General features: G+C 70.9%; 55 protein-coding genes. 31 read left to right on the plus strand and 24 right to left on the minus strand.

Annotation, left to right across the window (positions count from 1 at the left end):
* Positions 1-209 precede the first annotated feature (209 nt).
* From BXA10_RS09780 to BXA10_RS09790, 3 genes are all read left to right on the plus strand, one after another.
* Positions 210-635, plus strand: a complete 426-nt coding sequence (locus BXA10_RS09780; RefSeq protein WP_076469980.1) for an RrF2 family transcriptional regulator — start codon at positions 210-212, stop codon at positions 633-635.
* A gap of 52 nt (positions 636-687) precedes the next feature.
* Positions 688-1,896, plus strand: a complete 1,209-nt coding sequence (locus BXA10_RS09785) for a globin domain-containing protein (protein ID WP_076469981.1) — start codon at positions 688-690, stop codon at positions 1,894-1,896.
* A gap of 78 nt (positions 1,897-1,974) precedes the next feature.
* Entirely contained in the window at positions 1,975-2,418 is a 444-nt protein-coding gene (locus BXA10_RS09790) for a group III truncated hemoglobin (RefSeq protein WP_076469982.1), read from the plus strand.
* A 59-nt stretch (positions 2,419-2,477) separates the two neighbouring features.
* On the opposite strand, the gene BXA10_RS09795 is transcribed toward BXA10_RS09790, so the two are convergent.
* Positions 2,478-3,026 (minus strand): DUF488 domain-containing protein, encoded by a 549-nt coding sequence (locus BXA10_RS09795; RefSeq protein ID WP_076470252.1) that lies wholly within the window; start codon positions 3,024-3,026, stop codon positions 2,478-2,480.
* A gap of 151 nt (positions 3,027-3,177) precedes the next feature.
* Between BXA10_RS09795 and BXA10_RS09800 the strand changes: the two genes are divergently transcribed.
* Positions 3,178-4,380, plus strand: a complete 1,203-nt coding sequence (locus BXA10_RS09800; RefSeq protein WP_076469983.1) for a cytochrome P450 — start codon at positions 3,178-3,180, stop codon at positions 4,378-4,380.
* On the opposite strand, the gene BXA10_RS09805 is transcribed toward BXA10_RS09800, so the two are convergent.
* The gene (locus BXA10_RS09805) at positions 4,367-5,155 is read right to left on the minus strand and encodes a protein phosphatase 2C domain-containing protein (RefSeq protein WP_076470253.1); all 789 of its coding nucleotides are present in this window, start codon (positions 5,153-5,155) and stop codon (positions 4,367-4,369) included. The genes BXA10_RS09800 and BXA10_RS09805 overlap by 14 nt on opposite strands.
* Before the next feature lie 124 nt (positions 5,156-5,279).
* Between BXA10_RS09805 and BXA10_RS09810 the strand changes: the two genes are divergently transcribed.
* Complete coding sequence (locus BXA10_RS09810) at positions 5,280-5,876, plus strand: GNAT family N-acetyltransferase (RefSeq protein ID WP_076469984.1); 597 nt, start codon at positions 5,280-5,282, stop codon at positions 5,874-5,876.
* On the opposite strand, the gene BXA10_RS09815 is transcribed toward BXA10_RS09810, so the two are convergent.
* On the minus strand, positions 5,877-6,365 hold the full coding sequence (locus BXA10_RS09815) for a MarR family winged helix-turn-helix transcriptional regulator (RefSeq protein ID WP_076470254.1): 489 nt from the start codon (positions 6,363-6,365) through the stop codon (positions 5,877-5,879).
* Positions 6,366-6,479: 114 nt separating this feature from the next.
* Between BXA10_RS09815 and BXA10_RS09820 the strand changes: the two genes are divergently transcribed.
* From BXA10_RS09820 to BXA10_RS09830, 3 genes are read left to right on the plus strand one after another with little or no spacing between them, the layout of a single operon-like run.
* The gene (locus BXA10_RS09820; RefSeq protein ID WP_076469985.1) at positions 6,480-7,529 is read left to right on the plus strand and encodes an LLM class flavin-dependent oxidoreductase; all 1,050 of its coding nucleotides are present in this window, start codon (positions 6,480-6,482) and stop codon (positions 7,527-7,529) included.
* Positions 7,522-8,553 (plus strand): LLM class flavin-dependent oxidoreductase, encoded by a 1,032-nt coding sequence (locus tag BXA10_RS09825; protein WP_076469986.1) that lies wholly within the window; start codon positions 7,522-7,524, stop codon positions 8,551-8,553. The genes BXA10_RS09820 and BXA10_RS09825 overlap by 8 nt, the downstream gene beginning before the upstream one ends.
* Positions 8,554-8,593: 40 nt before the next feature.
* A complete protein-coding gene (locus tag BXA10_RS09830) occupies positions 8,594-9,307 on the plus strand; it encodes an NADPH-dependent F420 reductase (RefSeq protein WP_076469987.1) in 714 nt (237 codons plus the stop codon).
* Positions 9,308-9,387: 80 nt separating this feature from the next.
* Here the strand turns inward: BXA10_RS09830 and BXA10_RS09835 are convergent, their stop codons facing one another.
* Positions 9,388-11,247 (minus strand): CocE/NonD family hydrolase, encoded by a 1,860-nt coding sequence (locus BXA10_RS09835; RefSeq protein WP_175649156.1) that lies wholly within the window; start codon positions 11,245-11,247, stop codon positions 9,388-9,390.
* 225 nt (positions 11,248-11,472) lie between these two features.
* Here BXA10_RS09835 and BXA10_RS09840 point away from each other — a divergent pair, with 225 nt between their 5' ends.
* The 4 genes from BXA10_RS09840 to BXA10_RS09855 all read left to right on the plus strand — a co-directional run bounded on the left by BXA10_RS09840 (position 11,473) and on the right by BXA10_RS09855 (position 14,930).
* The gene (locus BXA10_RS09840; protein WP_076469989.1) at positions 11,473-12,399 is read left to right on the plus strand and encodes an acetamidase/formamidase family protein; all 927 of its coding nucleotides are present in this window, start codon (positions 11,473-11,475) and stop codon (positions 12,397-12,399) included.
* A gap of 60 nt (positions 12,400-12,459) precedes the next feature.
* Positions 12,460-13,323 (plus strand): ATP-grasp domain-containing protein, encoded by an 864-nt coding sequence (locus tag BXA10_RS09845; RefSeq protein WP_076469990.1) that lies wholly within the window; start codon positions 12,460-12,462, stop codon positions 13,321-13,323.
* A 77-nt stretch (positions 13,324-13,400) separates the two neighbouring features.
* Positions 13,401-14,252: a pyridoxal kinase PdxY gene (pdxY, locus tag BXA10_RS09850; RefSeq protein WP_076469991.1), complete on the plus strand. Its 852-nt coding sequence runs from the start codon at positions 13,401-13,403 to the stop codon at positions 14,250-14,252.
* A gap of 153 nt (positions 14,253-14,405) precedes the next feature.
* Entirely contained in the window at positions 14,406-14,930 is a 525-nt protein-coding gene (locus tag BXA10_RS09855; protein ID WP_076469992.1) for a hypothetical protein, read from the plus strand.
* 69 nt (positions 14,931-14,999) lie between these two features.
* On the opposite strand, the gene BXA10_RS09860 is transcribed toward BXA10_RS09855, so the two are convergent.
* The 5 genes from BXA10_RS09860 to BXA10_RS09880 form a co-directional block, all read right to left on the minus strand.
* On the minus strand, positions 15,000-16,046 hold the full coding sequence (locus BXA10_RS09860) for a methyltransferase (protein WP_084752507.1): 1,047 nt from the start codon (positions 16,044-16,046) through the stop codon (positions 15,000-15,002).
* 165 nt (positions 16,047-16,211) lie between these two features.
* Complete coding sequence (locus BXA10_RS32105; RefSeq protein ID WP_342742879.1) at positions 16,212-16,733, minus strand: thiamine pyrophosphate-dependent enzyme; 522 nt, start codon at positions 16,731-16,733, stop codon at positions 16,212-16,214.
* The gene (locus tag BXA10_RS32110) at positions 16,616-17,335 is read right to left on the minus strand and encodes a thiamine pyrophosphate-binding protein (RefSeq protein WP_245828199.1); all 720 of its coding nucleotides are present in this window, start codon (positions 17,333-17,335) and stop codon (positions 16,616-16,618) included. Before BXA10_RS32110 ends, BXA10_RS32105 begins: the two co-directional genes overlap by 118 nt.
* The gene (locus BXA10_RS09875; RefSeq protein ID WP_076469995.1) at positions 17,332-18,318 is read right to left on the minus strand and encodes a zinc-dependent alcohol dehydrogenase family protein; all 987 of its coding nucleotides are present in this window, start codon (positions 18,316-18,318) and stop codon (positions 17,332-17,334) included. The genes BXA10_RS32110 and BXA10_RS09875 overlap by 4 nt, the downstream gene beginning before the upstream one ends.
* A 74-nt stretch (positions 18,319-18,392) precedes the next feature.
* Positions 18,393-18,968: a TetR/AcrR family transcriptional regulator gene (locus BXA10_RS09880; protein WP_076469996.1), complete on the minus strand. Its 576-nt coding sequence runs from the start codon at positions 18,966-18,968 to the stop codon at positions 18,393-18,395.
* Positions 18,969-19,362: 394 nt separating this feature from the next.
* Here BXA10_RS09880 and BXA10_RS09885 point away from each other — a divergent pair, with 394 nt between their 5' ends.
* Complete coding sequence (locus tag BXA10_RS09885; protein WP_076469997.1) at positions 19,363-19,722, plus strand: SRPBCC family protein; 360 nt, start codon at positions 19,363-19,365, stop codon at positions 19,720-19,722.
* Here BXA10_RS09885 and BXA10_RS09890 read toward each other — a convergent pair.
* The 3 genes from BXA10_RS09890 to BXA10_RS09900 form a co-directional block, all read right to left on the minus strand.
* A complete protein-coding gene (locus BXA10_RS09890) occupies positions 19,716-20,315 on the minus strand; it encodes a LysR family transcriptional regulator (protein WP_342742880.1) in 600 nt (199 codons plus the stop codon). The genes BXA10_RS09885 and BXA10_RS09890 overlap by 7 nt on opposite strands.
* Complete coding sequence (locus tag BXA10_RS09895; RefSeq protein ID WP_076469999.1) at positions 20,312-21,211, minus strand: SDR family oxidoreductase; 900 nt, start codon at positions 21,209-21,211, stop codon at positions 20,312-20,314. The genes BXA10_RS09890 and BXA10_RS09895 overlap by 4 nt, the downstream gene beginning before the upstream one ends.
* An 89-nt stretch (positions 21,212-21,300) precedes the next feature.
* On the minus strand, positions 21,301-22,035 hold the full coding sequence (locus tag BXA10_RS09900) for an SDR family oxidoreductase (protein ID WP_175649157.1): 735 nt from the start codon (positions 22,033-22,035) through the stop codon (positions 21,301-21,303).
* A 315-nt stretch (positions 22,036-22,350) separates the two neighbouring features.
* On the opposite strand from BXA10_RS09900, the gene BXA10_RS09905 reads away from it, so the two are divergent.
* Positions 22,351-22,998 (plus strand): TMEM175 family protein, encoded by a 648-nt coding sequence (locus BXA10_RS09905; protein ID WP_076470001.1) that lies wholly within the window; start codon positions 22,351-22,353, stop codon positions 22,996-22,998.
* Positions 22,999-23,020: 22 nt separating this feature from the next.
* Here BXA10_RS09905 and BXA10_RS30800 read toward each other — a convergent pair whose 3' ends face one another.
* The 4 genes from BXA10_RS30800 to BXA10_RS09920 are packed head-to-tail and all read right to left on the minus strand — an operon-like array spanning position 23,021 to position 25,448.
* Positions 23,021-23,152: an SAM-dependent methyltransferase gene (locus tag BXA10_RS30800; protein ID WP_217696752.1), complete on the minus strand. Its 132-nt coding sequence runs from the start codon at positions 23,150-23,152 to the stop codon at positions 23,021-23,023.
* Positions 23,153-23,173: 21 nt separating this feature from the next.
* A complete protein-coding gene (locus tag BXA10_RS09910) occupies positions 23,174-24,703 on the minus strand; it encodes a serine hydrolase domain-containing protein (protein ID WP_076470002.1) in 1,530 nt (509 codons plus the stop codon).
* Between the two features lie 40 nt (positions 24,704-24,743).
* Positions 24,744-25,067 (minus strand): hypothetical protein, encoded by a 324-nt coding sequence (locus BXA10_RS09915; protein WP_076470003.1) that lies wholly within the window; start codon positions 25,065-25,067, stop codon positions 24,744-24,746.
* Entirely contained in the window at positions 25,068-25,448 is a 381-nt protein-coding gene (locus tag BXA10_RS09920) for an ArsR/SmtB family transcription factor (RefSeq protein WP_076470004.1), read from the minus strand. It abuts the gene before it with no gap.
* Positions 25,449-25,683: 235 nt separating this feature from the next.
* Here BXA10_RS09920 and BXA10_RS09925 point away from each other — a divergent pair, with 235 nt between their 5' ends.
* Positions 25,684-25,875 carry a ribonuclease gene (locus BXA10_RS09925; RefSeq protein ID WP_076470005.1) on the plus strand — a complete coding sequence of 64 codons (192 nt, stop codon included), beginning with the start codon at positions 25,684-25,686 and terminating at the stop codon, positions 25,873-25,875.
* A gap of 49 nt (positions 25,876-25,924) precedes the next feature.
* Here BXA10_RS09925 and BXA10_RS09930 read toward each other — a convergent pair whose 3' ends face one another.
* On the minus strand, positions 25,925-26,578 hold the full coding sequence (locus tag BXA10_RS09930; RefSeq protein WP_217696753.1) for a TetR family transcriptional regulator: 654 nt from the start codon (positions 26,576-26,578) through the stop codon (positions 25,925-25,927).
* 139 nt (positions 26,579-26,717) lie between these two features.
* Here BXA10_RS09930 and BXA10_RS09935 point away from each other — a divergent pair, with 139 nt between their 5' ends.
* The 6 genes from BXA10_RS09935 to BXA10_RS09960 are packed head-to-tail and all read left to right on the plus strand — an operon-like array spanning position 26,718 to position 31,554.
* Entirely contained in the window at positions 26,718-27,341 is a 624-nt protein-coding gene (locus BXA10_RS09935) for a biotin transporter BioY (RefSeq protein WP_076470006.1), read from the plus strand.
* Positions 27,338-28,591 (plus strand): class I adenylate-forming enzyme family protein, encoded by a 1,254-nt coding sequence (locus BXA10_RS09940; protein ID WP_217696754.1) that lies wholly within the window; start codon positions 27,338-27,340, stop codon positions 28,589-28,591. Before BXA10_RS09935 ends, BXA10_RS09940 begins: the two co-directional genes overlap by 4 nt.
* Positions 28,584-29,747 (plus strand): thiolase family protein, encoded by a 1,164-nt coding sequence (locus BXA10_RS09945; RefSeq protein ID WP_076470007.1) that lies wholly within the window; start codon positions 28,584-28,586, stop codon positions 29,745-29,747. The genes BXA10_RS09940 and BXA10_RS09945 overlap by 8 nt, the downstream gene beginning before the upstream one ends.
* Entirely contained in the window at positions 29,744-30,430 is a 687-nt protein-coding gene (locus tag BXA10_RS09950; RefSeq protein ID WP_076470008.1) for an energy-coupling factor ABC transporter ATP-binding protein, read from the plus strand. Before BXA10_RS09945 ends, BXA10_RS09950 begins: the two co-directional genes overlap by 4 nt.
* Before the next feature lie 5 nt (positions 30,431-30,435).
* Positions 30,436-31,023, plus strand: a complete 588-nt coding sequence (locus BXA10_RS09955; RefSeq protein ID WP_217696755.1) for an energy-coupling factor transporter transmembrane component T family protein — start codon at positions 30,436-30,438, stop codon at positions 31,021-31,023.
* Between the two features lie 27 nt (positions 31,024-31,050).
* Positions 31,051-31,554, plus strand: coding sequence for a CehA/McbA family metallohydrolase domain-containing protein (locus BXA10_RS09960; protein WP_139337948.1), 504 nt, complete (start codon positions 31,051-31,053; stop codon positions 31,552-31,554).
* Positions 31,555-31,604: 50 nt separating this feature from the next.
* Here BXA10_RS09960 and BXA10_RS09965 read toward each other — a convergent pair whose 3' ends face one another.
* Positions 31,605-31,937: a nuclear transport factor 2 family protein gene (locus BXA10_RS09965; RefSeq protein ID WP_076470011.1), complete on the minus strand. Its 333-nt coding sequence runs from the start codon at positions 31,935-31,937 to the stop codon at positions 31,605-31,607.
* Positions 31,938-31,984: 47 nt separating this feature from the next.
* A complete protein-coding gene (locus BXA10_RS09970; protein ID WP_245828200.1) occupies positions 31,985-33,316 on the minus strand; it encodes an FAD-binding oxidoreductase in 1,332 nt (443 codons plus the stop codon).
* Between the two features lie 749 nt (positions 33,317-34,065).
* Between BXA10_RS09970 and BXA10_RS09975 the strand changes: the two genes are divergently transcribed.
* From BXA10_RS09975 to BXA10_RS09985, 3 genes are all read left to right on the plus strand, one after another.
* The gene (locus BXA10_RS09975; RefSeq protein WP_076470013.1) at positions 34,066-36,243 is read left to right on the plus strand and encodes a serine/threonine protein kinase; all 2,178 of its coding nucleotides are present in this window, start codon (positions 34,066-34,068) and stop codon (positions 36,241-36,243) included.
* 34 nt (positions 36,244-36,277) lie between these two features.
* Positions 36,278-36,916 (plus strand): M23 family metallopeptidase, encoded by a 639-nt coding sequence (locus tag BXA10_RS09980; protein WP_425436043.1) that lies wholly within the window; start codon positions 36,278-36,280, stop codon positions 36,914-36,916.
* Positions 36,917-37,087: 171 nt separating this feature from the next.
* Positions 37,088-38,110: a DUF4331 family protein gene (locus tag BXA10_RS09985; RefSeq protein ID WP_076470015.1), complete on the plus strand. Its 1,023-nt coding sequence runs from the start codon at positions 37,088-37,090 to the stop codon at positions 38,108-38,110.
* A gap of 63 nt (positions 38,111-38,173) precedes the next feature.
* On the opposite strand, the gene BXA10_RS09990 is transcribed toward BXA10_RS09985, so the two are convergent.
* Entirely contained in the window at positions 38,174-39,010 is an 837-nt protein-coding gene (locus BXA10_RS09990; RefSeq protein WP_084752513.1) for a helix-turn-helix transcriptional regulator, read from the minus strand.
* 399 nt (positions 39,011-39,409) lie between these two features.
* On the opposite strand from BXA10_RS09990, the gene BXA10_RS09995 reads away from it, so the two are divergent.
* Positions 39,410-42,211 carry a helix-turn-helix transcriptional regulator gene (locus tag BXA10_RS09995; protein WP_076470259.1) on the plus strand — a complete coding sequence of 934 codons (2,802 nt, stop codon included), beginning with the start codon at positions 39,410-39,412 and terminating at the stop codon, positions 42,209-42,211.
* 53 nt (positions 42,212-42,264) lie between these two features.
* Here BXA10_RS09995 and BXA10_RS10000 read toward each other — a convergent pair whose 3' ends face one another.
* Entirely contained in the window at positions 42,265-42,681 is a 417-nt protein-coding gene (locus BXA10_RS10000; protein ID WP_076470016.1) for an SRPBCC family protein, read from the minus strand.
* Positions 42,682-43,291: 610 nt separating this feature from the next.
* Here BXA10_RS10000 and BXA10_RS10005 point away from each other — a divergent pair.
* The 4 genes from BXA10_RS10005 (at position 43,292) to BXA10_RS10020 (ending at position 46,936) form a co-directional block, all read left to right on the plus strand.
* Positions 43,292-44,128, plus strand: a complete 837-nt coding sequence (locus BXA10_RS10005) for an alpha/beta fold hydrolase (protein ID WP_076470017.1) — start codon at positions 43,292-43,294, stop codon at positions 44,126-44,128.
* 204 nt (positions 44,129-44,332) lie between these two features.
* Positions 44,333-45,340 carry an alcohol dehydrogenase catalytic domain-containing protein gene (locus tag BXA10_RS10010; RefSeq protein WP_076470018.1) on the plus strand — a complete coding sequence of 336 codons (1,008 nt, stop codon included), beginning with the start codon at positions 44,333-44,335 and terminating at the stop codon, positions 45,338-45,340.
* 16 nt (positions 45,341-45,356) lie between these two features.
* Positions 45,357-46,244: an SDR family NAD(P)-dependent oxidoreductase gene (locus BXA10_RS10015; RefSeq protein WP_076470019.1), complete on the plus strand. Its 888-nt coding sequence runs from the start codon at positions 45,357-45,359 to the stop codon at positions 46,242-46,244.
* 35 nt (positions 46,245-46,279) lie between these two features.
* Positions 46,280-46,936 (plus strand): aldehyde dehydrogenase family protein, encoded by a 657-nt coding sequence (locus BXA10_RS10020; RefSeq protein WP_076470020.1) that lies wholly within the window; start codon positions 46,280-46,282, stop codon positions 46,934-46,936.
* Positions 46,937-47,013: 77 nt separating this feature from the next.
* On the opposite strand, the gene BXA10_RS10025 is transcribed toward BXA10_RS10020, so the two are convergent.
* Entirely contained in the window at positions 47,014-48,393 is a 1,380-nt protein-coding gene (locus tag BXA10_RS10025; RefSeq protein WP_084752522.1) for a CBM96 family carbohydrate-binding protein, read from the minus strand.
* A 276-nt stretch (positions 48,394-48,669) separates the two neighbouring features.
* Here BXA10_RS10025 and BXA10_RS10030 point away from each other — a divergent pair, with 276 nt between their 5' ends.
* Both BXA10_RS10030 and BXA10_RS10035 read left to right on the plus strand, forming a co-directional pair.
* On the plus strand, positions 48,670-49,968 hold the full coding sequence (locus BXA10_RS10030; RefSeq protein ID WP_245828201.1) for an MFS transporter: 1,299 nt from the start codon (positions 48,670-48,672) through the stop codon (positions 49,966-49,968).
* Complete coding sequence (locus tag BXA10_RS10035; protein ID WP_139337950.1) at positions 49,968-50,957, plus strand: TolB family protein; 990 nt, start codon at positions 49,968-49,970, stop codon at positions 50,955-50,957. The genes BXA10_RS10030 and BXA10_RS10035 overlap by 1 nt, the downstream gene beginning before the upstream one ends.
* 61 nt (positions 50,958-51,018) lie before the next feature.
* Here the strand turns inward: BXA10_RS10035 and BXA10_RS10040 are convergent, their stop codons facing one another.
* Both BXA10_RS10040 and BXA10_RS10045 read right to left on the minus strand, forming a co-directional pair.
* Complete coding sequence (locus BXA10_RS10040; RefSeq protein ID WP_076470023.1) at positions 51,019-53,490, minus strand: CehA/McbA family metallohydrolase; 2,472 nt, start codon at positions 53,488-53,490, stop codon at positions 51,019-51,021.
* A gap of 303 nt (positions 53,491-53,793) precedes the next feature.
* On the minus strand, positions 53,794-56,187 hold the full coding sequence (locus BXA10_RS10045) for an ATP-binding cassette domain-containing protein (RefSeq protein WP_076470024.1): 2,394 nt from the start codon (positions 56,185-56,187) through the stop codon (positions 53,794-53,796).
* Positions 56,188-56,255: the final 68 nt, after the last annotated feature.

Here is a 56,255-nt window from a genome sequence, read left to right on the forward strand (position 1 = left end):
AACAAGCGCGGCAAGAGCTGTGGAAAGCACGAGCCAACGGGCTCATCGACTGACCCCTGAACAGCCAGCTCACGAACTGTCACTGCCGTACTAGGCCGCGGGCACGACGGTGGACACTACGGCGCTGGGTGTGTGCGGGCTCCGGCGAGCAGGCGTGAACCGACCCACATAACAGGACTCTGAAATACCTGTTTTGGTAGGCTGCCCATGTGCAGCTCAATCAGTCGACGGACATCGGTCTCCGAGTCGTGATGCTCATGGGGACCCGGGACGGTAGGACCACCGTCGATGAACTGGCGCAGTCCCTCGAGGTACCACGGAACCACCTCGCGAAGATCGTCCAGCGGCTCCAGCGTCTGGGGCTGATCGAGACGATCCGGGGCCGTGGCGGCGGTGTCCTGCTCGCGGACGGCGCGAATTCGGTGAGCATCGGTGGCCTCATCCGTCGGCTCGAGGCCGACGAGGAGGTGGTCAGGTGCGATGCGCCCGCCTGCCCACTGCGGGCCGGTTGCCGGCTCCGTGGCGCCCTCCGCCGCGCGCAGGAGGCCTTCTACGCCAGCCTCGACGAGGTGACCATCGGCGATCTGCTGCATCCGCCGACCCGGGATCTGCTCCTGTCGCTCACCACCAGGTGAGTGTCGGGGCCCGCCCCGGGTCATCGATCCACCACAGCTGATCGGAGAAGCCGTGCTGTCCATCAAGCACGAAGCGACCGTGCGCGCCACGCTGCCCGCCGTCCGCGCACACATCGAAACAATCACCGGGCTCTTCTACGACACCATGCTCACCGAGAACCCGGAACTGCTGCGCCTGTTCAGCCGTAGCGCGCAGGCCAGCGGTGAGCAGCGCAAGGCACTCGCCGGCGCCGTGGTCGCCTTCGCAGCGGACCTGGTGGGCGAGGGGGCGCCCTTCGACCCGGTGGTGCGCCGCATCGCGCACCGGCATGCCTCGCTCGGCATCCGGCCGGAGCAGTACACGATCGTCGGTCGATACCTGCTGAACGCGGTCGGCGCCGTGCTCGGCGACGCGGTCACCCCGGAGGTGGCCGCCGCCTGGGACGAGGTCTACTGGCTGTTCGCCTGCCGCCTGATCGGGCTCGAGGCCCGGCTGTACGCCGACGCGGAGGTCGATCCGGATCATCCGTGGCGGGAAGTGGTGGTGAGCCACCGACGCGAGGAGGCACAGGACACCGTCTCGTTCGTGCTGACCAGTGCCGACGGGTCACCGACGCCGAGCTATCGGGCGGGGCAGTACGTCAGTGTCGCCGTCGACCTGCCGGACGGCGGACGGCAGATCCGCCAGTACTCGTTGTCCCAGGCGGCCCACGGGCTGGGCGGGCTGCGGATCACCGTGCGCCGGGTGCGGGGCGTCGGTGGGGCACCGGACGGGGTCGTGTCGAGCCATCTCGTCGACCACGTTCGCACGGGAGACCGGCTGGCGGTGAGCGCTCCCTACGGCGATCTCACCCTGACCGCCGGAACCGCCCCGTTGGTGCTGGTCAGCGCCGGCGTCGGGATCACGCCGATGGCCGCGATCCTCGACCACGTCTCCCGGGCGGAACCGAACCGCGATGTCGTCGTCGCGCACGCCGAACGCAGCCTCGAACGACACTGCCTGCGACCCGACATCATCGGCAGCGGAGCCCGACTGCGCTCCTTCCGGCACCTGGTCTGGTACGAGCAGCCCACGTCGCGCGAGTTCGACGGGTCGACCGAGGTCCGCGCCGGGCGGATCGAGGTCGACGAGATCCCACTGACCCCCGAGGCGCAGGTGTACCTGTGCGGACCGCTCCCGTTCATGCAGGCGGTCCGCGGCCGGCTCCGGGAGCGGGGCGTACCCGGCACCCAGATCCGGTACGAGGTCTTCGGCTCCGACGCGTGGGCCGGTAGCCGCTGACCAGGGCTCGGGTCGAGGTTCCGGGCCTGCCCGGAACCTCGACCTCGCCGCCCGCCCCGTGAGAAAGGAGCGCCGGAGATGGTGACCGACATCAGGGACCGTGGCGACATCGCCGGTATCGTCACCGACTTCTACTCCCGCGCCTTCGCCGACGACCTGCTCGGGCACGTCTTCGTCGATGTGGCGAAGCTCGACCTCGACCGGCACCTCCCGATCATGTGTGACTTCTGGGAGACCGTGATCTTCAAGGCCGGCACCTACCGGCGCAACGCCCTTCAGCTCCACTTCGCTCTGCACCGGCTGGAACCGCTGACCGAACGGCACTTCACGCGCTGGCTCACGCTCTGGGCTGCCACCATCGACGACCGGCACGCCGGGCCCCACGCCGAGTACGCGAAGCTCCAGGCCGGTCGGATCGCCGGGTCGATGCGCCGCCGGCTGGCCGGTCGTCCGCCCAGCCAGAGCCCCGTCCCGGTGGCCGGTCCGACGCTCCGCGCGCACGAAGACCCCCCGCAGGGATAGGAGATGTCGATGAGTCTGCCGTCAGCCCTCGCCACCGCGTAGGCCGGCGTGGCGGCCCCTCAGCCGCCGGTCCACTCGACGGCTCCGTCGGGACGCAGCCGGGCCCCGGCCGCCACGGTATGCGGCGTCAACCGTCCGTCCGGCATGAGGTGACGTACCGGCACGGCACGGCTCAGGATCGTGACGTCGGCGATCAGCCGGCGGTGACAACGCCACCAGACGCTCTCGCTGCACATGACCGCGGTCGGGCTCGACGCGGCTTGTTCGAGCACGAGGTCCAGCGCTGCCAGGAACGGTGGTGTGCGGGTGTGGGCGGCGTAGGCGCGGAACGCGGGGACGGTCCACCACCCGTCGTGTGCCGGTGTACCAGCCGGCAGATGCCGTCGGCCACCGAGGCGCTCCTCCCAGCGGTACTCGATCCCCAGTTCCGGCAGCCACTGCGCCAACGCGTCCCGCCGGACGTCGGGGTTGGCGCGGCTGCCGGGAAAGCGGCGTACATCGACTATCAGACTTACGGCGGCGTCGGTCAGCAGGCGGCCGAGCGCGGCACGGGACAACGGTCCGTGGCCGACCGTCAGTAGGGCCGGCGTGTCGTCTGCCGCCTGCATGACCAGATCATCCCGCGTCGCCGTGAGCGGCGTCGGCTTTCCAGGTCCCTCCTGCCGCGACGCCTGCCGGCCGAGGCCGAGGCCGAGCAGAACGTGAGCATCGCCGGGCATGATGCGAGACGGCACATCCATCTACAGGGGAGGCACGGAGATGGACCACCAGACCGCGCTGGCGTCGCTGTTCCTGCCGGAGGGACGGGTCGACCCGTACCCGGCCTACGACGTGCTCCGGGCGCACTCACCGATCTTCCAGGCGCCCGACGGCCGCTGGTTCGTCACCACCCACGCGCTCACGAACCGGCTGCTGCGCGAGCCGACCCTGCGCATCGCCGACGCCAACGACTACGACGGTTTCTGGCCGGACTGGCGGCGTAACCGCGGCGTCGCCTCGATAGTGCTGTCCATGCTGCAGACCAACCCCCCGGACCACGGCCGGGTACGCCGTGCCGCCTCGGCCACCTTCACGGCCCGCCGCGTCGCCGAGATGCGCGACGTCATCGCAAATCAGGCCGAGGACCTGATCAAGTCGATGCCGGCCAGCGCGGACTTCATGAGCGCCTTCGCGTTCCCGCTGCCCATCGGGGTGATCTGCGCGCTGCTCGGCGTCCCGGAGGCGGACCGCTCGTGGTTCCGGCAGCGGGCCGCGGACCTGACCGTGGTGCTGGAGCCGATCAGCACGGAGGAGGAGATGCGGCTCGCCGACGTGGCGGGCCGGGAACTCGAGGCCTACTTCGTCGACCTGATCGAGGAGCGTCGCCGGGCCCCACAGGAGGACCTGACGAGCGCGCTCGTCGCCGTGCACGACGAGACCGGCGGTACCGGCTTGACCGGCGAGGAGTTGCTCGCCAACCTGGTGCTGCTGCTCGTCGCCGGCTTCGAGACCACCACGAACCTGCTCGGCAGCGGCATCAAGCTCCTGCTGGAGCGTCCTGAGCAGGCGGACCGGTTGCGGGCCGACCCGCACCTCGCGCCCGCGTTCGTCGAGGAGATCCTGCGGTACGACTCCCCGGTGCAGCTCACCGGCCGGCTCACGACCGTTCCACTGGACCTCGGCGACGGGCTGAGCCTACCGGGCGGCGCGGACGTCACCATGCTGCTCGGCGCCGCCAACCGGGACCCGGCCCGCTACCCGGACCCGCACCGGTTCGACCCGGACCGTCCGAACATCCAGCCGGTCTCGTTCGGCGGTGGCGCACACTACTGCCTCGGGGCGCCGCTGGCCCGGCTGGAGGCCCAGGTCGCGTTCCCGCTGCTGCTGACCATGCTGCCCCGGCTGAGCCTGGCCGGTCCGGCCGAACGCCGCGACCGCCTGGTGCTGCGCGGCTACGCCACGCTCCCGGTCACCACTGGCTGACAGCGAGGTCGGTGCAGTACGCGATGGTCGCGTCGTCCGCCGTCACCGCGTGACGCGCCTCCGCCTGCCGGACCCGACGGATGATCTCGGCGGGGCCGCTGGACGCCAGGACCGTCAGGACCTCCGGCCAGTCGGCGAGGGCGAACCGGTCCACGATGCGGCTGGCTCCGTTGCTGAGCAGTACGGCACTGGTCAGCTCGGCGGCCGGACAGCCGCCGGTGATCGCCTCCTCGGCCGCGCGTGGATCGTCCTTGGCGACCCAGAAGCCGCCCGGCTGGTTCCGGTTGGCGCGCAGTTCCCGCAGGAGCCGGTGGTGCTCGGCGCTGCCCTCGACGGTGGCCTCGATCGCGGACTGGTACGACCGGCTGACGACCACTTCGCGGGGATCGGAGATCACGAGTGGCGTGCGGTCCGTGCGGTCGAGGACGAGGACCGAGTCGCCGAGCACCAGGTGCTCGACGCGGCCGCCGACCACACGCAGGATGGCGACGGTGGCCGAGGGACTGATGGGGTTGGCGACGTCGCAGGTGTCCCGATGCTCGTCCGTCACCTGCTCGATGGCCTCGGCGAGGAGCGTCGCGAGGCTGGCGTCCCGCGCGAGTGACACCAGGCCGAGGAGGCTGCCGCCCAGGCGGTGGGCGTACCAGGCGACGCCGTGCCGGCAGATCGATTCGGTGCCGGGAATGCCGGCGCCGTCGATCAGCACCACGGCCGTCGGCACCGCACCGGCGAAGTCCTCGTTGACCCGGCCGGTCCGTGCCACAGCGGTCGTCATCGTCACTTGCATGTCGGGTCGCCGCCTCTCGCCGATCGGGGCGCGGATCGTGCAGCCGCCGCGCGGTCGGAGCGTACGCATTGAGGGCTTGACACGCGCGCCGACCGCCGGGAAAGGATGGGCGATGACGTCAGCCCTCTCGACGCCGCCCACCATCCCGGCCGGCACGCTGGCCGCCGGCCCGCAACCCGTGCTCGCGGCCCCCGCCGATCTGCTGCTGCGCCCCTGGGAAGCGACCGACGTCCCGGTCTTCCTCGCCGCCTATCGTGACCCCGAGATCCAGCGATGGCACACCCGCCGGCCCGCGTCCGAGGAAGAGGTCCGGGCATGGTTCGACCGGTATCGCCAGGACTGGGCGCAGGAGAAGGGCGCACATTGGGCCGTCACCCGCGGCGGTGGCGAGGTGCTGGGGCGCATCGCGATGCGCGGGATCGACCTCGATGACGGTGTCGCCGAGTGCGCGTACTGGGTACTCCCAGCCGCCCGTGGTGCGGGCGTAGCGTCCGGCGCGCTCACGGCCCTGAGCGACTGGGCCCTCGGCGAGGCCGGCTTCCACCGCCTGGAGTTGGATCACTCGACCCGCAACCTGGCCTCCTGCCGGGTGGCCGTCAAGTCCGGTTTTCTCCTGGAGGGCACCAAGCGGAGCGACGCCGTCCACTCCGACGGCCGACACGACATGCACCTGCACGCCCGCATCCGGGGCGACGAGCCGAGCGCCTGATCATTTCGCCTGCCGGGTGTCGAGGTGGGCGCGCAGCGCCGCGGCGATCTCGCCGGCGGCGACGAGCTGATCCGGGGTGAGCGCGTCGACGAAGAGTTCGCGGATGGCGCGCAGATGCGGCACGGTGGATCCGCGAAACGCTTCGGCGCCCGCAGCCGTGAGGTGGACCTCCGCTCCGCGCGGATCGGTCGCGCACTCCTGCCGGCGGATGAGGCCGCGCCGCTCCATCCGCCCGAGGTGATGGGAGAGCCGGCTGCGTTCCCAGCCGATGTGCGCCGCGAGTTCGGAGGAGCGCATCTGCTGTTCCGGGGCTTCGGTGAGGGCGAGCAGTACGGCGTAGTCGCCCGGCGACAGCGCGGACTCGCTCTGGAGGCGTGACGCGATTCGGGACCGGAGCACGTCCGTCGTCTCGATGAAGTCGCGCCAGATCCGGAGCTCCTCCGCGGTCGGCAGTTGGCGTCCGCCCTGCCGCGGTGTGTCCTTCGTCATGTTCGCCTCCCGGGTTGACATGTCAATCCAAAGCTAACATGTTTGACATGTCAATCGTCGAGGGAGCTCGGCGGTAGGGGGTACCCCGACTGGTGCGAGCGTGAGGAGGAGACGGTGACGACCGAAGGCTTCGAACTGGGGCTCGACTCGTTCGGAGAGGTGGCCACGGACGGCGGCCGGCTGCTCAGTGATGCCGAGACCGTGCGGCTGCTCGTCGACGAGGCGCGGCTCGCGGAGTCGGTCGGGCTGGACGTGTTCAGCGTGGGTGAGCACTACCGGGAGGGTCACAACGACTCGGCGACGCCGGTGCTGCTCGCGGCGATCGCGACGGCGACCGAGCGGATCCGGCTCGGCACCTCGGTCACGGTGCTCAGCACCAACGATCCGGTACGGCTCTACCACGAGTTCTCGACCCTCGACGCGGTGTCGAACGGCCGCGCCCAGATCGTCCTCGGACGCGCGTCGGCGACCGAGTCGTTCCCGTTGTTCGGCTACGACCTCGCGGACTACGAGCGGCTGTTCGAGGAGAAGCTCGACCTCTTCGTACGGCTTCAGCAGGACGAACCGGTCACCTGGTCCGGTACCGTCCGCAGCCCGCTGGTCAGGCAGCGACTTCATCCGCGGATGCGCCCAGGCGGGATCCCGACCTGGATCGGCGTCGGCGGGAGCCCGAACTCGGTGATCCGCGCCGCCCGCTACGGACTACCGCTCATGCTCGCGATCATCGGCGGGCGTCCACAGCGGTTCGCCGGACACGTCGACCTCTACCATCGGGCGCTCGAACAGTTCGGGCATCCCGTGCAGCCGATCGGGCAGCACTCGCTCGGCCTCGTCGCGGACACCGACGAGGAGGCCGTGGAGACCTGGTGGCGGTACTGGCAGCCGGTCGTGACGGCGCTCGCCGAGGAACGCGGCTTCTACAAGCCGGACCGCAGGCGCTACCAGGCCGAGATCGACCAGGGGGCGCTGTTCGTCGGATCGCCCGAGACGGTCGCACAAAAGATCGCGACCGTGGCCCGTGACCTGCGGCTGAACCGCTTCGACCTGAAGTACGACATCATGCACCTGCCTCGCGAGGCACGCGCGCGCACCATCGAGCTGCTCGGCAGCGAGGTCGCTCCGCGGGTCCGCGAGCTGCTAGCGAAGGAGTCCGCCCATGTCTGACCTCGAGTTCGGTCTCGACACCTTCGGTGACGTGCCGGAGGACGACGCCGGTAGGCCCGTCTCCCACGCCGTGGCGATCCGGCAGGTCGTCGAGGAGGCGGTGCTCGCGGACGACCTCGGCGTCGATGTCATCGCCCTCGGCGAGCACCACCGGCCGGAGTACTCGGTGTCGACGCCGGAGACCGTGCTGGCGGGAATCGCCACCCGTACCTCGCGCATCCGGCTCGCGTCCGGCGTGACCGTGCTGAGTTCGGACGACCCGGTCCGGGTGTTCCAGCGCTTCGCGACGGTGGACGCGCTGTCGAACGGCCGCGCCGAGGTCATCCTCGGACGCGGCTCGTTCACCGAGTCCTTCCCGCTCTTCGGCTACGACCTGCGCGACTACGACGTGCTCTTCGAGGAGAAGATCGAGCTGTTCGCGAAGCTGCTGGAGGAGAAGCCGGTCACCTGGAGCGGCAGCGTCCGTGCCCCGCTCGAGAACGCCGACGTCTTCCCGAAGACCGAATCGGGTCACCTCAACACCTGGGTCGGCGTCGGTGGTTCGCCGCAGTCGGTCGTGCGTACCGCCCACTACGGTTTCCCGCTGATGCTCGCCATCATCGGCGGCAATCCGGAGCGCTTCGCGCCCTACATCGACCTGTACCGGCGGGCGGCCGAGCAGTTCGGCACGACCGCGTACCCGGTCGGGATGCACTCGCCGGGCTTCATCGCCGACACCGACGAGCAGGCGAAGGAACTGTTCTGGCCGCACTACCGGGTCATGCGGGATCGGATCGGCAAGCTGCGCGGCTGGCCGCCGATCCGCCGCGAGGAGTTCGACTCCGAGGTGGCGCAGGGTTCCCTCTACATCGGCTCGCCGGAGACCGTGGCCCGCCGCATGGCGGGTGCGATCCGCAGCCTCGGCGTCGGCCGGTTCGACCTCATCTACACCGCCGGCGCGCAGCCGGTGAGCGCCCGGATGCGTGCCGTGGAGCTGTACGGCAGCAAGGTGATCCCGATGGTCCGCGACATCCTGGCCGGCTGACCGGTTCCACGGACTTCAGATCAGAATCCGGAAGGAAGACATGGACGACAGCGTCCGGAACGCGCCACAGACCCTCGGCATCCTCGGTGCCGGCAAGGTGGGCACCGTGCTCGCCCGCCTTGCCGTCGCCGCCGGCTACCGGGTGCTCATCGCCGGATCCGGTGACCCGGCGAGGATCGCCCTCACCATCGAGGTGCTCACACCCGGAGCCGTCGCCACCACCGCGGCCGAGGCTGCCGGCGCCGACATCGTGATCCTCGCCCTTCCGCTGGGCAGGTACCGCAGCATTCCCGCCGAGGCGCTGCGCGGCAAGCTCGTCGTCGACGCCATGAACTACTGGTGGGAGATCGACGGGATCCGCGACGACCTCACCGACCCGCGCACCTCGTCGAGCGAGACCGTCCAGGCGTTCCTGCCCGATTCCCGCGTCGTCAAGGCGTTCAACCACATGGGATATCACGACCTCGAGGACGAGGCGCGGCCCGCCGGCGCCGCCGGCCGCAAGGCCATCGCGATCGCCGGCGACGACACCGCCGACCTCGCGGTCGTCGCATCCCTCGTGGACCGGCTCGGCTTCGACCCGGTCGTCGCCGGCCCGCTGGCCGAGGGCGTACGGCTCGAACCGGGTAGCGAGTTGTTCGGCGCCAACGTGAGCGCCGACGAGGTGCGGGCCATGCTCGACCGTTTTCCGGACTCGGAACGCGGCCGGGCCGTTGCCGCCGCGCGAGCCGGAAGCCCGGAAGGGACGGCCTGACCGGACGAACGGGCCCCTCACCTGGAAGATGCTGGTGAGGGGCCCGCCGGCTGGTCTACCCGATCGGCAATGCTTCCCGGTCAGAAGCCCAGGGCGTCCCTGCCTCCGACGACCGGAAGCGTCACGGTGCTGCCGTTCAGGTACACCGTGATCTCGCTGCCGATGGCGGCCGTGTCACGGGCCGGCCGGTTCGACGACGGGTTCGCGTCGTAGTTGCCGGTGATGACGAGCCCGATCCGGTGCCCGGCCGGGATCACGTGCTCGGACGGAAGGGTCTTCCACTTCACGTTGTACTGCTTGCCGGGCGTCAGCGGCTGGCTCCGCCGCAGGTCCGGCGAGTTCTTGACGTCGATGTGGCCCCACGCCAGGACGCGCTCGGGGGTGATCTCCACGTTCGTCTCCATCGGTTCGGCGCACCCGGTGCCGCTGGCCAGGTCCGCAGGCTCGCACGACTCCTGGACCACCTCCAGCGGCTCCTTGCCCGCCACGGTGACGGTCGGCCCCGCGCCGTAGTCGACGAGCATGGCCGACAGCAGCGCGGTCTCGGCCGTCGTCGACATCCGGACCGCCAGCTCGGGCGTGCCGGAGAGGCGTACGTCGGACGCGAGCGGCGGAGTCACGTAGGCGAGCCGGCCCGGCTTGGCCTGCTCGGCGTTGCCGACCTTGATCGCCTGCGACTCGCGCTGGTCGACGAAGCTCTGCGTGGGGTTGCCGCCCGGCGCCTGCGAGGACAGGGTGCCCGCCGCGCCGTCCGTGGTCGGGCCGAAGCTCAGGTCGACGTCCTTGGCGTCGGCGTCCGGCCAGGTCGAGTGGGTCTCCCAGCTGCCGTCGGGACGCTGGATGTCCGCCATCGGTTCGTCCATGACCCCGTTCGGGATGTCGTACAGCCAGTAGTCCATCCACCGGTGCATGACCGCCTGCCACTCCGGCAGCCGGAAGCTGGTCGGGTTCACGTGCGCGCCGCGGTGCAGCCAGATCTTGCGGGGCATGTTGCGCTTCTCGATCTCACGCCAGAGGTCGGCGAAGTGCATGGTCTTGACGTTGAAGTCGGTGAGACCGTGCACCATGAAGACGGACGTGCCGACCGTCTTGATCTTGTTGGCGTCCGGTAGGTAGCTCCGCTCCTGCCAGAACGGGGTGAAGTCGGAGGCGCTGGCCTCCTCGGCGTCGCCGATCCCGGTGATGACCGACTCGCAGGCCGGCGCCGAAACCGAGCCGGGGAGTGTCCGGCCGACGGAGACGTAGTCGGCGAGGTACTCGGTGTACCGGAAGTCGACGTTCTCGCTCCAGGTCGACCAGGCGACCCCCTGGTCGTTCACGTACCGGTACCAGCTGGAGATCGCGGAGATCGGCACCACGGTCCGCAGGCCGGGCACGCCCTGGGTGGCGACCGCGTTGGGCAGGGTGCCGACGTACGAGACGCCCTGCATGCCCACGTTGCCGGTGCTCCAGTCGGCGACCGCCACGCTTCCGTCGTGGTGGAAGCCCGGGGCGCGCCCGTTGAGCCAGTCCACGACCGCCTTGATGCTGATCGTGTCCTCGGGCCCGCCGGTGGTGGGGCAACCGAACGATCGGGACGTGCCCTGCATCTCCACCTGCACGACGGCGTAGCCCCGGGGGACGAAGTACTCGTCCCACCAGCCGGGGAAGCCGCGCGTCTGATCCGGCAGTGGATCACCGGCGTCCCGGCCGAAGTACGGGCTGGCCTCCATGATGATCGGCACCCGCATGCCCGCCTCGGTCTCCGCCGGCCGGACCACGTCGACCGCGATCAGATCCCGGCGGCCGTCGGCGTCACTGTCCATCGGCGCCTCGACGTAGACGACCTCCTGAATTGCCTCGTCGTACGAGAAGACCGGCTGGGTCACCCCGTTCTCGAGCACGATGCCGGGCGCTTCCACCTCGGCGCTCGCCACTGCGGGCGCACTCACGATCGCCATTCCGACGATCGCTCCGACGGCTGTCAATCGCCGCGCAAATCCCATGCCCCTACCTCCGTCAGCTCCAGAGACACATGGCTGATGAATGGTCATCGATATCTGTCGGCCGGGTCAATGACCATCCGTAGCGGGTGGGCTCTGCTCGGTTACGACATATGTCGTGCCGCACCGGCCGGCGGGGCGGGGAGCTACCCCGTTCCCCGGGCCGGCAACTAGCCTGCGCAGATGCGACACATCCTCGCGCCAGGCGACGAGACGCTGCACGGACACTTCTCCCCGGACCTTCCGCCGGTGCTCACCATCGACGCGGGCGACACGGTCACCTACCGCACGCTGGACTGCTGGTGGTCGGCCGGCCCGTACGAGGGAGGGCGGAACCGGGATCGGGCCCGGGTCCCGCAGTACCAGCCAGACCACGGGCATGCGCTGATCGGTCCGGTCGCGGTCCGCGGCGCCCGCGCCGGCCAGACCCTCGAGGTACGCATCGACGCGGTCGTCCCGGCAACCTGGGGAACCACAGTGGCCGGCGGCTGGCCGAGCGGACTCAACGAGCGGTACGGCGTCGAGGACGAGGGCGTGGTGCACGTCTGGGAACTCGATCCGGTGGCGATGGTCGGCCGCAACCAGCACGGTCACACGGTGGCGTTGCGTCCCTTCATGGGGGTGCTCGGCATGCCGCCCGCGGAGCCGGGCCTGCACTCGACGGTCCCGCCCCGTCCCTGGGGCGGCAACCTGGACTGCAAGGAGCTGACCGCCGGCAGCACCCTGCTGCTGCCGATTCCGGTCGACGGAGCGCTGTTCTCGGTAGGGGACGGACACGCCGCGCAGGGAGACGGGGAGGTCGGCGGCACCGCGATCGAATGCCCGATGGAAGAGGTGCGCCTGACCGTCGACGTACGCGACGACTTCCCGGTCACCGGCCCGGTGGCCCGTACCGCGGACGCCTGGCTGACGCTCGGCGTCGGCGCGACCCTCGACGACGCCACCTTCATGGCGCTGGACTCGATGCTGACCCTGATGCAACGGCAGCACGGGCTCAGCCGCCCCGACGCGGTGGCGCTGGCCAGCGTCGCGGTCGACGTGCGGGTGACGCAGATCGTCAACCAGACCGTCGGCGCGCACGCGGTGCTCCGCGACGGCGCGCTGCGCTGATCCCGACGCGGGTCGCCACCGGGTGGCAGTGCGGCCGTCGGACCGGGCAGGATCCGGAGCGTGTTGCTACTCGTTCCTTCGGATCCGCTGCGACCGCGCCGTCCCGATGAGCACTTCGCCGCGGAGGCGCGGGCGGCCCGCGAGGCCGGTCTGACCGTCGCTGTGGTTGATCACGACGGGTTGGCTCGGGGTGAGGAACCGGAGCGAGCCGTGCCGTCCCTGCCCGTCGGGGAGACCGCCGTCTACCGGGGCTGGATGCTCACCAGCGATCGGTACGCTGCTCTCGCGCAACTGCTCGCCGAGCGTGGCGTGACTGCGCGCACGAGCGCCGAGCAGTACCGCCGGGCACACGAGTTGCCCGGCTGGTATCCGGCGCTGGCACCGGTGACGCCGCGCTCGGTGTGGACGACAGGCCCGGGCCGTGCGGACTTCGACCGCGCGCGGCTCGAACTCGGCGCCGGCCCGGCAGTCCTGCGCGACTACGTGAAGTCGGCCAAGCACCACTGGGACGAGGCGGCGTTCATCCCGGACATCGCGGATGCCGACCACGCGTGGCGGGTGGCCTCCCGGATGAGGCAGCTGCGGGACGACGACTTCGTCGGCGGGTTCGTGCTGCGTGAGTTCGAGTCGTTCACCTCGGCGGAGGTGCGGACCTGGTGGGTGGAGGGCAGGTGTGTCCTGGTGGGACCGCACCCGGACACGCCGGAGGCGCGACCGACGGGCCGGCTCGACCTGGACTGGCTCGCCCCGTTCGTCGGTGCGGTGGCCCTGCCGTTCGTCACCGTGGACCTCGCGTTGCGCGCCGACGGTGTGTGGCGGGTCGTGGAACTCGGTGACGGGCAGGTCAGCGACCGGCCGGCCGGCGTCGCGCCCGCGGAGATCATCGCGGCCCTGGCCGGGGGAGAAGCCGCCGTCCGGGCTTGAGCCGTCGGGAGTGGGTCACCCGACAAAACGCGGCGGGCAGTGCGTGTGACGCCGCCGGGAACCGCCATGATGGGCCGGTGAGAATCTTGTCCATCCAGTCTTCGGTCGCGTACGGCCACGTCGGCAACTCGGCGGCCACTTTCCCCCTTCAGCGGCTCGGGCACGAGGTCTGGCCGGTGCTGACGGTTCACTTCTCCAACCACACCGGGTACGGCGCGTGGCGCGGGCCGCTGCTGGCGCCCGCCGACGTGGCCGAGGTGATCGCCGGCATCGAGGACCGCGGGGTCCTCGGCAGCGCCGACGCGATGCTGTCCGGCTACCAGGGTGATCCCGCGATGGGCGCGGTGATCCTCGACGCGGTGGACAAGGTCAAGGCGGCCAACCCCGACGCGGTGTACTGCTGCGACCCGGTGATGGGTGACATCGGCCGTGGGATGTTCGTCCGGCCCGGCATCCCGGAGTACATGCGCGACGTCGTCGTCCCGCGCGCGGACATCATCACCCCGAACCACTTCGAGCTGGACTTCCTCGCCGGCCGGACGACGAACTCGTTGGCGGAGGTGCTGGACGCCGTCGACACGGTGCGCGCCACCGGGCCGCGGCACGTCCTGGTCACGAGCGTGCTGCACGGCGACGTGCCGGAGGGGTCGCTGGAGGTGGTGGCGGTCTCGGACGAGGGCGCGTGGGCGGTCACCACGCCGCTGCTGCCGATCAACCCGAACGGCGGCGGCGACATCACCGCCGCGCTGTACCTGGCGCACCTGTCGACGACCGGCTCGCCCGCGACGGCCCTGGAGCGCACCATCGCCTCAGTCTTCGCCGTACTCGAGGCGACCCTCGCGGCGGGTACCCGGGAGATCCAGCTGATCGCGGCCCAGGACGCGATCGCCGAGCCACCGGCGAGCTTCACCGCCCGGCGGCTGCGCTGACCCGGCGGCCTGCCGACCGGTCCCGAGTCTCCGAACAGGTCGGGGCGGCTGCTCGACAGATCGCAGCACGTTGAGATCTTGGCCTGAGCCGGCGACATCCGGTGGGACTGCGGACAGCTTGTCCCGTCCGTAGGGTCGAACACCGTGACGGGCATGAATCGGTGGCTCGAGCGCCGGGCGTGGCGCTGGGGTGTGGCCGTACTGGTGGTGGTAGGGCTGGCGGTGTGGCTCTATCCGCCCGCGCACTTCTGGGGGCCGAGGCCGTATCGGCATCCGGACGGCATCTTCGGGGTGACGCGGGGGGATTTCGAGGAGGACATGCTGCCGCACTACCGGCTCAGTCTCCCCTGCGACGTGGATGGCCTCCGTTACAGCAATCCCGAGGACATGACCGGGCCGATGGGGGAGTTGTACCTGCACTTCACCACGTCACAGGAGTGCCTGGACCGGATCCTGGCTGAGTTCAGCGCGGTGCCCGCACAGCCGTCCGCCATGGCGCCGACCGACGACGCCTTTCCGTTTCCGGCCTCCGCGGTGCCGGACACGTTCGGGTGGCGTTTCGACGCGGAGTCCTATCTGGTGTTCCAGCGGCCAGGAGATCCGGTGGACGGCGACGTGGTCGTGCTCCGCGAGGACGAAGGCCTTTCGGTCTACCTGCGCGCCCGCTACGGCTACTGATGCCGCCGTGGACCGCGGCGCTTCGGTTTGATCACCGGCGTACGTCGACGTTCCCTCTCGTGGGTCCGCTCAGGCCGGTGCGGCGACGATCAGCCCGGCCGGCGCGGCCAACGGCTGGTGCTCCACGAGCCGCCAACCGGTCGCGTCGAGCCACTGCTGCGCGTCACTCGCCTCGTAGGTGTCGCCGCCGCTGATGATGAGGAACTCACCCCCGCCGAGGCGGGTCGCGGGGTGGGGCGCCGCGGCGTCGCGCCACCAGTCGACCAGCAGCAGCCGGCCGTCCGGCGTGACGGCCTCGCGCAGCCGGGCAAGTAGTTCGAGGTTGCGCTCCGGAGAGAAGAGGTGCAGGAAGTTGGCCACGATCACCACGTCGTGCCCGTCCGGCAGCGGATCGACGAACGCGTCCGCGCTCACCAGGTCGAGCCGGTCGGCGAAGGCGTCAGCGGCGACCTTCTCCCGGGCCACCGCCACCACCTCGGGCAGGTCGAGCAGGGTCGCGGTGAGGTGCGGGTAGGCCCCGAGGAGAGGCTTGGCGAAGGTGCCGATGCCGCCACCCACGTCGAGCACCCGGCGGTGGGGGCTGAAATCGAAGGTCTTGGCGAGGTCGACGGCCGTCTCCGCGGTCACCAGCGCCACCGACGCCTCGTACGCCTGGACCTGCTCCTCGGTGAGGTCGCCCCGGACGCCCTGCCTGGTGCGGAACGCGGTGGACGCTCGGGACCAGGCCGAATAGCTGACCAGGTCCCAGTAGGTCAGCATGGGACGCATGTCGAGCGGGCCGCGCTCAGCGAGAAACGCCTCGGTGTCGGGGGCGTTGCGGTAACGCTCACCGTCGTGTTCGAGCAGACCGGTGGGGACCAGCAGGTCGGCGAGCGCGCGGGCGCTGCGCACCGGGATCCGGCAGCGTTCGGCGATGGCCGGCGCGGTCGCTCCCTCGGCGGGAATGGCGGCGAAGAGGCCGACCTCGGCGGCGACGAAGAGCGCCTTGGCGGTCATGAAACCGGCTGCCACGCCGGTGATCCGCGCGGGGCTCAGCGGCGCCGCCGGGTCTGCGGCGTCCGGCCCGGTCCCGTCGGACGGCGGTATGAACACACGCTGGATCTGCTGCTCGGCCACGCGTCCCCCGAAGATGGTCGATCATCGATGCATGTCGCCTCATGCTACGGCGAGGCGGCAGGCGTGACCACCCCTCTCGAAAGTCGCGCCCGGTCGATGCGATGGCGGGGATGCTCAGGCCGGGCGAAGCGGTGTGGCGGCGGCCGCCGACCCGGCCGGGCGGGTTCAGCTCGCCGTCTGGCCGGGCAGGCCGCCCCACGGTAACCGGGGCGGGTTCATGGACAACCGCACCTGATAGTCGAGGGCGCTCGTCTCCCTGCCCCAACGGGGCATGCCGGCCGGCAGATCCGAAGGGTCGAGCTGCACCTCGATGATGGTCAACCGGTCGGGTGTGCCGGACAGACCGGCGAAGACCCGGGCAAGCTCGCCTTCGGTGGCGACCACGTGCGAGTTGATCGGCGCGTTCCGCGCGAACACCGACGGCAGTTCGGCGTAGCGCCAGTTGTCAATGTCGTTGTACGGCTGGTGCGGGCCGTCGACCGCTCGCTCCACGGTGTACCCGCCGTTGTTCAGCACCAGAATGATCGGGCGTTGTCCGGTGGCTAGCATCCGGCTGATCTCCTGGGCGGTCAGCTGGAGTGAGCCGTCGCCGGTGATGAGGACGACCCGGCGGTCGGGTCGTGCCATCCCCGCGCCGAACGCGGCCGGCGTCGCGTACCCGATCGCGCCCCAGAGTGGCGCCGGCAGGACGTCCGTGCCGGGCGGGTGGCGTTGGCGAGCAACTGCCGGGCGGCACCGACGAACGCGTCGAGCCGTTCCGGGTCGACTGCTGGCTCAGGTGGGGTGAGTGGCGACGAGGGCGGCGCCGCCGGCTGCCGGGCGACGTCGCCCGGCAGCCGGATGTAGACCGGTCGCCGGGCCAGCCAACCTTCACGCAACACCCGGTCGATCTCGCCGCTGGCGTTGTCTGCGGTCAGGCTGGTCTGAGCCACCGTCACCTCACGGCCGATCCGGACCCAACGGTCGTAATCGCCGTCCCCGAGCGAATGGTGCATGGCCGCGTGCCGCTCCATGATCCGGACCGGTGGCCCGCCCACGATCGGGACGATCGGCACGGACTCCGCCATCGCTCCGGCGAGGCCGCACACCGCGGAGAGCTCACCTGGGCCGAAGGTGGTGACGATCGCCGCGATGCCGGCCAGTCGGGCGTAGCCGTCGGCGGTATAGGAGGCGTTCAGCTCGTTGCAACTGCCCACCCACTCGATCCCCGGAAACGCCTCGATCTGGTCGAGGAACTCCATGTCGGGATCAGCTGAGGATCCGGAATCGTTCGCGGGTAGGGCGTTCATTCCGCCACGTTGATCACGACCTTGCCGTTGGCGGCGCCGGACTCCACGACGGCGTGGGCGTCGGCGACGGTGTCGAGGTCGAACTGCCTGGGGTCGAGCAGGGGCTTCAACCTCCCCGCGTCGGCCAGGGCGGCCACCTCGCGCAGGATCTCGCCGTGGTGCTCACGTCCGCGGCCGGTCAGCATCGGCAACAGGGTGAACACCCCGGAGTAGCTGGCGCCGCGGAACGACAGCGGCGCCAGGCTGTGGGTACCCCAACCGAGCGCGCTGACGACGTGGCCGGTGTAGGTCCGGACCGCGCTGAAGGACAGGTCGAGGGTGGCGCCGCCGACGGTGTCGAAGACGACGTCGAAGCCCTCGCCGGCGGTGTGCTCGGCGACGTACTCCTCGACTTGGTTGGTGGTGTAGTCGATGGGAGTCGCGCCGAGCCGGGCGATGGTCGCCAGGCTTCGGGTCGATCCGGTGGCGAAGACCTCGGCGCCGAGCGTGCGGGCGATCTGGATGCCCAACTGTCCGACGCCGCCCGCACCACCGTGCACCAGCACCCGCTGACCCGCGCGGACCCGCGCCCGGTCGACGAGCGCCTCCCAACTGGTGATGGCGGCCAGCGGCAGGGCGGCGGCCTGACGCAGGCTGAGCGACGCCGGCTTACGGGCGAGCAACCGGGCGTCCACGGCTGCGTACTCGGCGAGTGATCCCGGTAGGTCCCCGACGCCGCCGGTGAGTCCGTACACCTCGTCGCCAGGGGCGAAGCCGGTGACCTCCGGACCGACCTCCGCCACGACACCGGCCAGGTCCAGGCCGAGTATGGCCGGCAGCAGGTTCCGGGCATGGGGGGCCTTCCCCGCCCGGATCTTGGTGTCCAGCGGGTTGACGCCGCTCGCCGTGACCTTCACCAATACCTGTCCGGGGCCGGGTGCGGGCTTCTCGACCTCGTCCAGGACCAGCGGGCCACCGAATTCGTTGAGCACCAGAGCGCGCATGGCGCTACCTCGTCTTCCGTTTGCATCTGTACCGGTGTGGTAAATGGGCGGGTGGGCCGGCTGCCGAACGTCGATCAGACGGTGTGCTGGGCGACGAGCGACCGGGCGGCCGATCTCGCCTCGTCCACTACCGCCCGTTCCTGCGACAGCCGGCCTGCGGCCAGTGCGCCGTCGATCAGGAGCCCGATCTGTCGGGCGAGCGCCTCGGGGTCGGCGGCACCGGCCTGGGTCGATACCTCCACCAGCCACCTCTGCCGGCGCTCGGTGTGACCCACGGTGATTGCGCGGGCCTCGGAGTCGAGTGACGTCTCGACGGCCGCGCTGACGAAGGGGCAACCGAAGAACCCGTGCCGGTCGAAGGCGTCCAGCAGCGCGTCGAAGAGCCCGACCAACTGGTCCGCGGGCCGGTCACCCGCCCGCTCGGCAGCGGCCTGCAACTGCGCCATCCAGGAGTCGTCGGTACGCCGTAGGTAGGCGGCGATCAGCTCTTCCTTGGTGCGGAAGTGCACGTACAGCGTCGACTTGGCGACCCCGGACTCGGCGATGACCTGATCGATGCCGACACCGCGTAGCCCATGCCTGTAGAACAGCTTCGCGGCTGTGGCGAGAATCCGCTCCTCGGTGGTCGTCTTCCTCGTCTTCGTGACCATGACCCCTCCCTTAATCGAACAGACTAGTCCGTTCGATTAAGGGTCGAGGTGTGTTTGCCATCACCCTGCCGCAGTCGTCGGCAGTTCACTCGTGTGACGAAATCTGAACGCACCTGAGGTTCTCTCGCCGGACGGTGCGACCGTGAACGCCGAGGGCCGTCGGGTGGTCGTCCGCTCGATCCGGCCACCCTGCGGCCGACGCCCTGGACCGACGCGATTCGCGCGGAGCTGAGAAGCCGCGCCCGCCGACGCCTGACCCGGGCGCCCCCGATCGACCGAGAGGCCGGCCGGCCGTAGACCTGAGCCGGGACGGTGGGCCGGCCGGAACGCGCAGGTCCGATCAGGCGACCTCGGTCAGGTCGAGGCGGCGCGATGACCCGCCTAGGCTGAGGGCGTGATCGAAGCCGGCAGCCGCGTGCGCAGCCAGCCGCCTCCGCCGGACATCGTCTTCGAAGCGCTCACCGAGCCCGACCGGGATCCGGCGCGTCCCTGGCTGCGCCTGCTCGACGATGAGCGATCGCCGCAGATCCTGAGCGCCGACCGTCCGCACCTGGTCGTCTGGTCATCGCTCTGGCCGCGGCGGCCGGACGCCCGGGTACGTTTCGATCTTGAGCCCGACGGCGGTGCCGGCACGCAGTTGCGCTGGACGCTGCTGGTCGCCGAGCCGCTGCCCGACGCGTCGCTCCTGGGACACCTGCGCAAGCGGCTCAACGAACTGGTCAACGCGAACCTGCGCTACACCTTCGGTCAGTAGGCGGCCCCACGCTCGGGGAACGGGCGACCAGCGAGGCCGAGGAACGCCACGTCGAGTTCCCCGACCGTCAGTGACCTGGCCAGACCGGCCGACCCGTCCGACTCCGCCGTCCGCAGCCAGAGCCGGACCAGCGGATGCCGGGCGTGGAACTCGCCTAGCAGGCCCGCGAAGTCGATCCCGCCGACGCCGCTGAGACAACCCAAGGCGATGGTGCCGCCGAGTTCCTTGCCGACCTGCTGGACCGCGTCCCGGGCCGCGCGGGCGGTGTCCAGGGTCGCCCGGGCCTTCGGCGCCAGCACCTCCCCGGCGGCGGTCAGCACCACCCGGCGGGCGTTGCGTTCGAAGAGCACCGCGTCCAGCTCCCGCTCCAGTGCGGAGATCGCCGCCGAGACGGCCGACTGGACGACGTGCAGCCGGTTGGCCGCCCGGGTGAAACTCTGCTCGGCCGCGACCGCGAGGAAGTACTCCAGCTGCCTAGGAGTTGCAGGCCACCAGGCCCGAGGGACGGTCCACCGGGGACCGCCGCCGGGCGTCGGGTCCGGTACGGCGCGACGCCTCGGCGGCCATGGTCCGACTGGTCGGTCCCAACTCAGCGGGGGGCAAGGCGCGGCCCGAGCAGGTCGGCCAGCCCGATCCGGGTGAGCAACTCGGCCCGTACCCGGTCGGCGACCGCGTTGACCACCTCGGCCCCGTCGTCGGAGGGATCGATGTGCCTGCGGAACGGGCGCTTGCCGGCCGGGGAGTCCACCACCTCGACGATGGCCTCGGCGACCGACTCGACGTTCGCGTCCGGCGGTTCGATCTCGGCCAGCCGCTGGCCGACCTGCTCCACCAGTCCGGGGTAGAGCTCGTCGTACGCGGCGACAGTGGCCTGGTCGGCGGGGTGGCCACCGTTGGCGAAGTGGTTGGTGCCCTTGGTGAAGGCACCCGGGACGATGATCGAGGTTTCGATGCCGAACCGGGCGAGCTCGGCGGCGTAGCTGACCGCCAGCGCGTCCATGCCGGCCTTCGCGGCGAAGTACGGCGCCAGGTAGGGCGGGGTGCCACCGCGGGTGCTGGAGCTGCCGACCCAGACCACGAGACCGTTGCGCTGGGCCCGAAGGTGCGGCAGCGCGGCCCGGTTGAGGCGCTGGGTGCCGAGCACGTTCGTGTCGTAGACCGCGGCCAACTCCTCGGGGGTGAAGGCCTCCGCCGGACCGGTGACCATGTGGCCGGCGTTGTGGATCAGGACGTCCAGCCGGCCCTGTTCGGCCAGGACGGTGGCGATCGCGGCGTCCGCCGACGGCTGCGACGACACGTCGAGTTCCACCGTGCGCAGGTCGACGCCGTGTTCGGTGGCGTACTCCTCGGCGGCCGCGACGGCCCGGACGTTGCGTCCGGCCCGGTCACGCATCCCGGCGTACACGGTGTGACCGGCGCGGGCCAGCGCCCGGGCGGCGAGTGCGCCGAATCCGCTGGACGCACCGCTGATGACGATGATCTTGCTCATGTGGGAGACCTCGGATGTGGTGAGGGAGAGCGCCTTCGAATGCGGGGCGGACGCCAGGACCCGGCGGCTGCCGGGGGCGAAAGCGGCGGTCAGATGGCACCGCCGTTGGCGTACACCACCTGGCCGTTGATCCAGCGGCCCGGACCCGCGAGGAACGCCACGATCGGGGCGACGTCCTGCGGCACGCCCATCCGTCCCAGCGGCGGCTCGGCGGCGATCCGGGCGATGGTCTCCTCGTCCTTGCCGCGCAGGAACAGTTCGGTGCCGATGGGGCCCGGGGCGACCGTGTTGACCGTGATGTCCCGACCGCGTAGCTCGCGGGCGAGGATCAGGGTCATCGCCTCGACCCCGCCCTTGGCGGCGGCGTAGGCGGCGTATCCCGGCCGGCTGAACTTGGTGATCGAGCTGGAGGTGTTGATGATCGCGCCACCGGCCCGCACCCGGCGGGCGGCCTGCTGGGTGACGACGAACGCGCCACGCAGGTTGACGCGGATCGTCCGGTCGAGGATGTCCAGGTCGAGATCGACGAGCGGACCCATCGGCATGACCCCGGCCATGTTCACCACCACGTCGACCCCACCGAACTCCCGCTCCGCCGCGTCGAACATCGCGGAGACGGCGTTCTCGTCGGCGACATCGGCCTGGAACGAGATCGCCTTCGCGCCGATGCCGGCCAGCGCGGCCATCGTCGCGTCCGCGTCCGCCTTGTTGTCCGCGTAGTTGACGACCAGGGCGTAACCCTCCTCGGCGAGCTGCTGTACGACCTGCCGGCCGATGCCCCGGGAGCCGCCGGTGACGATCGCTACGCGCTCTGCGTTGCTCATGTGGATCCTCCGTTGACCCGTGTTCATTTCTTGACGGGTCAAGCGTTGCGCGGCAGAAGCATCAAATCAAACGAATCATTCTGATGATCAGCATCAGTTGGATTGATCCGGAGACGAGGCGGATCTGGCCGGGTTCGCGCGTTGGCGTGGCAAAAGGCTACCCGGATACCAGTCACCACGGCCCGCGTCCGCGAGTTGACCGGTCATGCCGGAGGCGTCACCGGATCGAGAGATCATCGTCGGATTGCTCACGCGTGCCCGTCAGCCGTTCGGCGCCGGTCATCGGCGACGTCGCGACCGGACCGGGGCGTAGGCGTGCCACGGCACGGGAGCCGCGCGGCCGTACCGTCGCCGGCGTTCGGCGGGACCCGCGATCCGGGCCGGCTGGTCGCGTTCAGCGACGCGGTTTTCGCCATCGCGGTGACCCTGCTCGTGCTCGACATTCGGCCGCCGGAGGACTTCCGGCGGCTGTTGCACGGGCTGGGCCTGCTCTGGCCGTCGTACCTGGCCTACTCCGTCACCTTTCTGATGATCGGGCAGATCTGGGTCAACCACCATGTGATGTTCGATCACATCCGGATGGTGGATCGGCTGCTGATGTTCCTGAACACCCTGCTGTTGATGGATGTCGCGTTTCTGCCGTTCGCCGCTTCGGTCCTGTCCGACGCGTTCCACTCCGGCGATGGCCAGCGTGGCGCCGTCGTCTTCTACGGCGCCACGATCGAGTTGGCTGCGATCCTCTTCAACATCATCTGGGCGTACGCCCGCCGCGGGTTGCTCGGCTCCACCATCGACGATGCCGGTGCCAGGTTCGTCGCCCGCCGCTTCCGGGTCGCGATCGTCTGGATCGGCGCCGGGATGCTGGTCGGGGCGTTCCTGCCGCTGCTCGGGGTGGTGGTGATAGCCGCCTTCATCCCGGCCTACTGGTTACCGATCCGGGGTGAGCGCACCGGAGCCGGCTGAGCGTTCCCGCCGCAGGTGCGGGTCAGGGTTTCCGGGCCACCGCGCCGTACGCGTCGATTCCCACGGCGCCGGCGTCGTCGGGACGCCACAGCGGGATCGGCACCAGGCCGGGCTCGACCATCGTGAGACCCGGGGTGCGGTCCACTGGCGACAAAGCACGCTCGTCCGGCCGGCGTCACCGTCGCCGGGTCAGTTCGTGCACGGCTGCACCGAGGCGTATGACCGCGGTGCCGACGGCCAGCCCCGCGACGACGATCAGTGTGTGGGCGAGATCCGTCGCGTACAACATCGCCTGGGCCAGCCCGACACCGCCGAACGCCGCCGGTAGCGCCCGGAGCGCGCCGACCGCGAGCGCCACACAACCGACGACCCAGCCGGCGGTGCCGGCGATGATCCGCCGGCGCGCCGTCCTCGATCTGTCTCGCCGCCGCCACAGGATCCGTACAGCCGTCCAGATCAGGAGGCCCAGCAGCAGCGCACCGACGACGACCAGCCCGAGCAGCAGCCGGTTGAGGACGGGATCCGGGGCGCCCGGCACCGCTTCGCCGCCCTGCATGATCCGGGCGACGTTGAACGCTGCCGAGGCCAGCGGCCAGTCCATGGACAAGCCGTAGACGTTGGACATCACCAATACGGCCAGGTCGGATTCCGGTATGAGAAGAAGGTGGCTGAAGTAGTGCGGAGTCGCCCCGGCGTGCCAGACGATGTGATCTCCGGGGCCGTCGAGGACACTCTCCCGCCAGCCCAATCCGTAACGGCCGCCGCCGTCGGTGGTGACCTGACCGGTGTGCAGTTGTGCGATGCCCTGTGGCGAGAGGACCGAGGCGTCGCCGTACCGGCCGTCGTTCAACTGGGCGATTGCGTAGTGCGTCAGGTCGTCCAGGCTCATCGCCAGATAGCCGTGTGGCAGACCGGCGGTGTCGAAGGGAGGGTCGAATCGCTGCGGGCGGCCGAAGTAGTAGCGGTGCCCGGCCGGCAGGCCGAACGTGCGGGCCTCCACCTCGTCGGTGACGGCGTGGGTCATGTTGAGTGGGTCCAGCACGCGACGGCGCAGGTAGGAGCCGAACGACTGCCCGGCCACCGCCTCGACGAGCGCGCCGAGCACCATGTAGTTGGCGTTGCTGTACTGGTACGCCTCACCCGGCGGCACGGTCGGCGCGACCGTCGCCAGCTCCCGTACCGTCCTGGTCAGACCACCGGGGGAGTTGTCGAACCGGTCGAGCAAGCCCCGGTCCACCACATCGGGCAGCCCGCTCGTGTGGTTCAGCAGCTGCCGTACGGTGATGCGGGCGGCGACCGACTCGTCCGCCAGCCGCAGCCAGGAGACATAGCGGCGCGCCGGGGCGTCCAGCTCGACCCGCCCTGCCTCCACGAGTTGCATGACGGCCAGTGCGGTGAACGACTTGCTCACCGAGCCCAGCACGAAAGGGGTCTGCGGGGTGATCGACCCGCCGTCGCCGTCGACGCCCCAGGCGTTCTGACCTATCACCTGGTCATCCCGAACGATCGCGTACGCCAGGCCCGGTATCCGGTTGTCAGTCATGTGCTGGCGCAAGTATTCCGCCGCCCTCCCGACCCGGTCGCCGAGCGACCTGTCGCCGGTCGGGTCAGCGGCCGCCGGGGCGGCCACGGCCAGCGGCAACAGCAGCGCCGCGACGGCCGCCAGCGATCTGTTCCTCGTCCCTGCCCGTGCACCCGAACGCATGGCGGTCCTTCCGTCGAAAGGTTGCCCGGCGCGGGGCACGTCAACCGATCTGGCTCAACAGGCGTTCCAGCTCGCCGAGGCGCTGCTTCACCGCCGCCAGTTCGTCGTTTGTGGTGACCATCTGCGAGCGCAGCGCCTTGAGTTCGGCGGCGGTGGCCCGGACGGCGTCCGCCATCCGCGCCTCGGCTTCGGCGGTGCGCTCGGCCAGCGCCTGGTACCGCTCCGCCCCTGCTGAGGATCGCCGGGCCCGATAGAAGCCGAGTCCGACGAAGCCGAGAATGGCTACCAGAGCCACTACCAGCACTGTCGAGGCGATGGTGGCCGTGTGTGCGATGTCCAGGTCGGCGCTCAGCAAAGTGCTCATCTAGCTCTTGTCCTCTCCCGATCCACCGGATTGCGGGCCACCGGTGCCCGCCCCGCCCGTCTCCACCTGCTCCGACTGAGGCGACCGCATGGCCTCGGTGATCGCCTCCGGCGTCAGGCTCAGTACGAACGGCACCAACTCGAAGTACTTCACCGAACTGCCGTCACGCGTCGTCTCCAGCGTTCCCGTCACCAGGCCGGCCGCCTCCAACCGCTGCAGGTGCATGTAGAGCAGCGGCCGGTTCATCTGCAGTTGTCGAGCCAACTGGCTGACGTAGACACGGCTTCCGGCGAGCGCCGCGATGATTCGCAGTCGATGCGGGCTCGCCAGCGCGTTGAGCACCTGCAGGAGCTCTTCGCTCGAGGACGGAGCCTGGGTCATCCCGCTGGTTCCCTTCCGGGGCTGTCTGTTTGTGCTGACACCCCTGTCAGAACAGACTGACACCCCACCTGGCCCCCGTCAATCCCCACCAGCCCCCCAGCGACGGCAACCTCCCGCGCACTTTCACGGAAAGAGTGGCCTCCGGATATCGGATGGCCGCTCTTTCCGTGAAAGAGGCGTTTGAGGGGAGGGGTGGGTGGGGGTTTGTGGGGGTGGGGGTGGGGTAGGGGGGTGCGTGACCGTACCTGAGAAGAATCGGCGGCAGCAGGAGGACGAGGCGCTCGAGAGCGGCGCGGTGTATCAGGACGTCAAGGGACGCCGAACGGCGGACCCGGGCGACGGGGCCGCCCTCGCCCACAGCGAGGCCGACCTCAACGCCGAACACCTGAGGCGTGGTGAGGTCGGCCCGGGCGCCCCGGAGGAGTGACCGCCTTCGCCTGGTGACTGCGCAGGTGACGCCGGTGCCGGTCAGCTGATCACTGGGAGCCGGCGGAGGCCGGATCGGCCGGCACGTGCGTACCTTGCCGCTCGAGGCCGGCGATGAGGAGCGTGATTCCGAAGTCGAACGCCCCGGGCCGGTCGGTGGCCTCCGCCGGGTCCTCCCGGTCGAGGGTGTGCGCGTGCGCGACCGCGCCGAGGCTGTCGGCCTGGATGCGCTGCTGCTCGTGGAAGGCGTGGCCGACGATGAAGTGGACCATGGTCGCGGCCGCGAGTTCGCTGGTCTCCTCGTCGAATCCGCCCGCGTCGATCGCCCCGGTCAGGCGCCTGTGTAGCCCCTCCGCGCCGAGGCCGAGGGCGAGGGTGCTCGAGACGACCTCCGCGCCGTCCTTGAACGCGAGGAGCGCGTCCCGCAGGGCGGTCGCCTCTGCCTGCACCCGCTGCTGCCAGCTGCGCCCGGTGGTGTCGACGCTGCGGGCGCCCGCGATGATCCGGTCGGAGACCGCGGCGAGCAGCGCCTGTTTGTTGGGGAAGTGCCAGTAGAGCCCGCTCGGCTGGATGCCGAGGGTCGCGGCCAGATGACGCATCGTGAGGTCAGGTAGCCCCTGCTGGTCCAGGATGCCCAGGGCTGCCTCGATGACGTCGTCACGGGAGTTGCGGGCGTACGCGGCTGTGCTTTCCGGCCTCGGCATGCCGCAAGTATAGTGAACGCCGTTCAGGAGAACGGTGTTCAGGTGAACACCGTTCTCCATGTCATCCGAACGCCTGCGTCCTGTCGCCGGGCGAGAGACCGTGCTCGCGTGGCCGACACGGGTGTGGAAGGAGCCGACCATGGAGCGACGTCGCGGTCTCGACACGCGGGACGTCACCAGGATCGTGGTCTTCGCCGCGATCCTGGCGGTCCTGGGGATCCCCGGCGCGATCCCGGTGTTCGGCGGCGCCGTGCCGATCACGGCACAGACGCTCGGCGTCATGCTCGCCGGCGCCATCCTGGGCCGTTGGCGGGGCGCGGCCGCCGTCACGCTCTTCCTCGTGCTCGTCCTCGCGGGACTGCCGCTGCTGTCGGGTGGACGTGGCGGGGCGGGCGTTTTCGTCGGCCCCTCGGCCGGTTTCCTCTTCGGCTGGATCGCCGGGGCCTTCGTGGTGGGCGCCATCGTGCGCTTCGGCAACCGGCCGCCGACCTGGTGGCGGACGGCGCTGGGCTGTTTCATCGGCGGCGCGCTCGTGGTCTACGCGGTCGGCATCCCGGTCCAGGCGCTCGTCACCCGGCTCCCGCTCGCGAAGACCGCGTTGTCCAGCGCCGCCTTCCTCCCCGGTGACCTGCTGAAGGTGGTGATCGCGGCGGCCGTCGCCATGGCGCTCTGGCGCGCGTACCCCCGGGCGTTCGGCGCCGAGACGGCGGCCGCGTCCCGGCCGCAGGCCGCGCGGCCGAAGACCGATGCGGGCGTACGGTGACGAACGAGCGACCCGCCATCCGCTGCGGAGCGGTGGTGCTTACCGAGGCGCAGCTACGTGAGCGGATCGCGGCTGCCGGGACCGCGGGCGTGGACGCGCCCGGCCGGGTCGTTCCGATCCTCGACGGGGATCGGCTGAACGCGGTCGCGACGGCCTTCGCCGTGCGGGCCGCGGGCGGGGTGCCGCTGATCGGCGACGACCGGTGGAACAGTGACTACTGGGACGGCCTGCGCCGGACGGTCACGGCGGCGGAGCCGGTGCCGGGCATGGCATGGGCCACCTTCAGTTCGGGCAGCACCGGGACGCCGAGGGTGATCATCCGCACGCACGAGTCCTGGTCCGCGTCGTACCCGGGAGTCGAGCGGATCCTCGGTCTCACGGCGGACGACGTCGTCTACGTGCCCTCGCCGCTGGTCTCGTCGGTGACGATGTTCTCCGTCGTCCACGCCCGCACGGTCGGCGCGAGCATCCTCCTGCCCCGGACCCACACCGTCTCCGATCCGGACCTCGAGCACGCCACCGTGATGCACGGCACGCCGTACGCGCTGCGCGGTGTCCTCGAACGGATCGAGGCGGGTCTGGCCCATCGGCTCCGCGTCGCCCTGGTTGGTGGTGCCCGGCTCGACCCCGGTCTGCGCGGCAGGGCCGAGGCGGCCGGTATCCGGCTGGTCTCCTACTACGGTGCCGCCGAACTCTCCTTCGTCGCCGTCGACCCCGACGGCCGCGGGCTGCGCCCCTTCGACGGCGTCGAGACCCGCATCGACGACGGCGTGCTCTGGGTCCGATCCCCGTACTTCGCCGGCGGATACCTCGGTACGGCCACCGGGCCGTTCCGGTGCGACGAGGACGGTTGGGGCACGGTCGGTGACCTGGTCAGCGGTGACGCGGCCGATCCGCTGCGGTTCCGCGGCCGCCGTGACGGCGCCATCCTCACCGCTGCCGCCACGGTGATCCCGGAGGACGTCGAAGCGGCACTCCAGCGGATCGACGGAATCGAGGACGCGGTGGTCTTCGGGCTGCCCAACACGAGGGCGGGGTCCCTCGTCGCCGCGGTCATCGAGACCGGCCCGGGCGGGCGGCCGCCGTCGGCCCGCGAGTTGCGCAGCCAGGCGGGCGCGCTGCTGTCCGGCACACACCTGCCGCGCCGCTGGTTCTGGACCGAGCGCCTGCCGCGTACCGCCACCGGCAAGCCCGCCCGCGACCGGATCAGGCACGACGCGATCGAGGGAAGGATGACTAGAGTTGTCTGAGCAGCAGCGAAACCTTCCGGTCGTCGTCGCGGCGCGGCGTACCCCGATCGCCAGCGAGGGCGGCCGGCTCGCCGACGTCACCGTGGAGCGGCTCGCCGCCCCCGTCGTCCGCGCCTGCGTCGACGACGCCGCGCTGGCCACGGCCGCGCCGCTCGCCGTCGGCGACGTCGTGCTCGGCAACTGCATGGGACCGGGTGGCAACACCGCCCGGCTCGCGGCGCTCGCGGCGGGACTGGATCTCGCGGTACCGGGCATGACGATCGACCGGCAGTGCGGCAGCGGGCTGGCCGCGATCATCACCGCGGCCGACGCGATCCGGGCCGGCGACGCTCGTGCCCGCATCGCGGGCGGGACCGAGAGCGCATCCACCGCACCGACCCGCATCGCGGACGGGGTCGCCTACCGCAAGGCTCCGTTCGCCCCGGCCGGCTTCGCCGACCCGGACATGGTGCGCGCCGCCCAGGACCTCGCCGTGCTCGACGCGGTCAGCCGCGACCACCAGGACCGTTACGCCGCGCGCAGCCACCGGCTCGCGTCCGCGACCCGCGAGCGGGGCGGCTTCGACGACGAGCTGGTACCACTCGACGGCCTCACCCGCGACAGCGGCCCACGCCCTCGCATCCCCACCATGCTGGACCGGTTCCCGGCGCTGTTCCCCGACGCCGCGGACGGCGGCACCGTGACGGCGGGCAACTCCTGCCGGAACAGCGACGGCGCCGCGGCCGTCGCGATCGTGCCGGCCGGCGCCCGGGGCGACTCGCCGGGGCTCGCCCTGGTCGCCAGCGCGACCGTCGGCTGCGACCCGGCCCTGCCCGGGCTCGGGCCGGTGCCCGCGGTCGAGGCCCTGCTGCGCGGCGCGGGTGTGACCCTCGCCGACGTCGCCGCCATCGAGATCGTGGAGGCGTTCGCCGCGCAGACGCTGGCCGTGCTCACCCGTCTCGGTCTGGCGGCCGGTGACGAGGTCGACGCACGGGTCTGCGCGGACGGTGGCGCGCTGGCGCTCGGGCACCCCTGGGGCGCGAGCGGTGCGGTCAGCGTCGTGCGGCTCTTCTCCCGGCTCGTGCGGTCGGGCGCCCCGGCCGGGTCGCTCGGCCTGGCCACGGCGGCCGTCGGTGGCGGGATCGGCGTGGCGGCCCTGTTCGAGGTGGTCCGGTGACTTCCGAGATCCACTTCGAGAACGTCTCGGTCGAGTTCTCCGGACGGGAGGTGCTGCGCGACCTGTCACTCGACCTCGACGAACGCCGGATCGCCGTGATCGGCTCCAACGGCTCGGGAAAGTCGACCTTCGCCCGGATGCTGAACGGTCTCGTCACCCCGACGAGGGGCGAGGTGCGGGTGCACGGGGTCGACCCGGCCCGGCAGCCGAAGGAGATCCGCCGCCGCGTCGGCTTCGTCTTCAGCAACCCGGACGCGCAGATCATCATGCCGACCGTGGCCGAGGACGTCGCGTTCTCCCTCCGGGGACGAGGTCTTACCCGTACGGAGGTCCAGGAGCGGGTCACCGCGGCGCTCGACCGCTTCGGCCTCGGCGAGCACGCCGACGCGCCCGCCCAGACCCTCTCCGGCGGGCAGAAGCAACTCCTCGCGCTGTGTGCGGTGCTCATCCGCGAGCCCGGCCTCGTCGTCGCCGACGAACCGACGGCGTACCTCGACGCCTCGAACAGCAGACGCATCGCGCGATTCCTGCTCGACGAGATGCCGCAGCAACTCGTCCTGGTCACCCACGATCCCCGGCTGGCCGCCCGGTGCGACATCGCGGTGCGGTTCGAGGCCGGCATTCTGGTGGACCGCGGTGACCCGGCAGCCGTCATCGCCCGGTACGAGGAGGAGCAGCTCTGATCGCGATGTACCGGCCCGGCGGCAGCGTCCTGCACCGGACGCCCGCCGGCCCGAAGCTGCTCACCGTCATGGCTCTCGCACTGGCGATCTCGCTCGTCCCGGCGAGCCCGTGGCTGCTCGCCGGGGCGATCGCGCTCGTGATCGGCTGCTATCTGCTCACCGGCCTGGGCCTGCGCGAACTCGGCCGTCAGCTCCGTGACCTGCGCTGGCTCATCCTCGTCATGCTCGTGCCGCAGGCGCTGTTCCTGTCGCTGCCGACCGCGGCGGTCAACATCACCCGGGTGGTCGTGGTCGTACTCCTCGCCGCCCTGGTCACCCTCACGACCCGCACCGAGGATCTGATCGACGCCATCGCGAAGGCTCTCGGGCCACTGCGGAGGTTCGGGGCCGACCCGGACAGGATCGCCCTCATGCTCTCCATGACGATCACCACCGTGCCGGTCATCGCGGGTTTCGCCGCACAGGTGCGCGAGGCGCAACGTGCGCGCGGCGTGCCCGTGCAGCCGCTGGCGTTCGTCGTACCCCTGCTCGTGATGGCGCTCAAGCACTCCGACGACCTGGCCGACGCCTTGACCGCCAGGGGTGTCGACTGAGTCCGGGCCGGACTAGGCTGGCTGCCCATGTCGGGTCGAGCGGCCAGAGTGTCGGGCGTCCTGGCGTTCGGCCTGATCGTCGTCGCCTGCCTGGGCTGCTGCACCAGGCGATTGTCGCTCTGGTCGGCGCTGGCGCTCGGGGCGGTCGCGGCCTGCTGCGCGATGGTCTGGTTGGTGGCCACGACGAGGCGCGGGATGGCGGAGCGTGGTCCCGCGCAGGCGACGGCGACGGCCTACCTCGATGCGGTCGTCGCGGGGGAGTTCGCGGTGGCGTACGGGTTGCTCACGGTCGAGCGCCGGGCGCAGGCCGGTCCGGCGGAGTTCGCCGAGCTCTACGCCGGGGACCAGGCGATCACCGCCTACACCATCGACGGTACGACGATCGTCCGCGCCCAAGGGCGGTTGCACGCCGAGACGCACGCGCAGGTCCGGTTCGCCAACGGTCAGGCGGCCCGGCTCCTCGTCGGGCTGGTACCCGAGTCGGAGGGCCGGTGGCGGGTGGCTGAGGTGCGCGCCGGAGAGCGCTGGTAGCGGGCCTTGGTGGCGCGGACGACCGCTCGTCGAATCTCCGGGGGCCCGGATCAGCCGCTGATGCGCAGGCTCGAGATCAGGCCGTCGCGCAGGTGGAACGTCATCGGGCCGGTGCCGTTGTAGCCGTTGCCCGAGACCTTCAGGGTGACGACGTAGCTGTCCGGGTCCGTTCCGGGCTTGATCCCCTTGAACTCGAAGCGCGACTGCACCCCGATGTTGTCGGTGCGGTCCCAGTCGCGTACTCCGTCCCGGCCGCGGAACTCGCGGCCCCAGTCGTTGAGGTACGCGTCGTCGGTGAACGCGGCGACGAAGGCGTCCGAGTCGGCGCGGTTCGTGGCGTCGATGAAGGCCTGGATCGGGGTGGGGATCTCGCTGGTCGTCATGGTGTTTCCTTCGGCGGTTGTGCGACACCCGGGAATGGGCGTCGCGGCTAGGCGGGCGTGATGTTGTGGTTCACGCGGAAGAGGTTGCGTGGGTCGTAGCGCCTCTTGATCGCGGCGAGCCGGTCGTAGCGTTCGGAACCGTAGATGACGCGCAGCTCCTGCGGGGTGCGGCCCTGCCGGTCGCTGAGGAGGTTGGGCATGATCTCGTCCTGTGCCCACGGCGCTACCGCGTCGACCATGGCGGTCAGTTGCTCGCGAAAGACGGGGGCCAGCTCGGGTCGGCCGCCACCGGAGCCGAAGAGCTGCCAGCGTGCGCTCCTACCGGGCACCGCGTTCGCCCCCGCGGTCGGTCGTGTCAGTGCTCCGCCGAGGGGCCGTAGCTCGACGAATCCCAGCTGGGTGCCGGAGTCGGGGCCGAGCTGGGCGAGCAGGGCGTCGACGGCCTCGCGGGGGAAGTCCCGCAACGCGGTCGAGCGTTCGACCCAGGGTACGGGTCTGGGTGGGTCCAGAAATACCGAACCGGCCTCGCGGTAGGGGAGTTCGGTGATCGTGTCCAGCACCGTCGGCGCGATCTCGCGGATCGGCGCGAGCCGCCGCTCGGCCTCGTCCGCAGGTCCGAGCGAGGTGAACCGGACGTGCATCACGAAGGTTCCCCGCAGGGGTTCCGGCACGTCGGGCAGCGGAGGCCGGCGCAGGAAGCCGATGGAGGAGTTCGTCTCCTCCGGCAGGTCGACCACCCAGTCCCGCCAGGTGTGCAGCACCTTGGCCGCGTGCTCGCCGGCGAAGAAGAGGCCGCCGCCGTAAATGCGCTGCACCGGGAAGAGGGTGAACTCCAGGGCGGTGACCACGCCGAAGTTGCCCTTGCCGCCGAGCAGCGCCCAGAACAGGTCCGGCTCCGAGTCGGCGGTGACCCGGCGCAGTTCACCGTCGGCGGTGACGATTTCGATGGCCTGTACGTGGTCGGCGGCGTACCCGTACTTGCGGCCCAGGATCGGGCTTCCTCCGCCGCCGAGGTGGTAACCGACGACGCCGACGGTGGGGGAGGTGCCGCTGACCGGAGCGAGGCCGTGCTTGTCGGTCTCGGGGAGTACCTGCTGCCAGCGGGCACCGCCCTCGACCCGGGCGAGGCGTCGGGTGGGGTCGACGTGCACCGCGTTCATCCGGGACATGTTGATCAGCACCGCGCCCTCGGCGGAGCGGGCCACCTGGTGTCCGGTCGTGAGGACGGCCACCGGCAGGTCCCGCTCGGCGGCGAACCGGACCGCGGCCCGCACGTCGGCCGCGCTGGTCGCGCCGACCGCGACGGCCGGTCGCAGCGCGGTCATCAGGTTGAAGGTGACGCATTCGGCCGCGTAGTCCGCATCCTCCGGCAGCAACACGGGACCGGCGGTCCGTGCCGACAGGTCGGCAGTGTCGGCCCTGCTCAACGAAGCAGGGCCTGCCGCGCCGTACGAAGTCATCCGTCCCGCCCTCGCATATCGGGTTCTCTGTGCCGGGCGCGCGACGGTTTCCCGGCGCTCCCGGGCCATTCGTACTACACACGGCGTGGAGAAATCCCTGGTTCAGGCATCGGGGCGAGCGGCGTTGTAGCGCTCGCCACAGCATTCGTCGGCGCTGCCGAGCGTCGGCTACGCCCGGGGCGCGACCGGGTCGTCGCTGTGCCGCAGCCGCCATCCGAGCCGGGCGGCTCGGCGAGGGCCTCGACCAGCGGTCGGGAGTGAGGGGGAGATGGTCGACGAGGCGTGTCCGCTGGTGTGGTTCGGGGCCTGCGGAAATCGGCTCGCGGTTGGATCCGTCAGCGTACGGAAACGGTCCGTGAATGCGGCGCGGCGACATATGTGGAGGCGTCGATCAATTTCCTATTCCCGCCGGGGTGGCGGCCGGCGTCAGCGGCCGACCGTCGAATGTGGTTCTTCGGCATCCGTTGGTGACACCCGTCTCCGTGTCCAATATCCGACGCCCTGTGGGAAATTCCTCGCAAATCCTCACGGTGTGCTCGACCGTCGTTACCTGGCGCGCTCAATCGGCGGTGGCGACAAGGGGTTGGGTAGGGATGACCCCGGTCACAAATGGGCGGCGGCGACCGGCAGGAAAATGAACGCCGGATCAGGCAGGTAACCTCTCCGGCGTGCCGGAGATCGTACCCCTCGTTGTTACCGATCGGTATGAGGTCTTGGAGCTGCTCGGCCAGGGCGGAATGGGTCGGGTGTGGAAAGCCCGTGACCGGATGCTGCACCGAGACGTGGCCATCAAGGAAATTGTTCCGCCGCCCAACCTCACCGATCAGGCGCGGCGGGAATTGCGCGTGCGGTCACTTCGGGAGGCGCGGGCCATCGCGCGACTCGACCACGTGAGCGCCGTCAAGGTCTTCGACGTGTTGCTGAGCGCGGACGGCGACCCGCAGATCGTGATGGAGTACGTGCCGTCCCGCTCGCTGCACGACGTCATCACCGGGGAAGGCTCGCTCCCGCCCGTGCGGGCGGCCGAGATCGGGCTGGCGGTGCTCGGCGCGCTCCGCGCCGCCCACCGGGCCGGGATCGTGCACCGCGACGTCAAGCCGGCCAACATCCTCATCGGCGCCGACGGGCGGATCGTCCTCACCGACTTCGGTCTGGCCACCGCGGTCGAGGACTCGACCCTGACCCTCGCCGGCGTGGTCCTGGGCTCGCCCGCGTACGTCTCGCCCGAGCGGGCCATGAACGGCACCATCGGTCCGGCCGGCGACCTGTGGTCGCTCGGCGCCACCCTCTTCGCCGCCGTCGAGGGTCAGTCGCCGTACGCCCGGCCGTCCAGCCTGATGAGCCTCACCGCGCTCGTCACCGAGCCGCCACCCAGGCCCCGCCAGGCGGGCCCGCTCGCACCGTTGCTGGAGGGGCTGCTCCGTAAGGATCCGGCCGAGCGGATGGACGCCGACACCGCAGAGCAACTGCTGCGTCAACTGCTCGCCGAGGCGCCGCAGCGCGCGGCGCTCACCGCGAAGACGCAGGCGATCCCGCAGCATCCCGGGGTCCCGCCGACCGTTCCCAGGTCCGCGTCTCCCGCGGAGTCGCCCGGCGCCGAGCGGCCCGCCCCCGAGTGGCCGGGAATGCCGCCGGTGGCGCCTGTGGCGGCCGTACCTGCCTCGGGCGCGTCCGCCCGGAGCGCGCCGGCCGCCGACGCCGACGCGCCGCCGCCCCCGGCCGGCACCACCCGCCGGCGGCGGGCCTGGCTGGTGGGCGCGGTCGCCGCCGTGCTGCTGCTCGGGTTGGGGGTCGGTGTCCCGCTGGCCGTACGCGGGGCACCTGCGGACCCTGCCGAGCTCGGCGAGCCGGTGGACCTGGCCGTGCCGGAGGGGACGCCGGCCGGCTCGTCGCCGTCTCCCACACCGGGAGCGCTCGCCTGGTCCGTCTACCAGGACCGCAGCGGATTCTCCCTACCGGCGCCACGTGACTGGCGGATCGTCCGGCGCGGCGGCACGGTCGAGTTCCACGAGCCGGGCGGCGAGCGGATGCTCACGGTCACCCGGACGGATGCGCCCGGCAACGACCCCGTGGCCGAGCTGACCAGGCGCGAGGAGGACGCGGCCGCCGGTGGGAAGTATCGCGACTACCGCCGCGTCGAGATCGTCGCCGTCAACTACCAGCTTCGCGCGGCCGACTGGGAGTGGGTCTACACGGCCGAGTCCGGCACGCTCGTCCACGCGCGTCAGCGTACGTTCGCGACCGCCGAGCAGCAGGGCTACCGCATCGTCTGGTCGACACCGGAGGCCGTCTGGACCAGCAATGCGAGCGCGTTCCAGAAGGTCACCGCCGGGTTCCGGTCGGCCACGGCGGGCTCCGACGCAGAGACGACGACCACGAGCCGCCCGTCGGCCGCCGCCCCGCCGCCGAGGCCGGGAACGTCGACGGGGGCGGCGAGCCCCACTCCGCGCAAGCCGGGCAACCGGATCGTCGGTGTGGCGAGCAACCGGTGCCTGGACATCAAGGACCTTGACGCGCCCGGCTCGCCGCGCCTGCTCATCCGTGACTGTCTGGCCGAACGCGACCGCAACCAGCTCTGGACGTTCGGTCCGGACGGGAGCGTCAGGTTGGACGGCCGGTGCATGGACGTGGCCAACGCGTCGAGCGACGACGGCGCGGTGGTTCAGCTGACCGACTGCAACGGCACCCCGGCTCAGAAGTTCAGGTTGAACGAGGAGCGCCAACTGGTGAACGCCAGCAGCGGGAAGTGCCTGGACGTGGTCGACGAGCGCACCGAGAACGGCGCGCCGCTGCAGCAGTGGACCTGCAACGATGGTGCGAACCACCAGAAGTGGCTGTTGCGGTGACGGGTGGTTGCCGGCGTCTGCCATGCTTCGTCCGGTGACGACCGCCGGCCCCCGCAGACGCCACGCCCACCGCCGCCCCCGCAGTCGTACGGGTCGGATCGTCTTCGCGTTCGTCGCCGTGGCGGCCGTCCTGGCGGTCGCCGCGCTGATCGTTCCGATGCTGCTGCCGCCGGGTCCGCGTCCGCTGTTCCAGCTTCCGGTCGCCTGTGGGGAGACCTGGCAGCTCGGCACCTATCCGGGCCATGACGACTACGACGTCGACCTGTTTCCCATCGAGGGCGAGGCGTGGGGTAGGCCGGTGCTCGCCGCCGCGGCGGGCACGGTCACCGTGGCCGGGATCAACGGCTCGCTCGGTGGGCGCACCCCGGAGAACCCGGAGGGGCCGCGGGGGCGCGGCGGCGGTTACTGGGTGAAGATCGACCATGGTGGCCGGTGGGAGACGCAGTACCTCCACCTGCTCGAACCGCCGATGGTGCGGGAAGGTCAGCAGGTCGTCCAGGGCGAGCAGATCGGCCGACTCGGCAGCACCGGCAACTCCGGGGCCCCGCACCTGCACTTCGAGCAGCGGCGGGGTTGGGAGAAGGTCGAGACGTGGTTCGACGGCTCTCCCTCCGGCATCACCCACGACGACCGCGAGTACACGGTCCGGCGTACGAGCAACAACTGCGGCTGATCGCAGCCGGTGTGGTCGCCGCCAGGGCTTTTTGGCGGCTCCGGGCCGGTCGGGACCAGCTCGATCCCGACTGCGCGGGGCATCTACTTTCGGCCGATCACCCCGGTACGGCGGGTGTTTCACCGGTATGGTCTGAAAAGCCCGATTAGCTGCCATTGGCGGAGTATGACCATGTCGCACCATCTCGACACCCCGCACGCCGCGCAGAGCGGTCAGCTCTACCTCAACGACCTGTTCGTCTTCGACGGCGAACGCGGCACCGTGTTCGTCATGGACGTCAACAGCTCGGTGACCCGGGCTGACATCAAGAGGGGCTTCCACGCCGAGGCACGGTACGAGTTCAAGGTCCACTTCAACGGGGCCGAGCTCGAGGAGTTGACCTACCGGCTGGCCTTCGGCGAACCCGACGGGCAGGGCAAGCAGGCGCTGACGCTGCACGCGCTCACCGCGGCGGAGGCGCGCGACGACGCCGCCACGGGAACGCTCCTCGTCGAGGGCCGGACCGGCGAGATGATCGAGGGGAACTACCTGCGCGTCTGGGCGGGCCGGATCGCCGACCCGTTCTACATCGACCTCGGTCAGCTCGCGACGGTGAACGACGCGTTCAAGAACGGCGCCGAATTGGACCGGTCGGCGTGGCGACCGGAGAATGCGCAGAACACCTTCGCCGGCACCACGGTCGAGTCGATCGTCCTGGAGATCTCCCGCGACGAGCCGTTACTGCGTGACGGCATGCGGATCGGTGTCTGGTGTCGCACCATGCTGGCCACCGATGCGGGCGGGTGGCGGCAGATCAACCGGGCCGGCCACCCGATGATGTGGCCGATCTTCTGGCCCACCGACACCGACTTCTCCAACCCGGCCAACGTCCGGCACCCCTGCGACGACCTGAGGGCGGACGGCGAGGAGATCGCCTCGGCGGTCGCCCGGGTCGTCGCCGCCAACGGGACGGCGCCCGACCCGAAGGCGTACGGCTGGAGCGTGGCGCGGGAGGTCTACCCGGACCTGCTGTCGTACGAGGTCGGCACGCCGGCGAACTACGGGTTCGCGACCCGCAACGGGCGCGCCATTGCCGACAACGCACCCGAGGTCATGTTCTCCATGGTGCTGAACACCGGAATCTCCTCCGGCCTCGGCGCCGACGCGGCCGAGCAGGCGCGGTCCGACACGTTCCCCTACGTCGTGCCCGCCTGACCGGCGACGACCTCCCGAGCGGAACAGGAACTCGCGGACCCACGCAAGCCGAGCCGGCGACGATCAGCGGTTGCCCGCCAGCTTCTGCAGGTGCCGCATGGCCGACTGGGAAGCGGAATCCGACGCGGGGACCAGCACGTGCAGCGTCTGCTCGTGGTCCTCGGCCGTCTGCACCGCCTCGAGATGGAGACGGATCGGGCCGACGATCGGATGCTCGATCACCTTCGAATCCACGACGACCTTTTTCGCGACGTGCCGCTCGGACCAGAACTGCTTGAAGTCGTCGCTCGCGGCACTCAGTTCGCTGACGAGCTCAGCCGCCCGCGGGTCGTTCGGGTGGCGGCCGTAGTCCATCCGCAGCATCCCGACCATCCCGGCCGCGGCGGCCTCCCAGTCACGGTGGATGAGACGGGCCTTTTCGGAGAGCAGTAGGAAACGTGCTGCGTTTCGCTCGCGCGCCGGCATCGCATTGAAATCATGAATGAGGAGACGGGCGGTCGGATTCGCCGCGAGAATGTCGGTCCGACGCCCGGTGAGAACGGCCGGCACTCCGCCGAGTGATTCCATGAGACGGAGCATTCCGACGCGTACGCGTTGAGTCGGTACACGCTCCAGCCGCAGGTGGTTGACCCGCCGGGACAGGTCGAACATGTGCTCGCGGGCCGCGTCGTCGAGTTCGAGCACGTCGGCGAGAGCGTGCAGGACGTTGTCCGACGGCGTGACCCGCCGTCCCTGCTCCAGCTTCACGTAGTAGTCGACGCTGACGCCGACACGACGGGCGACTTCCTCACGGCGCAGTCCGGGCACCCGCCGTGACGGTGCCGAACGCAGGTCGCCCCGTGTCGGCACGAGAGCCGCACGGCGCGCACGCAGAAAATCGCCCAAAGTGAGCTCTTGCACGCTTCCAACCAGTCTTTGTGTGAATTTCCTGGGCAACTCTACAGGGTGGCCCAGCTAGTCCTAGGAACGATGGGCCGCGCTCGACTCGCCCTCCACCTGTATCGGCCTGCTTTCCTTGTTTCGGCCCCTCCCGAGGGCCGGTGAGGGTGCGACATGGGTAACGAGCACGAATCGGGCCGTACTGGCCGACGCGGAGGATAGGTAATCGCTTGATACAGGCGTGCTGGACGTGCCGGTAGTGTGGGCGTCCGGCAAGGGCCGCGGCGCTCGTCGACGGCTTGACGCAGCGGCCTGACCCCGGAGCCGATGACCGGCGTGCTGCTGCTCGTGGTGAGCAAGCCATGACGAGTTGTAGTGCCGGCCGGTTCTTGTTTCGAGTACGGCGTGGAGGTACCCAGCTTGGATCAATCCGAGGCCTCGACGGGGTCGCTGGTCGGCCGTGACGAAGAGTTCGTCGTTGCCCGCAGGTTCCTCCGGCAGGCGGCGGTCAACGGCGGGTCGCTGCTGATCTCGGGTGAGCCCGGGGTGGGAAAGACGGCACTGCTCGACGCCGTGGCGGAGGCCGCCGCGGAGGCGGGGACGCGCGTCCTCCGGGCGGCCGGGGTGGAGTTCGAGGCCGACATCAGTTATTCCGGCCTGAACCAGTTGCTGTTCCCGCTGTACGACGCGTTCGACGAACTCGCACCCGCGCACCGTGAGGCGCTCCAGGTGGCGCTCGGATTCGGTGCCGGCCAGCCGCCGGACCGGTTGCTGGTGTCCAACGCCGTGCTGTTGCTGCTCCGCTCGATGGCCGCCGCTGGGCCGCTGCTGCTCATCGTCGATGATCTGCCCTGGCTCGACCGGGCCAGTTCGGCGGTGCTCGGGTTCGTCGCGCGCCGCCTGGTGGGCACCAGCGTCGGCTTCCTGGGCGCGTCGAGGTCGCACACCCCCAGCTTCTTCGAGCACGGCGGGATCCCCGCGCTCGACCTGCAGCCGCTGCGACCGGACGCGGCCGGCGAGCTGATCAACCAGCGTTTCCCGGAACTCGCCCCGGCCGTCCGGCGACGGCTGCTGTCGGAGGCGCGTGGCAACCCGCTCGCCCTGCTGGAGCTGCCCACCGCGCTGACCGGGGCCCAACGTCTCGCCGCGGCGTCCCTGCCCACGGTGCTTCCCTTGCCCCGGCGTCTGCAGGCGCTCTTCGCGTCCCGGGTGTCCCGACTGCCCGAATCGTGCCGTCGGCTCCTGCTGCTGGGAGCACTGGACGGCACGGGTGAACTCGGCGTGCTGCTCGCGGCGGCCGGCGAGTACGACCTGGACGACCTGCAACCGGCCGAACGCGACCAGTTGGTCCGGGTCCACGGCAACACCCGCCGCTTCACCTTCCGGCACCCGCTGACCGAGTCGGCGGTCGTCGAGGTGGCCTCGAGCAGTGACCTGCGTTGGGCGCACAGCGCTCTCGCCCGGACGCTGGTCGCGCATCCCGAACGCCGGGCCTGGCACCTCGGTGAGGCCACGGTCGGCCCGGACGAACAGGTCGCCACCCTGCTGGAGCAGGCCGCGCACCGGATCCTGCGACGGGGTGACGCCGTGGGTGCGGTCGCGTCGTTGACGCGGTCGGCCGAGCTGAGCCCCGATCCGATCGAGCGGAGCCGACGTCTGGGACAGGCCGCCTACATCGGCGCCGACGCGGGCGGGGAACTGGTGAACGCGTCGCAGCTGTTGGACGATGCCCGCCGGGCCAGCCAGGGTGACTCGTTGTACGCCACCGCGGCCGCCGTGCACCTGTTGCTCAACGGCGACGGCGATGTCCGGACCGCACACCGGCTCCTGGTCGGAGCGATCGAATCGGGTAACCACGGGTACGACGCCGAGGACCAGTCCCTGATCGACGCGATGCTCACACTTCTGCTGCTCTGCTACTTCTCCGGTGAGCCCAGGATGTGGGAGCCGTTCTTCGCCGCCCTCGACCGGTTGACGCCCGAAGCGCCCGAGCTGCTCACGGTGGCGGCCGGCACGTTCGGCGACCCGGCGCGGACCGGGCAGGCGGCGGTGCGCCGGCTCGACGCGCTGGTCGGCGGAATGGGCGACGAGATCGACCCGACGCAGATCGTGTGGATCGGAGTAGCGTCCATCTATCTGGACCGGCTTCCCGATTGCCGGGAGGTGGACTGGCGGGTGGTACGCCTTGGGCGCGACGGTGCCGCGCCGGCCCGTCGCCACCTCGGTGCCCTGCTGCACCTCTGCTTCGCGGACATCCACACCGGGCGGTGGGACGAGGCGATCGAACTCGCCGACGAGGGCCTGCGCCTCTGCCGCGAGCACGGCTTCCGCTTCTTCATGTGGTACTTCCAGTACGTCCAGGCGCTGCTCGCGGCCGCGCGCGGCGATGCCGACGCCAGTCGGGCCCTGACCGACCGCATGCTGAGTTTCGCGGCACCGCGGCGAGCCCGGGCCGCGGAGTTCCTCGCCTACCACGCGGAAGGGCTGAACGACCTGGCGTGTGGTGACTCCGAGAGCGCGTACGAAACCCTGTCCCTGCTCAGCCCGGCGGGCACGATCGCGCCGTACGTCCCGCACGCGCTGTGGGGATGTCTCGACCTCGTGGAGGCGGCGCTCCGTACCAACCGGTTCACCGAGGCCGCCGCGCACGCCGCCGCCATCAAGGAGGCGAACCTCGGGGCGCTGTCGTCGCGGCTCGCACTGCTCAGTGCCGCGGCGTCGGCGTACGTCGCGCCCGACGACCAGGTCGAGGACGCGTTCGAGGCGGCGTTGATGCTGCCCGACGTCGAGCGCTGGCCGTTCGACCTGGCTCGGGTACGGCTCGCGTACGGGGAACGGCTGCGCCGGAACAAGGCGACCGCGAAGTCCCGGGCCCAGCTTCGCGCCGCACTTGTGGCATTCGAGCGGCTGGGCGCCCAGCCGTGGGTCGAACGGGCGAGCAAGGAGTTGCGAGCCACCGGCCTGGTGAAACCGAGAAGCGTCACCCGGCCGGCCGTCCTCACCCCGCAGGAACGTGAGATCGCGAAACTCGCGGGTTCCGGACTGACGAACAAGCAGATCGGCGAGAAGCTCTTCCTCTCGCACCGGACCGTCGGCACGCACCTCTACCAGATCTTCCCCAAACTCGGCATCACCTCCAGAGCTGCGCTCCGCGACGCCCTGGCGGCGCTCACCGACGCCGAGGACGGAGATTCGCAGCTCGGACAGCTGCCGGATCAGTGACGCCGCCCGGGTAGCGGTGTGCCAGCGGTGCGGCCGCACGTCGACGCCGCGTGTCATGCCGACGGTTCGGCACCTTCCGCCAGCCGCTTCAACCGCAGCAGCACGTCCTGGTGGGCGTAGTAGAACTCTTCCGCCTGTGAACCACGAATCAGTGCCGTCGTGAGCTCACGCTCCACCCTCTTGGCGATCACCTGAGTGCCGGGGCAGACCGGGACGAGCGTCCAGGCCTGGTAGATGCTCAGGTCGGCCGAGGAGCCGATCCAGCCGAACCGGGTGTCCGGCTCGTACTCGGAGACCACGGCCTCCAGTTGCACGCCGTACAACTCGATCTCGAACGCGGCGCCGAGTCGGATCTCGTTCGGGACGCGCGCCAGTCGCACCTCCGGGACCCAGTCGGGCCACCGCGACACGTCGACCAGGTGCGAGTACACGCGCTGCGGAGACGCCTCGATGACGGCCTCGCCATGCATGGAGGATTCGGAGTACGGCGCGGTGAAGCCCGGGGAATGGTGTCTGTCCCGGCGTGCCCAGGACACACCATGGCCGGCCCGGGGGTGAAGCATCTCGTTCTCCGTTCGACTACCTGTGGCACCCGAGGATCACGTCCAGATGGTTCCGCTCGGACCGGTGCCGCAAGACCCTGCAGCTGTTCGACACCCAAGGTGCTCCCACCGGCCGCGAAAGTGACCGGTCAGATGACTTAGCCGATGACTGGGTCTCACCGCGGCCGTCGCCGGCCCGGATGATGCCGCAGCGTTGGTCGAGGTGGCAGCCCGTTCCCGGTGGCCGGTGAGGGGTGACGCGCCGGGCCGCCGGCCCGCCTCTGGTCGATGTCGTTCCGTGACGTACGTCAGGTCGCCGATCGGTAAGTCATCGGCGAGGGGATCGTTCTCGCCGAGGAATTGACGGCACACCAGTCATCTGACAGATGCGGCACCCGCAGCATTTGCCGACTCTTGGATCACCGCAGAGCGCGCCAGCGACCGGGTCCGGCGGACGGATGGGACAGCAGCCGTCCGCCGGGCCAGTGGCCGCCTGCCCGCCCCCACTTCCGGGGGATCGCACAACGAAAGGAAAGACATGCCGTACGTCACCGTCGGTGAAGAGAACAGCACCTCGATCGACCTGTACTACGAGGACCACGGCAGCGGTCAGCCGGTCGTGCTGATCCACGGTTTCCCGCTCAGTGGCCACTCGTGGGAGAAGCAGTCGGCCGAGCTGCTCGCGGCCGGCTACCGGGTCGTCACCTACGACCGCCGCGGTTTCGGTCAGTCCAGCCAGCCGGCGGTCGGGTACGACTACGACACCTTCGCCGCGGATCTCAATGTCCTCATGGAGAAGCTCGACCTGACCAACGCCGTTCTCGTCGGCTTCTCGATGGGCACCGGTGAGGTCGCCCGGTACCTGAGCCGTTACGGCTCGGCGCGGGTCGCGAAGGTCGCCTTCCTCGCCTCGCTGGAGCCGTTCCTGGCCAAGACGGACGACAACCCGATCGGCGCGGCTCCGCGGGAGTTCTTCGAGGGCATCGTGGAGCAGGTACGCAAGGACCGGTACGCGTACTACACGGCGTTCTACGCCGACTTCTACAACCTCGACGAGAACCTGGGCACCAGGATCAGCGAGGAGGCCGTCCGGAACAGCTGGTCCGTCGCCGCCAGCGGCGGTTGGTACGCGGCCGCGGCCGCGCCGATGACCTGGATCACCGACTTCCGGGAGGACATCACCAAGGTCGACGTGCCGACGCTGATCCTGCACGGCACCGGCGACCGGATCCTGCCGATCGACTCCACCGGCCGCCCGTTCCACAAGGCGCTGCCCAGCGCCGAGTACGTCGAGATCGAGGGCGCGCCGCACGGCCTGCTCTGGACGCACGCCGACGAAGTCAACAAGGCGCTGCTCGGCTTCCTCGCCAAGTGACGGCTTGAAGCAACGGCGGAGATGTCGGGTCGGCGAGCCGGATCCCATCGGCTGCCCACCCACCCGAGAGGCGCCCGACGTCTCCGCCGTGCTTCGCGTCGAATCGCGTCCACCCGCACACGACGCGTGGTGGACGCCCGGCCTCGGCCCACGATCACGAGGTGGCCGTCGGCCGACCATCCCATCGGTAAAGAAGGAGTAACCATGCGCGCCGCTGTCGCGACCGCTGTCAACACCCCCCTGTCGCTTGTCGAACGCGATGTGCCCACACCGGGACCGGGGGAGGTCCTCGTCCGGATGACCGCGTGCGGGGTGTGTTTCACCGACCTCAACCTGATCCGCGGGCACTACCCGTTCGCCCGTTTTCCCGTGGTGCCCGGACACGAGATCACCGGTGTCGTGGAGGCCGTCGGTGAGGGCGTCACCTTCCCGACGGTCGGCACCGCCGTGGGTGCCCAGTTCCTCTACGACTCGTGCGGGCACTGCGACTACTGCGTCCGCGGCGACCAGATCCTCTGCCCGTCCAAGCGGGTCACCGGCATCGTCGTCGACGGCGGCTACGCCGAGTACGCCCTGCTGAAGGCCGGGTACGTCACCCCGCTGCCGGCCGGGCTGGACCCGATCGCCGCAGCCCCGCTGATGTGTGCGGGCATCACCGCGTTCAACGGGCTGCGGCAGGCGGGAATCCGCCCCGAGTCGCGGGTCGCCGTCATCGGTTCGGGCGGCATCGGGGCGCTGGCGATCCGCTACGCCGTCGCGATGGGCGCGCGCGTCGCGGTGCTCGGCCACTCGCGTCGGGCCGAGGAGCAGGCGCTGTCGATGGGCGCCGAACTGTTCGTCGCGACCAGCGAGCAGGAGCCGGCCGCGGGGCTCAAGGCCTGGGACGGCGGCGCGAACGTCATCCTCAACGCGGCTCCGACGACCGCGGCCGCCGCCGCGGCGTTCGGCGGGCTCGCCCCCGACGGCACGCTGGTGCTCTGCGGGTACGACGGCGAGCCGCTGAGCCTGCCGACCCAGCCGATGGTGCTCAACCGGCTGCACGTGATGGCCAACCCGTCCGGGTCGCCGCACGACCTGCGCGACACGCTCGCGTTCTCCGCGGCCCACGGAATCCTTCCCGAAATCAACACGATCTCTCTCGACCAGGCTTCCGCCACCTTGGACGCGATGGGCGCGGGTACCTCCCACGGCCGCAGCGTCATCGTCTTCTGATCTACGAGGAGCAGTCATGTCAGTCGTACTGATAACTGGTGCGTCCAGCGGTTTCGGGGCGCTCACCGCCAGGGCGCTGGCTCGGGCCGGCCACACCGTCTACGCCAGCATGCGGGCCACCACAGGCCGCAACGCCCCGGCCGTCGCCGAGGCAGCCGCATTCGCCCGTGAGCACAACGCCGACCTGCGCACCATCGAGCTGGACGTACAGTCGCAGGAGTCGGCCGACGCCGCCATCGCGGCGATCGTCGCCGAGCACGGCGCGCTCGACGTGCTCGTCCACAACGCCGGCCACATGGTCACCGGCCCGGCCGAGGCGTTCACGCCCGAGGAGATCGCGCACGTCTACGACATCAACGTGCTGGGCACGCAGCGGGTGAACCGGGCGGCGCTGCCCGTCATGCGGGAACGCCGCAACGGCCTGGTGGTCTGGATCGGCTCCAGCAGCACCAAGGGCGGCACCCCGCCCTACCTCGCGCCCTACTTCGCGGCGAAGGCAGGCATGGACGCCCTGGCCGTCAGCTACGCCGCCGAGCTGGCCCGGTTCAACATCGAGACCAGCATCGTCGTACCCGGCTCCTTCACCAGCGGCACCAACCACTTCGCGCACAGCGGACGCCCGGCCGACGAGGAGACCGTCAAGGCCTACGAGGAGCGGTACGCGGGCCTGATGGAGCAGGTGAGCAAGCGGCTGGCCGAGCTCGCGCCGCCGGACGCGGACGTGGCCGAGGTCGCCGCCGCGGTGGTCCGCGTGGTGGACGTGCCGCACGGCAAGCGGCCGTTCCGCGTGCACATCGATCCGGCCGACGACGGGTCGGAGGTCGTCAGCGTGGTCGCCGACCGGATCCGTTCGGAGTTCCTCACCCGCATCGGCCTCGCGGACCTCCTTCACCCGCACAGCTGACGGCGATCCGGATGTCTGTGGCAGGGCTGTATCCGATGATTCCGGCGGCTGACGCGGATGCCCGCGCCGCCGACGTCCGCGCCGCCGTGGACGCCGCTCAGGCTGCCTTTCCCGGCTGGGCGGCGACCGGGGCGGCGGAGCGCCGGACGGTGCTTCTCGGCGCGGCGCACCTGCTCGAGGAGCGTGCGGAGGCGCTTGCCGGAATTCTGCGTCAGGAGACCGCGGGCAGCCTGGCGTGGGCGGAGTTCAACATCCGCCTGGCCGCCGGGCAGCTGCGACAGGGCGCCGCGATGGCCACCCGGCCGGTCGCGGAGCTCCTGGGCGGCGGCGCGGACCGGGCCGGCTCCGTCGGACGCGAGCAGGCCGGGGTGGTCGTGTCGTTCGTGCCCTGGAACGGTTCGATGGTCTACTGCGCGCGGGCGGTCGCCGTGACGCTGGCCGTCGGCAACACGGTGCTGATCCGGCCCAGCGCGGACGCGCCGGTCACCTGCGGGATCATAATCGCCGACGTGCTGGCCGAGGCCGGGCTGCCGCCGGGAGTCGTCAACGTGGTCGCCAACGATCACGCGGACGCCCCCGCGGCGGTCGAGGCGCTGATCGCCGACCCGCGGGTACGCCGGGTCACCTTCACCGGTCCGATCGGCGCCGGGCGCGTCGTCGGTCGACTTCCCGCGCAGCGGTCCGGCCGGTAGCTGCCGGCGTACCAGGTCGCGATGTGCCCACCGGCGCGGCCACCGCCAGGTGACCGCGCCGGCGGGCACGCGACGCGTCAGTGGCAGGCGCCGGTGCCGCTGTCGCTGTAGCTCTGCCCGGCCACCGGCACGAACTGCCAGTCGTAGCTGTCGGCGTGCAGGGTGAACTTCAGCACGCCGTACGCCGAGCTGTTCCGCGCCTCGCTGTTGGGCTGGATGGTGCCGAAGCTGTAGTGGCCGGCACCGCCCATCCCGGCGACGAAGCTGCGCATCCCCCGGGAGGCGTCGTACCCGCCGTTCGGGTTCATCGGAGCGAACCGCTCGTACACGTGGTTGTGACCCCAGACCACGACGTCGGCGTTGTTGTCGTACAGCGCCTGGTAGAGCGGACGCGTCGACGTCGACGGCGCGTGGTTGGAGCTCGACGTGTAGAGCGGGTGGTGCCAGTACGCCAGCGTGCACGGCTTGGTGCTGGCGGCCAGGTCCGCCCGCAGCCACTGCTCCTGCGCCGAGCCCGCCGACATGCTGATGTTCGAGTTCAGCGACACGACGTGCCAGTTGCCGAGGTCGTAGGAGTAGTAGCCCCGGCCGCTCGGGCCGGCCTGCGTGCCGAAGTAGTCGTAGTAGCCCGTGGCGCCCGAGGTGTTGTAGTCGTGGTTGCCCGGCGACGGCCGGGTACGCGACTTGTGCCGGCCCCAGGTGGGCGCGTAGTAGGAGTTGAACTCGGACGCGGTGCCGTTGCTGTAGACGTTGTCACCGGTGGTGAAGACCGTGCCGGAGATGTTGTCCAGCAGCGCCGCGGTCGCGGTGTCGCCGGAGCCGGAGTCGGAGATGTCGCCGGCACCGACCAGCACCGGGTCGCCCGAGGACGGCGGCGTCGTGGTGCCGGTGGTGATCACCAGTTGCGGCGCGTCCGCACCGCTCTCGCGGGAGTCGTAGTACGCCCCGTCGGTGTTGGACGAGGTCGCGCCGAAGCTGAACGTGCCGTTGCCCCGGACGTGGGATGTCACGTCGACCTCGTACCACCCGTCGGCGGCGACCGAGCCGATCGAGCCGAGCGTCGCGCCGTCGATGCTCGGCTGGTTGTTCCAGGTCGTGCCGGTCTCCGACCAGGTCGTGTTCGACATGGCCCGGAACGTGCCGCCGGCACTGCTGCCGTCGTTTCCACTGATCGTCCGCAGCCGCAGCTTGGCGCTCGTGACGGTGCCGCTGACCCCGCTCACGGTGAAGCGCAGGAACATCCGGCGGACCGGCGAGTTGTCGACCACGACCTGCGTCGACGTGCCGTAGTTGGTGGATGCGGCGTCGTTCTGGACGTACGTGTCGGCGACCGGCTTGAACGTGGCCGTGGCCGCCGAGGCCGAGGTGCCGCCGGTCATCACGACGGCGGCGGTGGCGGTGACCAGCACCGCGACCGTCCCCATCGTCACCGAGGGGCGGGAAAGGCGGATGCCCATCCAGGAACCTCTCTTTCGAGGGTCGGGGGTTGGAAAGCGGATGGAATGTAGGGAGATCGATGGACGGTTCGTCGACCGGCGGGTGAACGACGCATCCATGTAGGCGAACATCTCGCTGTTGCGCGGATGTTCACCGCCTGCACGCCCGCTCGGCACCGGCGGTCCGTTGTGGCCGCTGCGCGCGGGCCGCACGATGGGCGACCGTCAGCCGCGATCCGAAGGGGACACCACGTGTACCTGTCGACCGTCTCCCGGCCGAGGACCGAACCGCCGAGCGTGGACACTGGTCGGTCCGGCCGCCGATTCGCCCTGGTCAGCGGCAACGTCGTCGCCCTCGGCGCGGTCAGCCTGATCACCGACGTCTCCGCCGAGATGGTCACCGCGGTCCTGCCGCTCTACCTGGTGCTGGGACTGCAGCTCAGTCCGCTGGCCTTCGGTGTCGTCGACGGCGTCTACACCGGCGCCACCGCGTTGCTGCGGGTGGTCGGTGGCTTCGTCGCCGACCGGATCCGGCGGCGCAAGCTCGTGGCCGGGTTCGGGTACGCGCTCTCCGCGGTGGCGAAGATCGGCCTGCTGCTCGCCGGCCGGTCCGTGCCGCTGATCGGCGCGGTCATCGCGGTGGACCGGCTCGGCAAGGGCGTACGCAGCGCACCTCGGGACGCGCTCATCACTGCGTCGACGCCACCGGAGTCGCTGGGTCGGGCGTTCGGCGTGCACCGGACGATGGACAGCGTCGGCGCGTTCCTCGGGCCACTGGTCGCCATGGCGGTGCTGCTGGCCGTCGGCCGGTCGTACGACGCGGTCTTCGTGACCAGCTTCTGCGTCGCCGCGCTGGCCGTCGTCGTGCTCGTCCTGTTCGTCCGCGAGCGGCCGTCACAGCCGCCGGCGGGGGAGCCGGCGGCAGGCGACGCGCCGAGCCCGACCGACCAGGCCGACGGTGCGGCGGGGGAGGACGCCGACGGTGGAAAGGTCGCCGTCCGCGAGGTGTTCGGCCTGCTGCGCGACCGACCGGCCCGCCGGCTCGTGACGGCCGCCGTACTGCTCGGGCTGGCCACCGTCGGGGACGGGTTCGTCTACCTGCTGCTGCAACGACGGGAGAACGTGGACCTCAGCTGGTTCCCGCTGTTCGCGGTGGGCACTAGCCTGGTGTACCTGCTGCTCGCGACCCCGATCGGGCTGCTCGCCGACCGGATCGGCCGGCTGCCGGTGGTGCTCGGCGGGTACGCCGCGCTCGGCGTCACCTACCTGCTGCTCGCCGGCCCGGTCGCCGGCTGGCCCCTGCTCGTACTGGCACTCACCCTCTACGGCGTCTTCTACGCGGCCACCGACGGGGTGCTCATCGCGCTCGCCGGGCCGGTGCTCCCGGCGCGACTGCGCACCACCGGCATCGCGCTCGTGCAGAGCGGGCAGGCGCTCGCGTACCTCGTCTCATCCGTCCTGTTCGGCCTCGGCTGGCAGGCCTGGGGACCGGAGAACGCGGCAGGGGTCGCCGCGGTGGCCGTCGCGGCCGTCCTCCTGGTCACCGTGCTCCTGCTGGCCCCCGCATACCGTCCCGTCACCCGGAAGGTGTCCTGATGACCACCATGTCGACGCGAGCGAAGGTCGGCGTGGCCGCCGCCTCGGCCGTGCTGCTGGGCGCCGTGGCGGCCGGCTACGCCGCAGTCGCCGCCGAGCCGGCCGGGTCACCGGCTCCACCCGCCGCGGCGGGCGTCGGCGCGGTCACCCTGGAACCCGGACCGCGTCTGCTCACCGTCACCGACCGGCACGTCGCCTCCGTCGCCGCCGCGGACCCGGCCGGCCCGCGTACCGTCTCGAACCTGGAGTGCCTGCGGGTGTACGCCGCCGCCGGTACCGGTGTCTGCCTGGGGCCGGAGAACGCCTGGTCGTACCAGGTCGTCGTGCTCGACTCCGCGCTTCGCCCGCGGCAGTCGGTAGCCATTCCCGGCCTGCCCAACCGGGCCCGGGTCTCCGCCTCCGGCCGCATGATCTCCTGGACGACGTTCGTCGGCGGGGACTCCTACACGGCCAGCGGCTTCTCCACCCGCACGGGCATCCTCGACACCCGCAGCGGCACCACGGTCACCTCCCTGGAGGGGTTCGCGGTGACGCGTGACGGCAAGCCGTACCGCAGCGCCGACGTCAACTACTGGGGGGTCACGTTCACCGCCGACGACAACGTCTTCTACGCGACCATGTCGACCGGCGGCAAGCGGTACCTCGTCCGGGGTGACCTCGCCGCGCGGAAGGTCGAGACGCTGAAGGAGAACGTCGAGTGCCCGTCGCTGTCGCCCGACGGCACGCGGCTCGCGTTCAAGCAGGCGATCGACGCCGACCCGCAGCGGGGCTGGCGTCTGTCGGTGCTGGACCTGGCCGCGATGCGGGTGACGCCGACCGCCGAGACCACGAGCGTCGACGACCAGGCGGCGTGGCTGGACGCCGAGACCCTCGCGTACACGCTCCGCCAGGACGACGGCCGCCCCGACGTCTGGGCGGTGCCGGCGGACGGCTCCGGAGCGCCCCGGCTGCTGGTGCCGAACGCCGAGTCCCCGTCACCGCTGACCTGACGGCTCGGCGGCAGGCGTCGGGGCGGCCGGCGGACCTGCCGACCGCCCCGACCGGATCGGTTCAGCCCTGCCGGACCAGGTAGATCTCCTGGGTACGGTCACGTTGGCTGCGTGCGGCCCGGCGGTCGCTGGTGAAGACGACCGCTCCCTGGTCCACGGCCGGCCAGGTGTTGTTCCCGAGGGTGCTCACCTGCAGCGGCGGCGTCCAGCCCGCGGGGTTGCGCCGGGAGGTGAAGACCTTCCAGCGCCAGTCGGCGGAGCGGGAGTCGTACCAGACGACGCGGACCGTGCCGTCCGGGTCGGCGGCGACCCGGGGCCGCTGGCTCATCGCGTTCGGGTCGAGCGCGACGGGCTCGGCCGCCGACCAGGTCACGCCGTCGGTGGAGCGGCTCGCCCGCAGTGAGAGGTTCGCCCCGGAAGCCGAGAGCGCCTTTGTCTCCCAGACCACGACGTAGGCCCCGTCACGGTCCACCGCCACGCCCGGGTGCCGGTCGGCCGCGTCGTCGTTGCCGCTGACCCGTACGGGGGCGCTCCAGCTCTCGCCCTCGCCGGCCCGCACCGAGGCCATGATCTCCCAGTTGTCGGGGTTGGTGCCGCCGCTGGCGGGCTGCCCGGCGGGCGGGGTGTGACCGGTCCAACCCGCGTCGGGGTCGAACCGGTTGTCCTGCCAGGTCACGACGATCCGCCGGTCCTTCGTCACGGCGAGCGCCGGGAAGAGGGAGGCGGGGTGGATCGGCGAGCGGGCGTCGGCCGACGTGCCCGGGACGATCACCTTGCCGGCGGCCGACACGTTGACCGGCTCGCGGTCGACGCCGACGACCTGGACGCGCACGTCGAACGCGCCGTCGCTGTTCTCCGCCCAGGCGACCACCGGGTGTCCGCCGTCGAGCAGGGCGAGCGCCGGGTGCTCGGCCCGCCCCTGCCCGGTGCCCAGCCGCTCCGCGGCCCCGAAGCTCTGGCCGCCGTTGTGACTGTGCCGCAGCCAGATTCCCGGCCGGTGCGGCTGCTCCTGGCCCTGGGCGTCCTGCCAGACCACCCAGACGTCCGAGCCGGAAGCGACCACCCGGGGTGCGCGAGCCGTGCCGGAAGTCCCGGAGAGGACGACGGTCTTGTCGCTGCGCGGGTTCCCCCGCCCGTCGAGGCGGCGGTAGACCACGGACGTCCGGTGGTCCTCGTGGACCTCGGCGACGACGTGGGTGACCTGGCCGTCCACGGCCACGTCGGCGAACCCGGCGAACCCGCCGGCCTCGCCCACAGCCAGCTCGGCCCGGTCGTTCGTCTGGTTCGCCGGCGGGAGCGCGATCTCGGGGGCCGGCACGGCGGCCTGCTTCACCGACACGAAGATCGGCGAGGTGGCGGCACGCAGCTGGTCGGGCAGGTTCGGGTCCGCGTCCCGCCCGGAGATCTCGCCCGGGGCCCGGACCTCGACCCGGTACCAGGTGTGGTCAGCGGTCAGCGTGAGCGGGATCTGCCAGGTCTGGTCGTCCTTCGTGGGCACGTACGTGGCGACCGGTCCGGCCGAGCGGCCCGGGGCGGCGTACACGAGCACCCGCGCACCGACACCGGCCTTGACCCGCACCCGCAGCGCGGCCCGCTTCGGCAGGAAGCGACTCTCGACGATCACCTCGTCGCCGCTCATCGCCTCGAACCGCCCGTCACCGTCGAGGTCGGCCTCGATGGTGGCGAACGCGCCACCCGTGCCGTACGTCAACGTCGTGCGGCCGGCTCGGAGCGCGTCGAGGATGGCCCGGGTCGTCCGCTCTGCCGCGAAGACCCAGGTGGTGGGCTTACCGGGGGCGCTGTTCGGGCGCAGCTCCTTGAAGTGGCTGTCGCTCGCCGCGACCCCGCCGAAGCGGAAACCGCGGTTCCAGCGGTTCTCGGCGTAGTCGATCTCGGTTTCGGGATTGCTGCTGGCGTTCCAGAGTTCGACGGCGTCGACGCCCTGCACGCTGGCGTTGTCGTTCGGGCCGGCGGCCGGCGTGTACTCGCCGTCGTCCGGGTGGGCGACGGACCAGAACGCGTCCTGGGCGTGGGTGTCCCAGATCGACTGCTGGACGTGGCGGAACGCGGCCGAGCCGGGCGGGTTCGCCCCGTCCACCACCGTGTCGACCGCCCCGAGCACGATGGAGTGCGGGGAACCGTTCACCTCCTCACCGGTGAGCAGCAGCAGCTTGTCGGAGCGCCACAGCGGGTCCCAGTGCTGGTCGAAGGTGCGGTGGTCGGTCAGCGGGAGGAAGGCCAGGCCGACCGACTCGGCGTAGCTGATCTGGTCGCTGACCGGGAGGTTGCCCGGGTCGCGCTGGTTGGTGAGCTGACGCGGTGCGCTGCCGTCCGACGAGTGGTCGTCGTGCACGTGGGTGTCACCTGGCAGCCAGACGCCCTCCGGCTCGCCACTCTGGCCGGGCTTGCGCTCGTCGACAGCGCCCGGCGTGGCCGCGTCACCGGCGTCCGCCCAGGCTGCGGCGCCGGGTAGCAGCGCGGCAGCCGTGACGGCACCGCCGATGGCGATGAACTTCCTGCGGTCTAGTTCCATGCGACCCTCATCTCCTGCGAGCCCGAGAGGTCGGCGCGAGGGTTGTCCCGGCACTACTCGGCGGGCTCGGTCGTTCAACGGTCGCGACGCTAGCCAGGCCGGGGGACCCGTTGGGTGAATCGCCGGTGAAGACCGGGTGGCCGCGGGTCGAGCTTCAGTGCGGTTGTGGCCCTTGCCACGTCTGTGACCTGGGCAGATAACGGTGAGCCGGTGGTCGCGGGCACCCGGTGATCGCGGTGAATACGGCTTCCGCACCGCCGAGTTCGGCGACGCGGCGGCCGAGGGCCCCTGGCGGGACCGCGGTCAGGCACCCACGTAGGCCGCCAGGTGTTCGCCGGTGAGGGTGCTGCGGGCGGCGACCAGGTCGGCGGGAGTGCCCTCGAAGACGATCCGGCCGCCGTCGTGGCCCGCGCCGGGGCCGAGGTCGATGAGCCAGTCGGCGTGGGCCATGACCGCCTGGTGGTGCTCGATGACGATTACCGACTTGCCGGAGTCTACGAGCCGGTCGAGCAGGCCGAGCAGCTGCTCGACGTCGGCGAGGTGCAGGCCGGTGGTCGGCTCGTCGAGGACGTAGACGCCGCCCTTCTCGGCCATGTGGGTGGCCAGCTTGAGCCGCTGCCGCTCGCCGCCGGAGAGCGTGGTGAGCGGCTGCCCGAGGGTGAGGTAACCGAGCCCGACGTCGGCGAGCCGGTCGAGGATGGCGTGCGCGGCCGGCGTACGGGCCTCGCCGGCGCCGAAGAACTGCTCGGCCTCGGTCACCGACATCGCGAGCACCTCGCTGACGTCGCGGCCGCCGAGGTGGTACTCCAATACGGACGCCTGGAACCGCCTGCCCTCGCACTCCTCGCAGGTGGTGGCGACGCCGGCCATCATGCCCAGGTCGGTGTAGATGACACCGGCACCGTTGCAGGTGGGGCAGGCGCCCTCGGAGTTGGGACTGAACAGCGCCGGCTTCACCCCGTTGGCCTTCGCGAACGCCTTGCGGATCGGGTCGAGCAGTCCCGTGTAGGTCGCCGGGTTGCTCCGCCGCGAACCACGGATCCCGGTCTGGTCGACCGAGACCACCCCGTCCCGTCCGGACACCGAGCCGTGGATCAGTGAACTCTTGCCCGAGCCCGCCACGCCGGTGACGACGACCAGCACGCCGAGCGGGATGTCGACGTCGACGTCCCGCAGGTTGTGGGTGTCGGCGCCGCGTACCGGCAGGACTCCGGTCGGCTTCCGCACCGACGGCTTCAAGGCGGCCCGGTCGTCGAGATGCTGCCCGGTGAGCGTGCCGCTGGCCCGCAGCCCGTCGACGGTGCCCTCGAACACCACCTCACCGCCGGCCGTGCCGGCGCCGGGTCCGAGGTCGACGACGTGGTCGCCGATCGCGATCGTCTCCGGCTTGTGCTCCACCACCAGCACGGTGTTGCCCTTGTCGCGCAGCCGCAGCAGCAGATTGTTCATCCGCTGGATGTCGTGCGGGTGCAGGCCGATCGTCGGTTCGTCGAAGACGTAGGTCACGTCGGTGAGCGACGAGCCGAGGTGCCGGATCATCTTGGTCCGCTGTGCCTCGCCACCGGACAGGGTGCCGGCCGGCCGGTCGAGCGAGAGATACCCCAGGCCGATCTCCTCGAACGAGTCGAAGAGGTGTTGCAGCCCGGTGAGCAGCGGGGCGACCGAGGGCTCGTCGAGGTCCCGGATCCAGGCGGCCAGGTCGCTGATCTGCATCGCGCAGACGTCGGCGATGCTCTTGCCCCTGATCTTCGACGAACGGGCCTCCCTGCTCAGGCGGGTGCCGTCGCACTCGGGGCAGGTCGTGAACGTCACCGCCCGCTCCACGAAGGCGCGGATGTGCGGCTGCAGCGCGTCGACGTCCTTGGACAGGAACGACTTCTGGATCTGCGGGATCAACCCCGAGTACGTCAGGTTGATCCCGTCGACCTTGATCTTGGTCGGCTCCCGGTACAGCAGGTCGTGCAGCTCCTTCTTGGTGTACCTGCGGATCGGCTTGTCCGGGTCGAAGTAGCCGCTGCCACGGAAGATGCGGCCGTACCAGCCCTCCATGCTGTAGCCGGGGATGGTGATGGCGCCCTCGTTGAGCGACTTGCTGTCGTCGTACAGCTGGGTCAGGTCGATGTCGTTGACCGAGCCCATGCCCTCGCAGCGCGGACACATGCCGCCGAGCCGGTTGAAGGTCGCCTTCTCGGTCTTCGTCCGGCCGGCGCCGCGCTCGACGGTGATCGCGCCGCTGGCCTTCACCGAGGGCACGTTGAAGGAGTACGCGTTCGGTGAGCCGATGTGCGGCTGCCCGAGCCTGCTGAAGAGGATGCGCAGCATCGCGTTGGCGTCGGTGGCGGTGCCGACTGTGGAACGGGGGTTGGCGCCCATCCGCTCCTGGTCGACGATGATCGCCGTCGTCAGGCCCTCCAGGACGTCGACCTCGGGCCGGGACAGCGTGGGCATGAAGCCCTGCACGAACGCGCTGTACGTCTCATTGATCATCCGCTGCGACTCGGCGGCGATCGTGCCGAACACCAGCGAGCTCTTGCCCGAACCGGAGACGCCGGTGAACACCGTCAGCCGGCGCTTGGGTATCTCGACGTTGACGTCCTTGAGGTTGTTCTCGCGGGCGCCCTGCACGCGGATCACCTCGTGGCGGTCGGCAACGTGCGGCGCGGTCGAGTGGGCGTTCGTCGGCGTGGCCTTGCTCATCGGGTCTCCCTCTGTCGGGCGAGGCAGTCGCTCCGGTCCCCGTCGACGTCGCCCAATCGTTCTTTCGG

The organism is Micromonospora avicenniae (assembly GCF_900156065.1).
GTDB classification, from domain to species: domain Bacteria; phylum Actinomycetota; class Actinomycetes; order Mycobacteriales; family Micromonosporaceae; genus Micromonospora; species Micromonospora avicenniae.

Coding starts and splice junctions, on each gene's coding strand:
- BXA10_RS10040 (WP_076470023.1), bottom strand. CDS start 53,490: ATGGAACTAGACCGCAGGAAGTTCATCGCCATCGGCGGTGCCGTCACG.
- BXA10_RS10045 (WP_076470024.1), bottom strand. CDS start 56,187: ATGAGCAAGGCCACGCCGACGAACGCCCACTCGACCGCGCCGCACGTT.
- BXA10_RS09900 (WP_175649157.1), bottom strand. CDS start 22,035: ATGAGCAACGCAGAGCGCGTAGCGATCGTCACCGGCGGCTCCCGGGGC.
- BXA10_RS09895 (WP_076469999.1), bottom strand. CDS start 21,211: ATGAGCAAGATCATCGTCATCAGCGGTGCGTCCAGCGGATTCGGCGCA.
- BXA10_RS10000 (WP_076470016.1), bottom strand. CDS start 42,681: ATGCATGGCGAGGCCGTCATCGAGGCGTCTCCGCAGCGCGTGTACTCG.
- BXA10_RS09955 (WP_217696755.1), top strand. CDS start 30,436: ATGTACCGGCCCGGCGGCAGCGTCCTGCACCGGACGCCCGCCGGCCCG.
- BXA10_RS09840 (WP_076469989.1), top strand. CDS start 11,473: ATGCGACACATCCTCGCGCCAGGCGACGAGACGCTGCACGGACACTTC.
- BXA10_RS09815 (WP_076470254.1), bottom strand. CDS start 6,365: ATGACGAAGGACACACCGCGGCAGGGCGGACGCCAACTGCCGACCGCG.
- BXA10_RS09960 (WP_139337948.1), top strand. CDS start 31,051: ATGTCGGGTCGAGCGGCCAGAGTGTCGGGCGTCCTGGCGTTCGGCCTG.
- BXA10_RS10020 (WP_076470020.1), top strand. CDS start 46,280: ATGATTCCGGCGGCTGACGCGGATGCCCGCGCCGCCGACGTCCGCGCC.
- BXA10_RS09810 (WP_076469984.1), top strand. CDS start 5,280: ATGACGTCAGCCCTCTCGACGCCGCCCACCATCCCGGCCGGCACGCTG.
- BXA10_RS10005 (WP_076470017.1), top strand. CDS start 43,292: ATGCCGTACGTCACCGTCGGTGAAGAGAACAGCACCTCGATCGACCTG.
- BXA10_RS09825 (WP_076469986.1), top strand. CDS start 7,522: ATGTCTGACCTCGAGTTCGGTCTCGACACCTTCGGTGACGTGCCGGAG.
- BXA10_RS32110 (WP_245828199.1), bottom strand. CDS start 17,335: ATGAACGCCCTACCCGCGAACGATTCCGGATCCTCAGCTGATCCCGAC.
- BXA10_RS09805 (WP_076470253.1), bottom strand. CDS start 5,155: ATGACGACCGCTGTGGCACGGACCGGCCGGGTCAACGAGGACTTCGCC.
- BXA10_RS10035 (WP_139337950.1), top strand. CDS start 49,968: ATGACCACCATGTCGACGCGAGCGAAGGTCGGCGTGGCCGCCGCCTCG.
- BXA10_RS10010 (WP_076470018.1), top strand. CDS start 44,333: ATGCGCGCCGCTGTCGCGACCGCTGTCAACACCCCCCTGTCGCTTGTC.
- BXA10_RS09880 (WP_076469996.1), bottom strand. CDS start 18,968: ATGGTCACGAAGACGAGGAAGACGACCACCGAGGAGCGGATTCTCGCC.
- BXA10_RS09800 (WP_076469983.1), top strand. CDS start 3,178: ATGGACCACCAGACCGCGCTGGCGTCGCTGTTCCTGCCGGAGGGACGG.
- BXA10_RS09835 (WP_175649156.1), bottom strand. CDS start 11,247: ATGGCGATCGTGAGTGCGCCCGCAGTGGCGAGCGCCGAGGTGGAAGCG.
- BXA10_RS09790 (WP_076469982.1), top strand. CDS start 1,975: ATGGTGACCGACATCAGGGACCGTGGCGACATCGCCGGTATCGTCACC.
- BXA10_RS09965 (WP_076470011.1), bottom strand. CDS start 31,937: ATGACGACCAGCGAGATCCCCACCCCGATCCAGGCCTTCATCGACGCC.
- BXA10_RS09795 (WP_076470252.1), bottom strand. CDS start 3,026: ATGCAGGCGGCAGACGACACGCCGGCCCTACTGACGGTCGGCCACGGA.
- BXA10_RS09855 (WP_076469992.1), top strand. CDS start 14,406: ATGAATCGGTGGCTCGAGCGCCGGGCGTGGCGCTGGGGTGTGGCCGTA.
- BXA10_RS09875 (WP_076469995.1), bottom strand. CDS start 18,318: ATGCGCGCTCTGGTGCTCAACGAATTCGGTGGCCCGCTGGTCCTGGAC.
- BXA10_RS09920 (WP_076470004.1), bottom strand. CDS start 25,448: ATGACCCAGGCTCCGTCCTCGAGCGAAGAGCTCCTGCAGGTGCTCAAC.
- BXA10_RS09930 (WP_217696753.1), bottom strand. CDS start 26,578: ATGCCGAGGCCGGAAAGCACAGCCGCGTACGCCCGCAACTCCCGTGAC.
- BXA10_RS09910 (WP_076470002.1), bottom strand. CDS start 24,703: ATGCGTTCGGGTGCACGGGCAGGGACGAGGAACAGATCGCTGGCGGCC.
- BXA10_RS09935 (WP_076470006.1), top strand. CDS start 26,718: ATGGAGCGACGTCGCGGTCTCGACACGCGGGACGTCACCAGGATCGTG.
- BXA10_RS09830 (WP_076469987.1), top strand. CDS start 8,594: ATGGACGACAGCGTCCGGAACGCGCCACAGACCCTCGGCATCCTCGGT.
- BXA10_RS09915 (WP_076470003.1), bottom strand. CDS start 25,067: ATGAGCACTTTGCTGAGCGCCGACCTGGACATCGCACACACGGCCACC.
- BXA10_RS10025 (WP_084752522.1), bottom strand. CDS start 48,393: ATGGGCATCCGCCTTTCCCGCCCCTCGGTGACGATGGGGACGGTCGCG.
- BXA10_RS09985 (WP_076470015.1), top strand. CDS start 37,088: ATGTCGCACCATCTCGACACCCCGCACGCCGCGCAGAGCGGTCAGCTC.
- BXA10_RS10015 (WP_076470019.1), top strand. CDS start 45,357: ATGTCAGTCGTACTGATAACTGGTGCGTCCAGCGGTTTCGGGGCGCTC.